This is a genomic window from Corallococcus sp. AB045 (genome assembly GCF_003668895.1).
GTDB lineage: Bacteria > Myxococcota > Myxococcia > Myxococcales > Myxococcaceae > Corallococcus > Corallococcus coralloides.
The window spans coordinates 1-57671 of sequence record NZ_RAWN01000039.1; the positions used below are offsets into that span (position 1 = coordinate 1).

Below are 57671 nucleotides of genomic sequence, written 5' to 3' on the forward strand. Positions count from 1 at the left end.
GGAGGGGGAGGGCATGGGCCTTCAGCCTAACAGAGCCTCCCGGCGCGGGTGAACAGGGGTTGCTTCGCCCGGCGCGGGGCGTTACGCGCGCGGCATGCTCCGCCTTCCCTTCCTCCTCCTGACGAACCTTCTCCTGGGGCTGCGACTGCTCCTGGGCCTGCCCTTTCGTCTGATGGCGGCGCGCAAACGACCCACGTGGATCCGCTTCCGGCTCGCGGGCGAGCTCCTGTACCGCCCTCGCCCCGTGCAACGATTCCGTTTCGGCGGCGCCACGCCAGAGCCCGCCACGGTGACCTCACTGGAAGCGTTGGGCCGCGCACTCAAGGTGTTGGCCGCGGACCCAAAGGTCGAGGGCATCCTCCTGGAGCTGGAGGGACTGGCCATCGGGGACGCCAGGCGCCAGGCCCTGCGTTCCCTGCTGTCGGACTTCCAGGCCGCCGGCAAGCGGGTGGTGTCCTGGGCGGTGATGGTGGACACGGACGCCTACCCCGTGCTGGGCGCGGCGGACGAGGTGCTGCTCGCCCCCATGGGCCGGGTGGAGCTGGTGGGCTACGCCGCCGAGGCCACCGTGCTGGGCGAGGCCTTCGGGCGGGTGGGCATCCACGCGCACTTCGCGCGGCGCGGCGACTACAAGACGGCGCCGGAGCTCTTCACGGACGGCAAGGTGTCCGACATCCAGCGCCAGACGCTGGAGTCCTTCCTGGACGAGCGCTACGCCGCGCTGATGGAGGCCATCTCCAGCGACCGGGGCAAGACGCCGGAGGAGGCGAAGGCGCTCATCGATTCAGGACCCTACAGCGCGAAGCGGGCGCTGGAGGCGGGGCTGGTGGACGGGCTGGTCCACGAGGCGGACCTGGGCGCGCACCTGGGCCTGGAGGCGAAGAAGGACGAGGAGCCCCCGGTGCCCACTTTTGACGCGTACCTGGCGACGCTCGCGTTCCCGCCGGTGAAGTGGCGCCGGCTGCGCCGCAAGCCCCGGCTGGCGGTGGTGGACGTGGCGGGCATCATCATCCCGGGCAGCGGCGGCGCGGGCCGGTTCGCTGCGGCGGACTCGGTGGTGAAGGCGCTGCGGAAGGCGGGGAGGGATCCGCGCGCGAAGGCGGTGGTGCTGGCGGTGGGAAGCCCCGGCGGATCAGCGCTCGCGTCCGAGCAGATATTGGAGGCCGTGAAGCGCCTGGCGAAGCAGAAGCCCGTCATCGCGTACGTGGATTCGGTCTGCGCGAGCGGCGGCTACATGGCGGCCATCGGCGCGAAGGAGATCTGGTCCGCGCCCCATGCCGTCGTGGGCTCCATCGGCATCTTCGTGGGCAAGTTCGAGTACGGCGAGCTGCTGGAGAAGCTGGGCATCCACCGCACCACGCTGGCGCGGGGTGAGAACGCGGCCTTCTTCTCCTCGTCGCGGGGCTTCACGCCGCACGAGCGCGCCGCGTTGGAGCGAGAGGTGGAGGAGGGCTACCAGTCCTTCCTGGAGCTGGTGGCCCATGCGCGCGGCCGGACGAAGGAGGAGATCCACCAGCGCGCGGAGGGGCGCGTCTACTCGGGGCTGCGCGCGAAGGAGGCGGGGCTGGTGGACCGCATCGGCGGCTTCGAGGAGGTCTGCCGCCACGCCCTGGACGAGGCGCGCGTCCCGTCGGACGACTTCGAGCTGGTGCGTTACGGAGACGCGCGCGCGAAGCTGTCCCTGCTCAAGCTGCTGATGGGCGCGGCGCACCCGGCCACGTATGCCTTCTGCACCGCGGCCTGGAGCCTCCAGGGCGGCAGGGCCTTCCGGCGCTTCGACGATTGAGATCGCGGTTCGCGACCCTTTCTCTGAGCGGATCGGCCCTTTAGCATGCGCGGCATGGCCCGCTCCTGCCCGGTCTGCCCCAGCCAGCCCATGAACGTCGTCCAGGCCTCCGACGTGGAGGTGGACGTCTGTCCGCGCTGCCACGGCCTGTACTTCGACCGGGGGGAGCTGGAGCGCTTTCCGGACCGGCCGTCGCTCAAGCCGCTGCTGACCGCGGCGAGGCAGGCTGCGTCGCGATGCCGCGCGGGAGGGCACCTGGTCCCGCGCGCCATGGCCGTCTGTGCCACCTGCCACGGCGAGCCCCTGGGCTGTCCCGGCTGCGGCGCGCGGCTGGCGATGGTCAACGCGCGCGTGTGCAACGTGGACCTGTGCACGCACTGCGGCGGCACCTGGCTGGACGCGGGCAAGTTCGAGGCCCTGGAGAACGCCGACGTGACGGCCCCCAGGCCCACGCCCGTGACGGCCAAGGGCTGGGAGGTCGCCGCTGCGACGGATGGGGGCGCGGACCCGTGGAAGGGTCCAGGCTCCACGGCCGCGCTGCCGCCGTCGGACTCGCCCTCGGGCGGACTGGGCGTGCTCTCCCCACTGGCCTGCGTCCACTGCGGCATCCAGGTCTCCGTGCCCCAGGCGTTCGCGTACAACGGCGACCTCTACTGCCGTGAACACCGCCCGAAGGGCGCAGTGTCGGGCAACAGCCTTCCGAAGGACCGGGATCCGTCCAACTATCCGAACCTGGAAGACGCGTCGGACGGCGTCGACCTGGCGGACATCGTCGAATGGATATTCCGGCTGTTGCGCCGCTGACCCAGGCGTGCAGCCCGCCCGCTGGTGCACGGAGAGGGAGGACGTCCGGGCATTGCCGGCCCCGGAGCCGGCGTCTACCCTGCCGCGCCAGTGATGACCCGCCTCGCCCCCCTGAGCCTCCTGTTGCTGGGCACCGCCTGTGCCACCGCCTCCCGTGAACCGGCTTCGGTGGCGGAGGCGTACGCGAAGGCCTTGGAGGAGAACCGGCTATCGGACGCCTACCACCTGACGACCGGCGCCCCGGAGGGCGAGGGGGCCTTCCTGGACGAGTACTCCGTCGAGGCCGCCCGGAAGGAGCGCGCCGCCGCCGTCCGGGCAGGCACGGGCGTGCTGGAGGCCCGGGCCCCGTCCGTCACGCTGGCCCGCCAGGGCGAGGACTGGCGCGTGGTGGAGTCCCGCCCCGCGGACGTGCCCCGCGCGGCGCTGAAGAAGTTCCTGGACGAGGTGGAGTCCCGCGACTGGAGGGGCGCGTGGGGCCTGCTCGCCTCGCCGCTGAGGGCCCGCTACACGCCGGAGCGCCTGCGAGAGGACTTCGAGCGCGAGCCCCTGGCGAAGGAGCGCCTGCGCCGCGCCCGGCTGGCCCTCAACACCCACGTGCGCGTGGCGGCGGGCGAGGCGCTGTTCCCCCTGGGCGGCGAGCGCGCGGTGCGGCTGGTGCTGGAGGATGGCGAGTACCGGGTGGCAGCCATCGAATGAGGGCCAGAAGCCGGGCGCGATCCAGGGCCGGAGGAAGGCCGGGCGGCCTCCGGACATGTGCGTTAAACGACGTTGACAGCCCCCGGAGTGCTGGCAATCTCCGCCCCCCTTCGAGCGTGCAAACGCCCGTTTTCAAAAGGTTTCAGGTGTTCCGATGAGCGTGTCCCAGGCCGATGTGATGACGGCCATGTCGAAGGTGATCGATCCCGAGCTGCACGTCGACCTGGTGAAGGCCGGGATGGTGAAGGACGTGCGCGTCACCGGTGACACGGTGAAGCTGAAGATCGAGCTGACCACGCCCGCGTGTCCCATGAAGGGGAAGATCCAGGCGGACGCGGAAGCCGCGCTCAAGGCGGTGCCGGGCCTGAAGTCCTTCGACATCGAGTGGGGCGCCCAGGTGCGCGGCGTCGCCGGGGGCTCCGGCGGGGCGCTCTTGCCGGGCGTGAAGAACATCCTGCTCGTGGGCGCCGGCAAGGGCGGCGTGGGCAAGAGCACGGTGGCGGTGAACCTGGCCACGTCGCTCGCGCAGCACGGCGCCAAGGTGGGCCTGCTGGACGCGGACTTCTACGGCCCCTCCGTGCCACTGATGACTGGCACCGCGGACAAGCGCCCGGTGAGCCCCAACGGCAAGACGCTGGATCCGCTGGTCGCCCACGGCCTGAAGATCATGTCCATCGGATTCCTGGTGGAGGCGGATCAGGCGCTCATCTGGCGCGGCCCCATGCTCCACGGCGCCCTCATGCAGTTGGTGCGCGACGTGAACTGGGGGGAGCTGGACTACCTCATCCTGGACCTGCCCCCGGGCACGGGCGACGTGGCGCTGACGCTGTCCCAGTCGGTGCGGGCCGCGGGCGCGGTGCTGGTGACGACGCCGCAGGACGTGGCGCTGGCGGACGTGGTGCGCGCCAAGCAGATGTTCGACAAGGTCCACATCCCGGTGCTGGGCATCGTGGAGAACATGAGCCAGTTCATCTGCCCGCACTGCAACAAGAGCACGCCTATCTTCAACCACGGCGGCGGGCGCAAGGCGGCGGAGATGTTCGGCATCCCATTCCTCGGGGAGATCCCGCTCGACCTCAAGGTGCGTGAGGCGGGAGACTCCGGCGTGCCGGTGGTGGTGGGGCACAAGGACAGCCCGGAGGCGCAGGCCTTCCAGGAAGTCGCTCGCGCAGTGGCGGGCCGCGTGTCCGCGCAGACCATGAAGAGCGTGCCCCTGCCGGTGATGCAGGCCCGGTAGGGCTCAACCGAAGTGTAAGGAGACCGCATGGCCCCGGCCGGCAACGACGACCTCCCGCCTGATCCGCTGTTCGATGACGACTCGGAGCAGCAGCCCGGCCGGGAGAACCGCTCGGGCGGCTTCGTGCCGGACTTCGTGCGGCGCATGGCGGTGGCCGGCATGGGCGCGGTCTTCATGGGCGAGGAGGGCATCCGGGCCCTCGCCGGCCAGCTCAAGCTGCCCAAGGAGGCGCTGGGCTTCCTCCTCTCCCAGGCGGAGAAGACCAAGGACGACATCAGCCGCGTCGTCACGGAAGAGCTGCGCCGCTTCATGCAGTCGGAGAAGCTGCGCGACGAGTTCCTCAAGCTGCTCTCCGGCATGACGGTGGAGGTGAAGGCGCAGATCCGCCTGGTGCCGTCGGAGAAGGCGGAAGAGGCGCCCGCGCCGGAGCATCCCCCCAAGGCCCACAAGAAGGCCGCGGAGGCGCCCACCGCGCGCGTGGTCATCACGGACGTGAACGCGCGCCGGCCGGCCTCCAAGCGCTCGAAGCGGGAGTAGGGACGTGGCGGAAGCACCCACGCCGGAAGCTCCAGCCCCAGCCCCCGACAAGCCGCGGCCTGGCTGGCGCACGCACCCGCTGCCCAAGCGGCTGGCGCTCATCGCCATCGTGGCGGTGGGGCTGTGGCTGTGGAAGTCCACGGACCTGCCGGAGCGTCAGCTCATCTTCCAGCTCACCGGCGACGGCTGGAGCAGCGTGCGCGCCGTGGATCTCCAGGTGCTGGACGACGAGGAGCACATCCTCAAGCGCGAGGAGCGCTTCTTCGCGAACGGCCCGCCCCCGGAGGTGACGTTCAAGATGCGCCTGCCGGAGGGCACCGTCCGCGCGCTCCTGTTCGTGAAGGTGGAGGGGCGCGAGCCGCGCGTGCGCCTGGAGGAGCGGCTCACGGTGGGCGAGGGTGAGGCCATCGTCCGCCAGTTGCGCCTCCCCGCCGCCAGTCGTTGACCGGCGTTGACCCTCCTGGGGGCGTGCGTTATGGCCGCCGGCACAGGAGAGAAGACGCCATGGCAACGGAACACATCGTCGTCGTCGGTGCAGGGCAGATGGGCGCGGGCATCGCGCAGGTGGCGCTCCAGGCGGGCCTGCGCGTGTCGCTGGTGGACGTCAACAAGGACGGACTCGCCAAGGGCGCGGACCGCATCAAGGCCGGCCTGAAGAAGCTGGTGGAGAAGGGCAAGCTGGACGCGGCGAAGCAGCAGGCCGCCGAAGCGAACCTGGCCACCTTCACCAGCGCGCGCGACGCGAAGGACGTGGACGTCGCCATCGAGGCCGTCACGGAGAACGAGGACCTCAAGCGCCGCATCTTCCTGGAGCTGGACGAGGTCGTCCGCCCCGGCGGCATCCTCGCCACCAACACGTCCTCCATCCCCATCACGCGCATCGCCGCGGCCACGAAGCGCCCCGAGTCCGTCATCGGGATGCACTTCATGAACCCCGTGCCGGTGATGCAGCTGGTGGAGCTGATCCGCGGCGCGGCGACCAGCGACGAGACCTACGCCACCATCCGCACGATGGCCGAGCGCATGGGCAAGACGACGGTGGTCTCCAAGGACTACCCGGGCTTCATCGTCAACCGCATCCTCATCCCCATGCTCAACGAGGCCTGCTTCGCGCTGATGGAGGGCCTGGGCACGGCGGAGGACATCGACACCGCGATGAAGCTGGGCACCAACCAGCCCATGGGCCCGCTGCAGCTGGCGGACTTCATCGGCCTGGACACGGTGCTCTACATCGCCGAGGTCCTGCACAAGGGCCTGGGTGACTCCAAGTACCGCCCGTGCCCGCTGCTGCGTCAGTACGTGGACGCCGGCTGGTACGGCAAGAAGTCCGGCCGCGGCTTCTACAAGTACTAGCCCCCTTCAGGAGCCCACACGCACATGGACTACCAGAACATCAAGTTCGAGAAGGACGGCGCGCTCGCCATCCTCACCGTGGATCGCCCCAAGGCGATGAACGCGCTCAACAGCGCCACGTTCCACGAGATGGAGCACGCGCTCAACTCGCTGAAGGAGGACACGCGCGCGCTCATCGTCACCGGCGGCGGCGAGAAGTCCTTCGTCGCGGGCGCGGACATCGCGGAGATGTCCACCATCAGCGCCGCGCAGGCGCGTGAGTTCTCCGCCCTGGGCCACCGCGTCTTCGAGCACCTGGAGAACCTGCCCATCCCCACCATCGCGGCCGTGAACGGCTTCGCGCTGGGCGGCGGCCTGGAGCTGGCCCTGGGCTGCGACCTCATCTACGCGTCGGAGAAGGCCAAGCTGGGCGTGCCGGAAGTCACCCTGGGCGTCATCCCGGGATTCGGCGGCACGCAGCGCCTCACGCGCCTGCTGGGACGTGCCCGCGCGAAGGAGCTGCTCTTCACCGCGGACCGCATCGACGCGGCGAAGGCGAAGGAGATCGGCCTGGTGCTGGAGGTGCTGCCCCCGGATCAGCTCATGTCCCACTGCCGCGCGGTGGCGGAGAAGATCCTCAAGAACGGCCCGCTCGCGGTGGCCCAGGCCAAGCGCGTGGTGGAGTACGGCGCGGATCAGGACCTGCGCGCCGCCAACGAGCTGGAGCGCCAGGGCTTCGCGGTCCTCTTCGGTTCGGAGGATCAGCGCGAGGGCATGGCCGCGTTCCTGGCCAAGCGTCCGGCCAACTTCCAGGGCAAGTGACGTGAAGCACGCGGTCGCGGCCGGGAGCCTGCTGTGCTTCCTGGCCGCGCCGCCGGCCCGGGCGGAGGAGGTTTCCGAGCAGGAGCCCCGCGCCCCGGCCCTGGTGTCCTGGAAGCGCACGCTGTGCCTCTACACGCTGTGCTTCCTGGAGCCCGCCATCCCGGACCTCCGCCGCGAGTGGGGCGATGGCGCCCACTGGGTGCTGTCCTGGCCCATCCATCCCTGGGCCTCGCCGCCGTTGGACGTACCCGGCGTGTTGGGTCCCACGCTCATCCTGTCGCCCTTCGTGGAGCCCCAGCTGCGGCTGCGGCCATCCACCTTCCGCATGCTCGCCGGGGCCCGCGTGTACGCCTTCCCGGACGCGTACCGCTTCGGCGTCCTGGCCGAAGGGGCGGCCGTGTGGGGCGGAGACGGGAAGGGCGGGGTGGCCGGAGTGGGGCTCACCTACGATTTGATTGAAAGACACCGGGACACCCAACCCTGGACGGTGTCGGTGGTGGTGCGCAGGACGTGGACGGACTCGGGGGCTCGCACGGACGTGTCCTTCGACGTGACGGTGCCGCTGGCGATGTTCTTTGGGACCCGGATTCCTGCTCCCGGGGATGGAGGGGCGTCTTCGGAGTAGCCCCGGGGCGGACCCCGTACTATGGGAGGTCCACCATGAACTTCGAGCTGACCGACATCCAGCGCGAGATCCAGCGGCTGTGCCGCGAGTTCGCCGCCAAGGAGCTCATCCCCAACGCCCGCAAGTGGGACGAACAGCACGCGTGGCCCACGGACGCGGTGAAGAAGCTGGCGGAGCTGTCCCTGCTGGGCATCGCGGTGCCGGAGGAGTGGGGCGGCGCGGGCCTGGACAACGTCTGCTACGCCATCGCCATGGAGGAGATTTCGCGCGGCTGCGCCTCCACCGGCGTGATCATGAGCGTGAACAACTCGCTCTACTGCGACCCGGTGTCCAAGTTCGGCACCCCCGAGCAGAAGGAGCAGTTCCTCAAGCCCTTCGCCAGCGGTGAGAAGCTCGGCTGCTTCGGCCTGACGGAGCCGGAGGCCGGCAGCGACGCCGCCGCCCAGAAGACCGTCGCCGTGAAGCGGGGCGACGAGTACATCATCAACGGCTCCAAGAACTGGATCACCAACGGCCCCAAGGCCGACGCCATCGTCCTCATCACGATGACGAACAGGGAAGCGGGCAACAAGGGCATCACCGCCTTCCTCGTGCCCACCAACACCCCCGGCTTCACCCGCGCGGAGCCCGACAAGAAGATGGGCATCAGCGCCGCCTGGTCCTGCTCCATGTTCTTCGAGGACATGCGCGTGCCGGAGAAGTACCGCCTGGGCAAGGAGGGCGAGGGCTTCAAGGTCGCCATGTCCACCCTGGACGGCGGCCGCATCGGCATCGCGTCCCAGGCGCTGGGCATCGCGCGCGCGGCCTTCGAGGAGGCGGTGCGCTACTCGGGCGAGCGCAAGACGTTCGGCAAGCCCATCCGCGACCACCAGGCCATCCAGTTCATGATCGCGGACATGGCCATGGAGATCGACGCGGCCCGCCTGCTCGTGTGGCGCGCGGCGCTGATGAAGGACAAGGGCGTGCGCCACAGCCCGGAGAGCGCCATGGCCAAGCTCTACGCCAGCGAGATGGCCAGCCGCGTGGCCAACAAGGCCCTGCAGATCCACGGCGGCATGGGCTACAGCAAGGAGATGGACGCCGAGCGCCACGTGCGCGACGCGCGCATCACCGAAATCTACGAGGGGACGAGCGAGATCCAGCGCATCGTCATCTCCGCCAACCTGCTGAAGGAGTAGTCACCCGGCCATGAAGCGCGCGCTCCTCCCCGTGCTGTTCCTGTCCCTGGGCCTGGCGTCTCCGCTGGCGCTCGCCCAGGGCACGTCGAAGAAGAAGGCCGCGACGGCGGCTCCCGCGGCCCCGGCCACGACGCCCGCTCCGAAGAAGGACGACGGGCTGGACGTGAGCAGGCTGCCCTTCACCCCGGACTCCATCCGCCAGGTGATTGCCCACCACATGCCTCGGATCCAGGAGTGCTACGAGGACCACATGGTGGAGAAGGACAAGAAGGTGGAGGGCCTCCTGCGCACCACCTTCACCATCACCGCCGATGGCACCGTGCGCAGCGCGAAGATCGACAAGCACGGCAGCACGCTGAAGGACGCGGGCCTCAACGACTGCGTGGTGGCGGTGCTGTCGTCCATGGACTTCCCCAAGCCCCCGGACGGCCGCGAGCACCCCATCGAGTACCCGTTCAACCTCAAGGCCATTGAGTAAGCAGGACACCCGCGCCCGTGAACTTCGACCTCAGCGAGACCCAGACGCTCATCCGTGACACCGCTCGCAAGTTCGCCCGCGAGCGCGTGGCCCCGCACGCCCGCGCGGCGGACCGCGAGGAGCGCTTCGACCCGGAAGTCTTCAAGGCCCTGGCCGAAGTGGGCCTGCTGGGCGTGAACCTGCCGGGCAAGTACGGCGGCGCCGAGGCCGGCGTCGTGTCCTACGCGCTGGCCATGATGGAGATGGCCGCCGCGGACGCCTCCGTGTCCGTGGCCATGGCCGTCACCAACATGTGCGGGGAGCTCATCCACGCGGTGGGCACCGACGCGCAGCGGGAGAAGTACGTCACGCGCATCACCTCCGGTGAGGCCATCGTCGGCGCGTTCGCCCTGAGCGAGCCGCACGCGGGCTCCGACCCGGGCGCCATGCGCACCACCGCCACGAAGCGCGGCGACAAGTACGTGCTCAACGGCAGCAAGCAGTGGATCACCTCCGGCGCCTACGCGGGTGTCATCGTCGTGTGGGCCCGCACGGGCCAGGCCGGCAACAAGGGCCTGTCCTGCTTCATCGTGGAGGGCGGCGCCAAGGGCCTCCACGTGGGCAAGCACGAGGACAAGATGGGCCTGCGCGCGTCCAACACCGTGGGGCTCACCTTCGAGGACTGCGAAGTCCCCGCGGAGAACCTCCTGGGCAAGGAGGGCGACGGGTTCCGCCTGGCCATGATGGCGCTGGACGGCGGGCGCATTGGCATCGCGGCGCAGGCGTGCGGCACCGGCCGCGCGGCGCTGGAAGCGGCTGTGTCCTACACCAAGGACCGCAAGGCCTTTGGCCAGGCCGTGGCGGACATGCAGGGCCCGCGCTTCATGATGGCGGACATGCGCACCCAGCTGGACGCCGCCGAGCTGCTCACCCTGCGCGCGGCCGCCCTCAAGGAGGCCGGCCAGCCGTTCACCCGCGAGGCCTCCATGGCGAAGCTCTTCGCCAGCGAGATGAGCAACAAGGTCGCGGACAAGGCCGTGCAGCTGCACGGTGGTTACGGTTACATCGACGAGTTCCCGGTCGAGCGTTACTTCCGGGACGCGCGCGTGCAGACCATCTACGAAGGCACCAGCGAGGTGCAGCGGATGGTCATCGCCCGGGAGACATTCCGGCGCGAGGGGTAGCGCTCCATTTGTCCCACACGGGGCGAGCGAGCAGGGGGCACCGGCCGGGTAGGACAGATGCGGACGCGGCCGGGCGTTCATAGAACACGGATCACCACTTGGGGCGGTGCACCGCTTGACTCCTGTAAACCCAGGTGTCTAGGGTGCGCGGCTTCCAGCCAGCCTTGCGTCCCCATTCAGGGGACACCCGCGGTCTCCCGTCGCTCCCCGCAGGCGGCCGCGCACCCATTCAAACAGGGGGCAGTTGTACCGTTCCAAGGACTTCCCATTCATGCAGCAGAACGTGAACCAGCAGATCGACGGCGGTGACGAAGACTTCGCGGCGATGTTCGAGGCCTCGCTCAAGGAGCGTGGCGGCGACGGAATCCTGAAGGAAGGCGAGATCGTCAAGGGCACGGTCGTGCAGGTGACGAAGGATTTCGCGATCGTGGACATCGGCTACAAGTCCGAGGGTCAGGTCCCGATCTCCGAGTTCACCAACCCCCGCGGCGAAGTCACCGTGAAGGCCGGTGACCCCGTCGAGGTCCTCCTGGAGAGCCGCGAGAACGACACCGGCATGGTCGTCCTCTCCAAGGAGAAGGCCGACAAGATGCGCATCTGGGACGAGATCTCCGCCGCTTGCGAGCGTGATGAGATCGTCAAGGGCACCATCGTCGGTCGCGTGAAGGGTGGCCTCTCCGTCGACATCGGCGTGAAGGCGTTCCTGCCCGGCTCCCAGGTCGACATCCGCCCTGTGCGCAACCTTGACCAGTACATCTCGAAGGAATTCGAGTTCAAGGTCATCAAGTTCAACAAGAAGCGCGGCAACATCGTCCTCTCTCGCCGCGTGCTGCTGGAGAAGCAGCGCGAGGAGATGAAGAAGGAGACCCTCAAGAACCTCAAGGAGGGTGCGGTCCTCAAGGGCGTGGTCAAGAACCTCACGGACTACGGCGCCTTCATCGACCTCGGCGGCATCGACGGCCTGCTGCACATCACCGACATGTCCTGGGGCCGCATCGGTCACCCCAGCGAGATGTTCAACGTCGGTGACGAAGTGCGCGTCGTCGTCCTCAAGTTCGACCCCGCGCAGGAGCGCGTCAGCCTGGGCCTCAAGCAGATCCAGGAGGACCCGTGGCACCGCGCCGACGAGAAGTACCCCGTCGGTACCCGCGTCGCCGGCAAGGTCGTGTCGATCACCGACTACGGCGCGTTCATCGAGATCGAGCAGGGCGTGGAGGGCCTGGTGCACGTGTCCGAGATGTCCTGGACCAAGCGCCTCAAGCACCCGTCCAAGATCCTGGAGGTCGGCCAGACGGTGGAGGCCGTCGTCCTCGACATCGATCCGAAGGCCAAGCGCATCGCGCTGGGCATGAAGCAGATCGAGCAGAACCCCTGGACGCTGCTCGAGGACAAGTACCCGATCGGCTCCGTCATCAAGGGCCAGATCCGCAACGTCACCGACTTCGGCGTGTTCGTCGGCGTCGAGGAGGGCGTGGACGGCCTGGTGCACGTGTCCGACATCTCCTGGACCCAGCGCATCAAGCACCCGGGCGAGATGTTCAAGAAGGGCGACGAGGTCGAGGCGGTGGTCCTCAACATCGACGTCGAGAACGAGCGCTTCAGCCTGGGCATCAAGCAGCTCCAGCCGGACCCCTGGGAGACGCTGTCCGAGCGCCTGCCCGTGGGCAGCCGCGTGAAGGGCAAGGTCACCAAGGTCACCGACTTCGGCGCGTTCGTGGAGATCGAGCCGGGCATCGAGGGCCTCGTCCACGTCTCCGAGCTGAAGGAAGAGCGCGTGGAGAACCCCCGCGACGTGGTGAGCGAGGGCCAGGATGTCGAGGTGAAGCTCATCGACATCAACACCCCGGACCGCAAGGTGGCGCTGTCCATCAAGGCGCTCATCGGCGAGGGCGAGGACTACCGCGAGTACCTGCGCAAGCAGGCCGAGGGTTCCAAGGCCCGCCTGGGCGACGTCATGGCCTCCAAGCTGAAGAAGTAATCAGCCCAACGTCTTGACGTGAATAGCGGCCGGGTTCCCCAGTGGGAGCCCGGCCGTTTCCATTTGATTCGGCGGAAAGCGCCCGTGATAAGTGCCTCTCCGGCGCTTTTCTCTTTTACAGACGGTTCCCTCTCCAGGAGGCAATTCCATGGCTCGTGAAGTCGTCATCGTGGGCGCGGCCCGTACCCCCATCGGCTCCTTCCAGGGAGCGCTGTCCAAGCTCACCGCTCCCCAGCTGGGCGCCATCGCCATCAAGGCGGCGCTGGAGCGCGCGGGCGTGAAGCCGGAGGCCGTGCAGGAGGTCATCATGGGCTGCGTCCTGCAGGCGGGCGTGGGCCAGGCTCCCGCGCGTCAGGCCACCATCTTCGCGGGCCTCCCGGAGTCCGTCCCGGCCGTCACGCTGAACAAGGTCTGTGGCTCCGGCCTCAAGGCCGTCATCGCCGCGGCGCAGTCCATCGCCCTGGGTGACGCGGACGTCGTCGTCGCGGGCGGCATGGAGTCCATGTCCAACGCGCCCTACCTGAGCCACACCATGCGCGGCGGTTCCCGCATGGGCAACGTGGAGTTCAAGGACGCGATGATCTCCGACGGCCTCTGGGACGTGTACGGCAACGTCCACATGGGCAACTGTGCCGAGGAGTGCGCCACCTCCCAGGGCATCAGCCGCGCGCAGCAGGACGAGTTCGCGCTGGAGTCCACGCGCCGCGCCATCCAGTCCCAGAAGGAAGGCCTGTTCGCGGCGGAGATCGTCCCCGTCCAGATTCCGGGCAAGAAGCCGGATGAGTTCACCACCGTCTCCGAGGACGAGGGCCCCAAGAACGCCAAGCCGGACAAGATCCCGGGCCTGAAGCCGGTGTTCAAGAAGGACGGCACCGTGACGGCCGCCAACGCGTCCTCCATCAACGACGGCGCCGCGGCGCTGGTGCTGATGAGCGAGGAGAAGGCGAAGGCCGAAGGCCGCACCATCCTGGGCCGCATCAAGGGCTACGCGCAGGCCGCCCGCAAGCCGGTGGAGTTCACCATCGCGCCGGCGGACGCCATCAACACGCTGCTCACGAAGCAGAACGTGACGGCCAAGGACGTGGACCTCTGGGAGATCAACGAGGCCTTCTCCGTGGTGTCCATCGCCAACAACAAGATCCTCGGCCTGGACCCGTCCAAGGTGAACGTGCGCGGCGGCGCGGTGGTGCTGGGCCACCCGATTGGCGCGTCCGGCGCTCGCGTGCTCGTCACGCTGCTCCATACGATGAAGGACCAGGACAAGAAGCGCGGCGTGGCGTCGCTCTGCATCGGCGGCGGCGAAGGCATCGCGCTGATGGTCGAGCGCTGAGGACCTGACCGCATGAACAAGGTCTACGCGAGCGCGGATGAGGCGGTCGCCGACATCCCGGACAACATCACTCTCATGAGTGGTGGGTTCGGGCTGTGCGGCAACCCCGAGAACCTCATCACGGCCCTGCACAAGAAGAACGTGAAGGGCCTCACCATCATCTCCAACAACTGCGGCACCACGGAGCTGGGGCTGGGCATCCTCCTGCAGAACAAGCAGGTGAAGAAGATGGTCGCCAGCTACGTGGGGGAGAACAAGGAGTTCGAGCGGCAGTTCCTCTCCGGTGAGCTGGAGGTGGAGCTGAACCCGCAGGGCACGCTCGCGGAGCGCATCCGCGCAGGGGGCTGCGGCATCGGCGGGTTCTTCACGCCGACGGGCGCGGGCACCCAGGTGGCGGAGGGCAAGGAGTCGCGCATGATCGACGGGCGGCTCCACGTCCTGGAGACGCCGCTGAAGGCCGACTTCGCCATCGTCCACGCCTGGAAGGCGGACACCTGGGGCAACCTGGTGTTCCACAAGACGGCTCGGAACTTCACCCCCATGATGTGCATGGCCGCCAAGGTCACCATCGTGGAGGCGGAGCACATCGTGCAGCCGGGCGAGCTGGACCCGGACCTGGTGCACATCCCGAGCATCTTCGTGCACCGCATCGTGCAGGCGCAGAACCTCCAGAAGTGGATCGAGCGGCGGACCGTCCGCAAGAAGGCGTCCTGAGCCATGCCCCTGACTCGTGAACAGATCGCGCAGCGCATCGCCCAGGAGCTGAAGGACGGCTTCTACGTGAACCTGGGCATCGGCATCCCCACGCTCGTGCCCAACTACATCCCGCACGGGGTGGAGGTGGTGCTCCAGTCGGAGAATGGCCTGCTCGGCATCGGGCCGTATCCGGAAGAGGGGAGCGAGGATCCGGATCTCATCAACGCGGGCAAGGAGACGGTGACGGTGGTGAAGGGCTCCGCCTTCTTCGACTCCGCGCTGTCCTTCGGGATGATCCGCGGCGGCCACATCGACCTGGCCGTGCTGGGCGCCATGGAGGTCAGCGAAGAGGGTGACCTGGCCAACTGGATGATCCCCGGCAAGATGGTGAAGGGCATGGGCGGCGCCATGGACCTGGCCGTGGGTGCCAAGCGCATCTACGTGGCCATGGAGCACGCCAACAAGGACGGGCAGCCCAAGATCCTGAAGAAGTGCTCGCTGCCGCTGACCGGCCTCAAGTGCGTGCACCACATCGTCACGGACCACGCGTTCATCGACGTGACGCCGGAGGGACTGGTCCTCCGCGAGCTGGCACCCGGACTGACGGTGGAACGGGTGCAGCAGCTCACCGAGCCGAAGCTGAAGATCGCGCCCGACCTGCGCGAGATGAAGTTCCAGGCCTGACGTGGAGTGCTAGGGTGCGCTTCCGTCTCCCCGAGTGGGACGGAAGCCACCATCCCCCCGGAGAGCGGAGTACGTCATGGCCGACACTTCGGAGAAGCCCGTCCCCGCGCCTCGCGCGCACCGCATCGACCATGAGCTGCCCGTGGCGTACCGCACGGTGGCGGGCTTCGTGACGGACTGGGCGGTGAACCTGTCGCGCGGCGGGCTCTACATCAACACGCCGCAGCCGCTGCCGGTGGGCACGGTGGTGCGCCTGTTGGTGTCGCTGCCGGGCGCCAGCTTCCCGGTGGACCTGTCCGGGAAGGTGACCCGCACCAACCCCCAGGGGACGCCGGGCTCCGAGGTGCCGGGGATGGCGGTGGAGTTCCTGGACGTTGACGACGAGAAGCGGTCGCGCATCGAAGCGTTCGTGGAGCGCCTGCGGGAAGCCCTGCCGGCGGACGAGCGTGGCAGTGCGACCCGGAAGTAGGGCGGCCCCACACAGGCGGCCCCCGCGAGTGCGCCTGCGATGACGACGCTGCCCGAATCCCCCATTGAACTGACGATTGAACGGCTGGGCCAGCTTGGCGAGGGCGTGGCCCAGTGGGAGGGGCGCACCGTCTTCGTGCCGGGCGCCTTCCCCGGCGACACCGTGCGCGTGCGCCTGGAGGCCCAGGGCAAGGTCCTGCGCGGCCTGTTGGGCCAGGTGCTGACGGACGGGGCGGAGCGCGTGTCGTCGCGCTGCGTACTGTCCGACGCGTGCGGCGGCTGCGACTGGCTGGAGCTGTCCGTCCCGGCCCAGCGGTCCGCGAAGCAGGAGATCGTCCTCTCCACCCTGGAGCACCTGGGCCGCTTGAAGCGCACGGCCTTCACCGTGCGGCCGTTGATGGTGGCGCCTCGGGACTGGGGCTACCGCCGCCGCGCGGTGCTGCACGGGGCGGGGAAGGGGGCGCTCGGCTACTTCGGCCGGCGCACGCATGAGCGCATTCCCGTGGACGTCTGCCCCGCGCTCACGCCCGTGCTCACTGCGCTGCCCGGGAAGCTGGCCCCGCTGCTCAAGCCGCTGGCCAAGGACACCGAGGAGGTGCTGCTGCTGGCCGAGGGCGACAAGGCCGCGTTCGCGGTGAACCTCAGCGGACAGGTGACGGCGCGGCACCTGGAGGCCGCGGAGGCCGCTGTGCGCGCGCTGCGGCTGGAGGGCGCGGTGCTGGTGCCGAAGGAGGGCTCGGCGCGGCTCATCGGCCGGCCGGTGCTGCGCTCGCTGTCCCCGCTGCGCCCCGAGGTGCCGGTGTACCTGCGGCCGGATGCGTTCGCGCAGGCGCACGCGGAGGCCAACGTGGGGCTCGTCACGGCGGCCCTGTACGAGCTGGGCGCGAAGGAGACGGACTCCGTGCTGGAGCTGTACTCCGGCAACGGCAACTTCACGTTCCCCCTGGCGGGCACGGCCGGGTCGGTGCTGGGCGTGGAGTCGTCCCCGGTGGGCGTGGAGCTGGCGCAGCGGAGTGCTCGCGAGGGTGGGGTGGCCAACGTGCGCTTCGTCCAGGGCGACGCGCGCAAGGTGTGCGACGGCTTGGTGGCGGAGGGGCGTTCGTTCGACCTGTGCCTCGCGGATCCGCCTCGGGCCGGAGCGCCGGGCCTGGCGAAGTGGATGCGCGCCTTGAACGTGCGCCGGGTCGTCTACGTGGCGTGCGACCCGGCCTCGCTGGCGCGTGACGCGGCGGGGTTGGTGGAGGCCGGTTACAAGCCGGTGGCGCTCCAGGTGGTGGACATGTTCCCTCAGACGCACCACGTGGAAGCGGTGATGTCGTTCGAACGGGGAGCCTGACGCGCCATGGACGCCCGCATCGTCGAGTTCGCCGAGGTCCTCCGCCAGAACGGCGTGCGCGTCAGCACGTCCGAGGTGCAGGACGCCCTGCGCGCCACGGCGGAAGTGGGCGTCCAGGACCGGAGCCTGTTCCGCTCCGTGCTGCGCGCCACGCTGGTGAAGCGCGAGCTGGACGTGGAGACGTTCCGCCGCGCGTTCGACTTCTTCTTCTCCGGCGCGGCCCGCACGTTCGAGGCCATCGACAAGTCGCTGGCGAAGCAGTTGGAGGACGAGGGCTACCTGGAAGGCGACCTGCTGAAGATGGTCATCTACCAGATGAACCTGCTGGCGCCGGAGATGTCCCCGCTCGCGCAGGCCATCCTCGCGGGTGACCGCGCGCGGCTGGCGCAGATCTTCCGTCAGGCGTCGCTCCAACTGGACCTGGGGCAGCTGGAGAGCCCGCTGCAGACGGGGTTCTTCACGCGACGGATGCTCGCGGGCGCGGGCATGGAGCGGGCCCGGTCCGACCTCAAGGCGATGGAGGACGAGCTGAAGGCTCGCGGGCTGCACGCTGAGGGCGTGGAGATCGTCTCGCGCCACGTGGCCGCGGCCATGCGCAAGATTGAAGACGCCGCTCGCGCGGAGGTGAAGCGTCAGTCCGAGGCTCGCATCCGCCGGCGCACGGACTCCGTCACGGAGAAGCCGCTGCACCTGCTCACGCAGGCGGAGGTGGACCAGATGGAGGCCGCCGTGCGCACGCTGGCGGAGAAGCTCAAGAGCCGGATGATCCGCAAGCAGCGCTCGCACCGGCGCGGGTCGCTTCACGCCCAGCGCACGCTGCGCCGGAACATGCCGTGGGACGGCATCCCCATGGTGCCCGTGTTCCGCACGCGCCGGCCGGAGCGCCCGGAGCTGGTGGTGCTCTGCGACGTGTCCGACTCCGTGCGCAACGCGTCCCGGATGATGCTGCTGTTCATGCACACGCTGCAGTCGCTGTTCGTGCGCGTGCGCTCGTTCGTCTTCGTGTCCGACGTGGGCGAAGTCACCCAGTTCTTCAAGGACCTGGACGTGAGCGAGGCCATCGACGCGGCGACCGCCGGGCGCACCGTGTCCATGAGCTCCAACTCCAACTACGGCCGTGCGCTGGCGGACTTCACGCGCGACCACCTGGGCAGCATCACGCGCCGCACCACCGTGATGATCATTGGCGACGGCCGCAACAACTACAACGCGAGCAACGCCTGGGCCCTGAAGGACCTGAAGCGCAAGGCCAAGCGCGTGCTGTGGATCTGTCCCGAGGACCGGGGCAATTGGGGCATCGGCGACAGCGAGATGCTCACCTACGAGAAGCACTGCACCCAGGCCGTGGTCGTCACCTCCGTGTCGGACCTGGCCCGCATCGCGGAACAGCTCGTCCCCGTTTGAAACCCCTTTCGCACCCGAGGAGCGCCCCCATGGCCCCGTCCTTCTTCGACGACTACCAGGACGTCCCCAACGTGGAGACCGGTCCGGACTTCGACGCCGCCGACGACCGCACGCTGCGCATGGCGTCACGGCCGGTGGACAAGGCGCTGCTCGACCAGCTGGTCCGCTACCAGGAGACCTTCCTGTCGCATGTGGAGGCGGACGCCAGCCCGGAGGCCATGGCCGGCGCGGCGAAGGCGGCGCTGGAGACCAGCGGCCTGGACGTGAAGGCGGCGGAGTGGGGGAGCGCCGTCCTCCGGGCCTTCGGCGGCCGGCGGTGGACCGTGCAGCGGCTCCGCTCGAAGCTGACGGAGCTGGAGTCCCGCTCCGGGCCAGAGGTGGACGAGGTGAAGAAGCGCGTCCAGGACGAGCTGGTGAAGCAGGAGCGGGAGACGGACGCCCTGGGCCGGCGGTACGGCGTGGAGACGGTGGCCCTGCTCCGGGAGCACGAGGCGGAGCTGGTGGCCCTGCACACCCGGCTCCAGAAGGTGCTCAGCCGGGGATGACCCGGCGTGTCCGCCCGGTTGCATTCCGCGTCCGGGCGTTCCATAACGGCCCGTTTTCCTTCAAGGCCCACCCATGAAGCGCTACTTCATCCACACCTTCGGCTGCCAGATGAACGTCAACGACTCGCTCCGCATGAGCGAAGCGTTGTCGAAGATGTCCTACGTCCCCACGCCGGAGCCGGACAACGCGGACCTCATCATCCTCAACACCTGCTCCATCCGGGAGAAGGCCGAGGACAAGATGCTGTCCGCGCTGGGGCGCTACCGCGCAGTGAAGGCCAGCCGGGGCGCCATCCTGGGCGTGGGCGGCTGCGTGGCCCAGCAGGAGAAGGACAAGCTCCTGAAGAAGGTCCCGTACCTGGACTTCGTCTTCGGCCCGGACAACATCGCGAAGCTGCCGGAAGTGATTGCCCGCGTGCAGGACGCCCGCGAGCGCGTGGTGGAGACGGCCTTCGTGGACTCCGAGGAGTACGTCTTCCCGCGCGCCGACGCGGAGACGTCCCGCGGCAAGGTGACCGAGTTCGTCACCGTGATGAAGGGCTGCGACAACGTCTGCTCGTTCTGCATCGTCCCGCACACCCGTGGCCGCGAGGTGAGCCGCAACTTCCCGGACGTGCTCAACGAGGTGGCGGACCTGGCCGGCGTGGGCCTGCGTGAAGTCACGCTCATTGGCCAGAACGTCAACTCGTACCAGGGCGGCATCAGCTTCGCCCAGCTGCTCCTGCGCACCGCGGAGGTGCCGGGCATCGAGCGCGTGCGCTTCACGACGAGCCACCCGCATGACCTGTCGGACGAGCTGATCGAAGCGTTCCGCGTGCAGCCCAAGATTGCCCCGCACTTCCACCTGCCGGTGCAGTGTGGCAGCGACCGCATCCTGAAGATGATGCGCCGCGACTACACCGTCGAGCAGTACATGGAGCGGCTGGAGAAGCTGCGCGCCGCGCGGCCCGGCATCGCCATCACCACGGACATCATCGTGGGCTTCCCCGGTGAGACCGAGGAAGAGTTCGAGATGACGATGCAGCTCACCGAACGGGTGAAGTACGACAACCAGTTCTCCTTCGTGTACAGCCCGCGCCCCAAGACGGGCGCCGCGCTGCGCGAGAAGGACTGGGGCCCCATCCCGCACGAAGTGAAGGTGGCCCGGCTGGAGCGGCTGCAGAAGCTGCAGCGGCGCATCAGCGGCGAGTACACGCAGGCGCAGGTGGGCCTGGACGTGGAGGTGCTGGTGGAGGGCCGTTCGCGCTACGACGCCACCAAGCGCTTCGGCCGCACGCCGGAGAACCGCACGGTGAACTTCGAGGGCGATGCTCCCGCGGGCTCCATCGTGACGGTGCACGTGGAGCGCGCCACGCCCAACCAGCTCGCGGGCAAGCAGGTGGCGGTGCTCCAGGCTCCCACCGTGGCGCCGCCGCCGGTGGAGCTGCCCTTGCCGTTGCATGTCCCGGCGGAGGCCTGACGCCTCCGCCGCAGTCCCGCCGTCGGAGGTGCCACCATGCCGTTGAAGCCGTTTCGCGGGGTGTCCCCCCGCGTCCATCCGAGCTGCTTCATCGAGGACTCCGCCCAGGTGGTGGGCGATGTGGAGCTGGGCGAGGACTCGTCCATCTGGTTCAACTCCGTGCTGCGCGGGGACGTGAACTCCATCCGCATCGGCAAGCGCACCAACATCCAGGACCTCACCATGATCCACGTCACCAGCCAGGGTGACTCGACGACGGTGGGCGACGACTGCACGGTGGGCCACCGGGTCATCCTCCACGGGTGCGTCGTGGGCCACCGGGTGCTGGTGGGCATGGGCGCCATCCTGATGGACGGCGTGGAGGTGGGGGACGACTGCATCATCGGCGCCGGCACGCTGCTGACGCCCGGGACGAAGATTCCCCCGGGGTCGCTGGTGGTGGGCTCGCCCGGCAAGGTGAAGCGCCCCATCCACGACGGCGAACGCGAGTTCCTGGTGCAGTCCGCCCTCCACTACGTGCACACCGCCGCCGAACACCGCGCCAGCCGCTGACGCGGCCGCGTTGTGCGTGTTAGGAACACCCCATGGCGCTCGCCCCAGAGACGACCCTGAAGGCCTGCCCGCTCTTCAAGGGCTTCACCGACACCGGCATCTCCATCTTCGCGGCGGCGGCCGTGTCGCGCGCCTACCCCAAGGGGACGGCCTTGTTCACCGAGGGCAAAGCGGGGGACTCGCTGCTGATTGTCGGTGAGGGCACGGTGCGGCTGAGCGCCCGGAGCCCCTCGGGCGAGGACGTGCCCCTGGGCGAGGTGACCGTCGGTGAGCCCCTGGGCGAACTGGCGCTCGTGCAGAAGGGCGAGCGGCTGTGCTCGGCCACGGCCCAGACGGATGTGCTGGCGCTGGAGATCCGCGCGGCGGACTTCCAGAAGCTGCTCGCGCAGAAGCCGCAGGCCTGCATCAAGCTGTTGATGGGCATCGTCAGCCACTTCGGCGCGAAGGCCCGGGACAACCGGGACATGCTGCGCACGCTGGTGGCGCGGGCCCCGGGAACCTGACTGGCTGTCGGACAGGTGGCGCCGGGCTCATGCCGGGAGGCCGGAAGGGCGAACGGTCCTGCCACCCGCACCGGAGGTGGTTACTGTGCTCGCCTGGAGCCCCTCCGGGCTCCCAGGCTGTCGCACACCGTAGGTATGGGTAGACATACGGCCGGCGGCTTTCGTGATGTGGCGCGGACGCTTGAGGTGGGAAGCTGGGCGGCCGGAGTTTTCAACTGCCGCACCCGGTTGATGGCTGGGTGATGGACGGGCTGGCCCGGGTGGTTGCCGAGCGGCCCTTCGGGAAGTGATTGGACGGAACGACGCGTGGACGAACTGCTCACCAACCTGCTCGGTAGCTCCCAGGGCCTCTTCGCCTATCTGTCCGTGTTCGCCATCCTGGTGGCGTGCGGGCTGGGCGTGCCTCTGCCGGAGGACATCTCGCTCATCCTCGGTGGGTTCCTGGCGCACAAGGGCGCGGCCAACCTGCCGGTGATGATGGCGGTGGGGTTCTTCGGCATCCTGGTGGGTGACAGCCTCATCTACCTGGCGGGGCGCCGGCTGGGCACGAAGCTGGGGCGCGACCCGGGGGCGAAGGGTGGAGGGTTCTTCTCCAAGATCGTCACGCCGGAGAAGCGGGCGAAGGTGGAGTCGCTCTTCGTCACGCACGGCCAGAAGATCGTGATGATCGCGCGCTTCATGCCGGGCGTGCGCGCGGTGACGTACTTCACCGCGGGCTCCGTGCACATGTCCTACTGGCGCTTCATCTTCTGGGACGGCCTGGCGGCGTTGCTGTCCGCGCCGGTGTTCGTGTGGCTCGGGTTCCACTTCGGTGGCGAGCTGGACATGGTCATCCGCAAGCTGAAGGACGGCCAGGTCGTGGTGCTGGGGGCGCTGGCGGTGCTTGCGGTGGGCTACTTCCTGTACCGCCGCCGCAAGAACGCGAAGCTCAAGGCCGAGGCTGCCGCCCAGGCGCAGGCGACGCAGGTGGCCCTGCCGCCCGTGCCGGAGACGCTGGAGAACAGCATGTCGCCCACGCGCGCGGCCAGCCCCGGCGCCTTCTTCGACGTGCCCGCCGACAAGGCGCCCGCGTCCGAGCCGGACCTGAACGCGCACAAGTAGTCACCGTGCAGCGGTGACGTGGTTCACGGACCCCGCCCCCTCGAAGGAGGGAGCGGGGTTCTTCGTTGCGGGCCTGCGGGGGTTACGTCACTCCTGGCCCGCGTCGCGGAGCGCCTTCGCCAGCAGCTCGGCCACGGCCTGCACGGTGGGCTCGCGCAGCAGCGTGTGGTGGGTGCCCGGCAGTTCGTGCGATTCGAGCTGCTCGCCCACCAGCGCTGTCCAGCCGCCGTCGGGAGTGCGCGTCTCGTCCCGCTCCTCCGCGTGGATGCGCAGCACGTGCTGATCCATCGCGGGTGGGTGGTAGCGCCGGGCCGCTTCGAGGTTCGCCTCGAAGACCTCGAAGAGGGACATCGCGTCCAGTCCGGACGGCAGGGCTCCGGCCTGGGCCGCGGACTCCAGCACCTTGGTGAGTACCGCTTCGGGCTCCAGCACCGCCGTGTCCACGTCCAGGTCCGCCAGCGACACGCCCATCAGGTCCTGTGCGAACAGGCCCACCGCCAGCATGCGATCCAGGTTCGGCTCCGAGTCCGGCACCGCCTCCGGCACGTATGAGTCGATCATCGCCACCAACTCCACCGCTTCACCTGCTTCGCGGAGCTGGTACGCCATCTCGTAGGCGATGACGCCTCCCAGGGACCAACCGCCCAGGTGGTACGGGCCGTGGGGCTGGACGCCTCGCACCACGCGCACGTAGCTGGCGGCCAGGGCCTCCACGGTGTCCAGCGGCTGGTCCGTTCCGTCCAGGCCTCGGGCCTGGAGGCCGTAGAAGGGTTGATCCGGTCCCAGCCTGCGCGCGAGCTCCGCGTAGGCCAGCACGTTGCCTCCCACCGGGTGCACGCAGAAGAACGGCGGCGCGCTGCCCGTGCCTTCCTTCGTGAAGGGCACCAGCGGCGTGAAGGGTTTCGGCTCGGCCTCACCCAGCAGGACCGCGAACCGCTCCACGCTGGGGGCCTGGAAGAGCGCCGACAGCGGGAGCTTCCGGCCCGTCTCCCGGTGCACCGCCGCCATCAGCCGCACCGCCAGCAGCGAGTGACCGCCCAGTTCGAAGAAGCTGGTGCGCACGTCCACGGTGGACACGCCCAGGGCTTCGGCCCAGAGACGCTCGAGCATCGCTTCCTGTTCGTCCCTGGGGCCGACCCTCGCTTCGGGGTTCGCGGCTTCGTCCTCTGGAGCCGGCAGTGCCGCGCGGTCCACCTTGCCGTTGGGTGTCAGCGGCAGGACGGGCAGGGCGACGTAGGCCGCAGGGACCATGTAGTCCGGCAGCGAGCGCTGGAGGTGGCTTCGGAGCGGAGCGGTGTCCACCTCCGGCGCCACGTACGCCACCAGCCGCTGCACGCCCGGCACGTCCTCGCGCACCAGCACCATCGCGTCGCGGATGCCCGAGTGCGTGCGCAGCGCGGCCTCGATTTCGCCCGGCTCGATGCGGTAGCCGCGCAGCTTCACCTGGAAGTCCACGCGCCCCATGAAGTCCAGCGTGCCGTCCTGCTTCCAGCGGACCCGGTCGCCCGTGCGGTACAGGCGGGCTCCGCGCTCCGTGCTGAACGGATGGGGGAGGAAGCGCTCCGCCGTGAGGTCCGGCCTGTTGCGGTAGCCGCGCGCCAGGCCTTCGCCCGCGATGAACAGCTCTCCCGGCACTCCCACGGACACGGGGTTCAGGTTCGCGTCCAGCACGTACACGCCCACGTTGAGCATGGGCCGGCCGATGACGGGCGTGGGCTGCGCCGCGCCCTGGATGCACTCGGTGGTGGACGCCACGGTGCCCTCGGTGGGGCCGTAGGCGTTGTAGCCCCTCGTGCGGTCCGTGGCCGCGAGCGTGCGCCACGTCACCTCGTCCATCGCCTCACCGGCGATGAGGCTGATGGCCGGCACGTGGGACTGCTCCAGGAAGCCCGCCTCCAGCAGCAGCTTGAACAGCGACGGCGTGCAGTCCAGCGCGTCGATGCGCCGCTGCTCCACCCACGCGAGCATCGCCTCCGGATCCTGCCGCACGGCTTCCGGGACGATACACAGGCAGTGACCGTCCGCCATCAAGATCAACTGCGGCACGGATGCGTCGAAGTAGAGCGGCCCGTTGAGGCTCACCCGCATCACCTTCGGCGCCTGCGTGTAGCAGGCCTCCGTCATCGAACGATGCAGGTGCGCCAGCGAGCGGTGCTGGATCATCACGCCCTTGGGCATGCCCGTGGAGCCCGACGTGTAGATGACGTAGGCCAGGTGCTCCGGCCGCGTGGCCACTCGCGGGTTGCCCGGCGAGGACGCTTCGATGCGCCGCGCGTCCGAGTCCAGCCGCACCACGTGCCGCACCGCCGGCTGCCACGACTCTACGTGCGCCTGGGTGGTGAGCAGCACGGCCGCGCCGCTGTTCTCCAGGATGAAGGCCCTTCGCGCTTCGGGGGCCGCGGGGTCGAGCGGCACGTACGCGCCGCCCGCCTTGAGGATTCCCAGGAGGGAGACAATGGCCTCCGGCGAGCGCTCCAGGCAGAAGGCCACCGGCACCTCCGGGCCCACGCCCAGCGAGCGCAGGTAGTGCGCCAGCTGATTCGCGCGCACGTTGAGCTGGTGGAAGGACACAGTCGTGTCGCCCATCACCACGGCGGGCGCCTTCGGCGTGCGCGTCACCTGCTGTTCGAAGCGTGCGTGGAAGGGCAGGTCCGCCTCGAAGGGGGCGGCCTCTCCGCTCCACTCCTCCAGCACCCACTGACGCTCCTCCGCCGTCAGCAGGGGAAGGGTGTCCAGTGCGGCGTCGGGCTTCGCGGTCGCGCCTTCCAGCAGTTGGACCAGGTGCTCGGACAGCCCGCGGGCCGTGGCGGGTTCGAAGAGGTCCGTGGCGTAGGAGAGGTCGCCCTCGAAGCCTCGCTCCGTGCGGCTCAGCGTCAGGTCCAGATCGAACTTCGTCGTGGGCAGGTCCACCTCCACCGGCCGCAGTGTCAGCTCCGGCAGGCGCACCTCCGCGTCCGGCATGTTCTGGAGCACGAAGAGGGCCTGGACTAGCGGCGTGCGCGACAGGTCGCGCGTGGGCTGCACGGCTTCCACCAACCGCTCGAAGGGGATGTCCTGGTGCTCGTACGCGCCCAGCGTGGTGGTGCGCACCTGCGCGAGCAGCCTCCGGAACGACGGACGACCGTCGAACCGGGCGCGCAGCACCAGCGTGTTGACGAAGAAGCCGATGAGGCCCTCCGTCTCCGCGTGGCGCCGGCCCGCGATGGACGTGCCCACCAGCAGGTCCTCCTGACCGGAGTACCGGTGCAGCAGCGTCTGGAAGGCCGCGAGCAGCACCATGAAGGGCGTGCCCCCTTCGCGCTGGGCCAGGGCCTCCACCGCCTCACTCAAGGCGGGTGACATGCGCACCGGGAAGGTGGCGCCCCTGGCTGAACGCTGGGGCGGGCGCGGCTTGTCGGTAGGCAGTGCCAGGGCCTGCGGGGCTCCGGCCAACTGCTGCGTCCACCAGCCGAGCTGCGCGTCCAGCACTTCGCCCTGGAGCCAGCCGCGCTGCCAGACGGCGAAGTCCGGGTACTGCACCGGCAACGGGGCCAGCGGCGAGGGCTGGCCCTGCCGGAAGGCCTCGTAGAGCGCGGTGACTTCGCGCACCAGGATGCTCATGGACCAGCCGTCGCCGATGGCGTGGTGCATGCACAACAGCAGCACGTGCTCCTCTTCGCCCAGCTTCAGCAGCGTGAGTCGCGCAAGCGGACCCACGGCGAGGTCGAAGGGCTTCAGCGCGTCCTCGCTCGCGAGCCGCACCGCCTCCGCCTCACGTGCGTCGTCAGGAAGCCCCGTCAGGTCCACCACCGACAGGACTCCGGTGGGGGCGGGGTGCACGTGCTGGCGGGGTTCACCGTCGTGGGACTCGAAGGTGGTGCGCAGCGCTTCGTGGCGCTGCACCAGAGCGTCGAAGGCCTGCTGGAGCGCGAGCACGTCCACCGCGCCGGAGAGGCGCAGCGCCGTGGGCATGTTGTACAGCGCGCTGCCCGGGTCGAGCTGGTCGATGAACCACAGCCGCTGCTGCGCGAACGACAGCGGATGCGGACCGGGGCTCGTCGCGGGACGCAGCGCCGGCAGGGCGTTGGCCTCCGGTGCATCCGGCAGCCGCTGGGCGAGCGCCGCCACGGTGGGGGACTCGAACAGCGCCCGGACGCCCACGTCCACGCCGAAGCGGGCGCGGATGCGGGACACCAGCTGCGTGGCCAACAGCGAGTGGCCGCCCAGCTCGAAGAAGTGGTCGTTGCGGCCCACCACGGGCACGTTCAACAGCTCCTCCCACAGCGAGGCCAGGGCCACCTCCGCGGGCGTCGCCGGGGCCTCGTACGAGCGCGCCGCACGCCACTGCGCCTCCGGCGAGGGCAGCGACTTGCGGTCCACCTTGCCGTTGGGTGTCAGCGGCAGGACGGGCAGGGTGACGAAGGCCGACGGCACCATGTACTCGGGCAGGTGACGGCGCAGGTGCTCTCGCAGCACCTCCGTGTCGCCGTCCGTCACCACGTAGGCCACGAGCCGCGCGTCGCCCGGCGTGTCCTCCCGGACCAGGGCCACCGCGTCCCGGACTCCGGCGTGCATGCGCAGCGTGGCTTCGATTTCGCCCAGCTCGATTCGGTAGCCGCGCAGCTTCACCTGGAAGTCCATGCGGCCCATGAACTCCAGCGTGCCGTCCGGCCGCCAGCGGCCCTTGTCTCCCGTGCGGTAGAGGCGGGCTCCGGGCTCCGCGCTGAACGGATCCGGCATGAAGCGCTCGGCCGTCAGGTCCGGCCGGCCCAGGTAACCTCGCGTGACGCTCTCGCCTGAGAAGCACAACTCTCCCGGCATCCCGATGGGCACCAGCCGCTGCCGTGCGTCGAGCACGTACGCGTTCAGGTTCGCCAGCGGCCGCCCGATGACGGGCTCCGTCCGGGGACTGCCCTGGATGGGGGCGCCCGTCGTACCGACCGTGCACTCCGTGGGACCGTAGCCGTTGAAGGCGCGCGTGCGGTCCGTCGCCGCGAGCCGCCGCCACGTCTCCACGTCCAGCGCGTCGCCGCCCGTCAGGATGACCGGCGGCACCCAGGCCCGCTCCAGCAGACCGGCCGCCAGGAGCGGCTTGAGCTGCGCGGGCGTGCAGTCCAGTGCGTCGATGCGGTGCTGCTCCAGCCACGCGAGCATCGCCTCCGGATCCAGACGCAGCGCGTCCGGGACGACGTGGAGGCAGTGCCCGTCGATGAGGTGGACCACGCGCTCGATCACCGCGTCGAAGTACAGCGGCGCGTTGACGCTGATGCGCTGTCCACGCGGCTGGCCCGCGTAGAACGCGCGGCCCATGGCCCGGTGCATGTTGAGCACGGAGCGGTGCTGCACCATCACGCCCTTGGGCTTGCCCGTGGAGCCGGACGTGTACAGCACGTACGCCAGGTGCTCCGGGCCCGTCAGGGCGGGCAGGGGCTCATGCGAGAGGGCACCCAGGCCGGTCTGCTCCACGTCCAGCCAGACCTCCTGGACGCCGTAGGGGCTCCAGTCCCCGCACGCGGACTCCGTCGTGACGAGCACGGCCGCGGCGCTGTCCTTCAGCACGAAGTCCCTGCGCGCGGGTGGGGCTCCGGGGTCCAGCGGGACGAAGGCCCCGCCCGCCTTGAGCACCGCGAGGAGCGCGACGATGGACTCCACCGAGCGCTCCAGGCACAGCGCCACCTGCACCTCCGGGCCCACGCCCAGCGAGCGCAGCCGCCACGCGAGCTGATTGGCCCGCGTATCGAGCTGCCGGTACGTCAGCGCCGACTCCTCGAACACGACAGCGGGGGAATCCGGGGTGCGCGCCACCTGCCGCTCGATGAGGCCGTGCAGCGTGGCGTCGCGCTCGAAGTCGAGCAGCTCACCGCCGCCCATGCGCACCAGTCGCACCAGCTCCTCCGGCGACACGAGCGACACGTCCGCCAGCGGCAGGTCCGGCGCGTCGCAGACGGACTCCAGCAGACGGCGCAGGTGCGCAGCGAACCGCTCGATGGTGCCCGCGTCGAACAGGTCCGCGGAGTAGTGGAAGCGGCCCTCGTAGCCGTCGCGGGTCCGGTTCAGGTCCAGCGCCAGCTCGAACTGCGTCGGGCTGCCGCCGTCGAAGGAGGCCGGCCCCACGGTCAGTCCGGGCACCGCCAGCTCCGGCACGGGCGCGTTCTGGAGCGCGAACATCGCCTGGAAGAGCGGTGTGCGGCCCAGGTCACGCTCGGGCTGGAGCGCTTCCACCAGGTGTTCGAACGGGATGTCCTGGTGCTCGTACGCGCCCAGCGTGGTGGCGCGCACCTGCGACAGCAGCTCGCGGAACGTCGTCTTCGCACCGAAGCGGCCACGCAGCACCAGCATGTTCACGAAGAAGCCGATGAGGCCCTCCGTCTCCGCGTGCCGGCGGTTCGCGATGGGCGAGCCCACCAACACATCGTCCTGCCCGGACATGCGCGACAGCACGGCCTGGAACGCCGCAAGCAGCGCCATGAAGGGCGTGGCGCCTTCGGCCTGGGCCAGCGCGTCCACACGCTCGCTCAGGACTCGCGGCAGCGTGACCCGGACCAGTCCGCCTCGCTGTGTGGATGTCGCGGTCCTTGGCCGGTCCGTGGGCACGTCCAGCACGAAGGGCGCTCCGGACAGCTGGTTCTTCCACCACTCGACCTGCGCCTGGAGCACGCCGCCCTGGAGCCAGCCGCGCTGCCAGACTGCGTAGTCCGCATACTGCACCGGCAGTTCCGGCAGGGTGGCGGAACGACCCGCGCGCCGGGCCTCGTAGAGGGCCGTGAGCTCCCGCACGAGGATGCCCAGCGACCAACCGTCGGACACGATGTGGTGCAGGTGCAGCACCAGCACGTGCTCCCGTTCATCCAGCTTCATCAGCAGCGCGCGGATCACCGGCCCGCGCGTCAGGTCGAACGGCCGCAGCGTCTCCGCGTGGCCCAGGCGCTGGGCTTCGGCCTGCTTCGTGGCACGGCTGCCCAGGCCCGTCAGGTCCACCAGCTCCAGGGGGACGTGGGCCTCCGGGTGGATGTCCTGCACGGGCTTGCCCGCTTCCATGCGGAACGTGGTGCGCAGGGATTCATGCCGCGCCATCAGCGCGTCCAGGCTTCCGCGCAGTGCTTCCACGTCCAGCTCGCCCGTGAGGCTCAGCGCCAGCGGCATGTTGTAGAGCGGGCTGCCCGGCTCCAACTGGTCGACGAACCACAGCCGCTGCTGCGCGAAGGACAGCGGCGGGGCGGAGGTCCTCTCTGCACGGACCAGCGGCGGCGCCTGGGTGCGGCGCGCGTTCACCAGTCGCTCCGCCAGCGACGCCACCGTGGGCGCGCGGAACAGCTCGCCCAGCGGCAGCTCCACGCCCAGCGATGAACGGATGCGCGCCACCACCTGCGTGGCCAGCAGCGAGTGCCCACCCAGCTCGAAGAAGTCGCCGTGGATGTCCACGGTGTCCAGGTGCAGCACCTCCGCCCAGATGCCCGCGAGAGCCTTCTCTAGCTCGCTCCGAGGCGCGGCGGTGGCGCTGTCCGTGGCACGGGCCTGGGGCGCGGGCAGGGCCTTGCGGTCCACCTTGCCGTGCGAACTCAGGGGCAGCTTGGGCAGCACCACGATGGCGGACGGCACCATGTAGTCCGGCAGCTGCTTCTGCACGGACGCCCGCAGTGCTCCCGTGTCCACGCCTTCGTCTTCACCGCTCACGACGTAGGCCACGAGGCGCTTGTCGCCCGGCACGTCCTCGCGCACCACGACCACCGCCTCCTGGACTTCGGGCGACTGGCGCAGCACGGCTTCGATTTCGCCCGGCTCCACGCGGAAGCCTCGCAGCTTCACCTGGAAGTCGGTGCGGCCCAGGAACTCCAACGTCCCGTCGCGCTGCCAGCGCACGCGGTCGCCCGTGTCGTAGAGGCGTGCCCCTGGCTCGCTGGCGAAGGGGTGGGGGATGAAGCGTTCGGCGGTGAGGTCCGGGCGCTGGAGGTAGCCCCAGGCCAGTCCGTCTCCGCCCACGTACAGCGTGCCCGGCACACCCGGCGGCACGGGCTGGAGCGCCGCGTCCAGCACCCACGCCGTGGAGTTCGACAGCGGACGGCCGATGGGCACCGAGCGGCCCACGGTGTCCCCAGCGCGCAGCGTGTGCGTGGCGGAGAACGTGGTGTTCTCCGTGGGGCCGTAGCCGTTGACCAGCACGGCGCCCGGGGGCAGCCGCTTCAGGTGTTCGCGCACGCGCTCCACGGGCAGCACGTCGCCGCCCGCCAGCACCTGCTTCACCCGAGTCAGCGCGTCGCCCTGGTGGATCACCATCTGCTCGAAGAGGGCGGCGGTTAGCCACAGCGTGGTGATGCCCTCGCGCCGCAGCAGCGCTCCTGTCTCCTCCAGTGACAAGGCCTTGGGCGGCGCCAGCACCAGCGTCGCGCCGTTGAGGAGCGCGCCCCAGACCTCCAGCGTGGACGCATCGAACGCGATGGGCGCCAGCTGCAGGAAGACCTCCTCCGGACCGAAGTGGATGAAGTCCGCGCCACGCACCAGGCGCGTGATGCCCCGGTGCGGGACGCTCACGCCCTTGGGCCGGCCGGTGCTTCCCGACGTGAACATCACGTAGGCCAGCGCGTCGGCGGGCACGTTCAGGTCCAGTGGCGTCTCCGGCTGACGCGCGATCTGGGCTTCATCCGCGTCCAGCAGGACCTGGAGGTCCGTCACCTGGGGCAGCTCATCCGCCAGGGCCTCCTGCGTGACGAGCACGCTCACGCTGGCCGCCTGGAGCATCCAGGTGATGCGCTCCGCGGGGGTCTTCGCGTCCACCGGCACGTAGGCCGCGCCGGCCTTCAGGATGCCCAGCAGGGCGGTGATGCTCTCGACGGAACGCTCCACGCACAGGCCCACCCGGTGGCCGGGCCGCACGCCCTGGCGCCGCAGGTGGTGCGCGAGCTGGTTCGACGCGCGCTCCAGCGCCGCGTACGTGAGCGTCTCCCCGCCGGACTTCAGCGCGATGGCGTCCGGCGTGCGCGCGGCCTGTTCCGCGAAGAGGGCGCCCACGGACGCGTCGCGCGGGTAGTCCCGGGCGGTGTCGTTCCACCCGATGAGCAACCGCTGGCGCTCGGCGTCCGTGAGCCAGGGCAGCTGCCCCAGCCTCGTGTCGGGCGCCCGGACGGCGGCCTCCAGCATCACGCGGAGGTGCTCCGCCATTCCGGCCGCGGTCGCCGGTTCGAAGAGGTCCTGGTTGAAGACGAGCCCGCCGTCGAAGCCGTCCGGCGTGCGCATCATCAGCCACTGGAGGTCGAAGAGGATGACCTCCGGGGTGGACTCCAGCGGGCGCAGCGTCAGCCCCGGCAGGGACAGCTCCGGCAGGGGCGCGTTCTGGAGCGTGAAGGTCACCTGGAACAGCGGCGTGCGGCCCAGGTCTCGCTCCGGATGGAGCACCTCCACCAGCTTCTCGAACGGCAGGTCCTGGTGCTCGTACGCGCCCAGCGTGGTGGCGCGCACCTGCTCCAGCAGCTCACGGAAGCGGAGCGTGTCGCGGACCGGCGTGCGCAGCACCACCGTGTTCGCGAAGTAGCCGATGAGTTCCTCGGCCTCCGCGTGACGGCGGCCCGCGATGGGCGACCCCACGAGCACGTCCTCCTGGCCCGCGTACCGGTGCAGCAGCAGCTGGAAGGCCGCGAGCAGCACCATGAAGGGCGTGGTGGAGGTCTGCTTCGCCAGTGACTCCAGCGCCTCGCTCAGCTCACGCGCCAGGGTCATGGGCTGCACGCCGGCCCGGAAGGACTGGCGCGCCGGACGCGGGTGGTCCGTGGGCAGCTCCAGGTAGGGCGCGGCGCCGTCCAGCTGCCCGCGCCAGTACTCCACCTGCGACTCCAGCACGTCGCCCTGGAGCCAGCCGCGCTGCCAGAGCGCGTGGTCGGCGGCCTGCACCGGCAGCTCCGGCAGCGGAGAGGACTGCTCCGCGGAGAACGCCGCGTAGAGCGCGCCCATCTCCCGCACCAGCACGCCGGTGGACCAGCCGTCGGAGATGATGTGGTGCGTGTTGAGCAGCAACCGGTGTTTCGTGGGCCCCAGCTTCATCAGGAGCCCCCGGAACAGCGGGCCCTGCTCCAGGTCGAACGGGGCGCGGGCCTCCTCCAGCGCCAGCCGCGACACCTCCGCTTCGCGCGTCTCCTCCGTCGGCAGCGCGGACAGATCCACGTTCCGCAGGGGCATGGGGAAGGGCGGATGGATGACCTGCGACGGCGTGCCCTCGTGCGAACGGAAGGTCGTGCGCAGCGCTTCGTGGCGGCGCACCAGTTCGTCGAACGCGGCCAGCATCACGATGATGTCCAGCGTGCCTTCCAGCTCCAGCATGCTCGGGAGGCTGTAAGCATTGCCCGCCGTGCCCAACTGCTCGATGAACCAGAGCCGCTGCTGCGCGAACGACAGGGGCAGCACGTCCGGCCGATCCGCGCGGACCAGCGAGGGCAGGGCGGACGCGGGGACTTCGCGGGCCTCGGATGCGGGCTGCTGGAGGGCGTCGATGCGCTCGGCCAGCGCCGCGACCGTGGACCCTTCCAGCAGGGCGCGCAGGGGCAGCTCCACGCCGAAGTGCTTGCGCACGCGCGACACCAGCTGCGTGGCCAGCAGCGAGTGGCCGCCCAGCTCGAAGAAGCCGTCGTGGCGTCCCACGGCGGGGACGCGCAGCACCTCGATCCACAGCGGGATCAGCGCCGCCTCGGTGGGCGTCGCGGGCGGTTCGATGACGCGCTCCGTGGCGGGCGCGGCGGCCGGTGCCGGCAGCGCCTTGCGGTCCACCTTGCCGTTGGGCGTCAGCGGCAGGACGTCCAGCGTGATGAACACGGCGGGCACCATGTACTCCGGCAGGTGACGGAGCAGGTGCTCACGCAGGGGCGACGTGTCCACCGGGGGCGCGACGTACGCAACAAGCCGGTCGTCGTGCACCTGCACCACCGAGTCCCGGATGCCCGGGTGCGCGCGCAGCGTGGCTTCGATCTCCCCCAGCTCGATGCGGTTGCCGCGCAGCTTCACCTGGAAGTCCAGGCGGCCCATGAAGTCGAGCGTGCCGTCCTCGCGCCAGCGGGCCTTGTCGCCCGTGCGGTACATGCGCGCGCCGGGCTCCGTGCTGAAGGGATCCGGCAGGAAGCGTTCGGCCGTGAGCGCGGGCTGGCCCAGGTAGCCGCGTGTGACGCCTTCACCGGAGAGGCTCAGCTCGCCCGGCGTCCCGATGGGTGCCAGACGCAGGTTCGCGTCCAGCACGTAGGCGCGCAGGTTGGTTATCGGCCGGCCGATGACGGGCAACGGCTGGGACGCGCCCTGGACGGCGATGGTCGTCGCGTCCACGGTGACCTCAGTGGGACCGTAGCCGTTGTAGGCGCGTGCGTGCTTCGCTGCGGCGAGCTGCCGCCACGTCACCTCGTCCATCGCCTCGCCGCCGATGGAGAACCGGACGGGGCCATGGGCGCGCTCCAGCATTCCCGCGGACAGCAGGAGCTTGATCTGCGACGGCGTGCCGTCCAGCAGGTGGATGCGCTGACGCTCCATCCAATCGAGCATGGCCTCCGGGTCCAGGCGCACGTCCTCCGGGACGATGACCAGGCAGTGGCCGTCCAGCAGCTGGATCACCTGTTCGATGGCGGCGTCGAAGTACAGCGGCGCGTTCACGGTGATGCGCTGAGCGCGGGGCAGTTCCTCGTAGATGCTCCGCGTCATCGCCAGGTGCAGGTGGATCACCGAGCGGTGCTGAACCATCACGCCCTTGGGCGTGCCCGTAGAGCCGGACGTGTAGATGACGTAGGCGAGGTTCCCCGGACCCGCCGCTGGCGGCAGGTTGTCCGAAAACCTGTCCGACTGTCCGACAGGTTCGGTGTCCCCCGGGGCCTGCCCGGCCTCCGCGAACCTGTCCGACTGTCCGACAGGTTTTGCGTCCAGCCGCACCAGGTGGGGCACCTCCGGGTGCCACGCTTCTTGCAGAGCCTGCGTCGTCGTCACCAGCACGCTCGCGCCACTGTCTTTGAGCACGAACGACTTGCGCGCCGCCGGAGCCTTGGGGTCCAGCGGCACGAAGGCGCCTCCGGTCTTGAGCACCGCGAGCAGCGCGACGATGGCCTCCACCGACCGCTCCAGGCACAGGCCGACCGTGACTTCGGGGCCCACGCCCAGCGATCGCAGGTGCCAGGCGAGCCGGTTGGCCCGCGCGTTGAGCTGCTGGAAGGACAGCGTCGCTTCCTCGAACACCAGGGCGTCCGCGTCCGGTGTCGCGGCGGCCTGCCGTTCGAAGCGCGCGTGCACCGTGGCCTCACGCTCGAAGTCCACGACGTCGCCGGTGCCGGTGCGCAGCAGCCAGGCGCGGTCCTCGGCGGGGAGGAGGGACACGTCCGTCAGCCGGGCCCCGGGCTGGATGAGGGTTTCTAGCGCCTGACTCCACTGGCCCAGCACGCGCTGCACGGCGGCCGCGTCGAAGCGGGTCTCGTCGTAGGCCAGGTGCAGCTGGAACTCACGGCCCGGGTACACCGTGGCCGACAGCGGGTAGTTCGTGCTCTCGCCGATGACAAAGTCGCGCAGATCCAGCGCGGTGGAGCGGCGCAGCACCGATTCGTCGAGGGGTGCGTTCTCGAAGACGAGCAGCGACTGGAAGAGCGGCAGGCCCCGGGGGATGTCGCTCCAGCCGTGCGCGGCGACCAGCGGCGTGTGCTGGTGCTGCTGGATGTCCAGCAGCTTCGCCTGGAGGGACTGGAGCCACGACAGCACGGGCGCGTCCTCGTCGGGGAGCGCGACGCGAACCGGCAGCGTGCTGATGAGCAGGCCCAGCATGGCCTCCGAGCCCGCGAGCTCCGGCGGCCGACCCGCGAACGTGGTGCCGAAGAGCACATCGCGCGTGTCCGCGTGGCGCGCCAGCACCAGGGCCCAGGCCGCCTGCGTCAGCGTGTTGACCGTGAGCCGGTGCTGCCGGGCGAAAGCTTCCAGCGCCGCGGTGCGGGCCTCCGGAAGGGTCAGCACCCGGTTGGGCTGATTCACCGTGCCGTCGGGGTGCGCGGACGGAGGGCGCATGGCCGGCAGGGGCGTGGGCGACGACAGGCCTCGCAGCTGGCCGCGCCAGAAGCGTTCGTCCTCGGCGATGTCGCGCTGGCCCAGCCACGCGATGTAGTCACGGAACGGCGGACGTCTGGCGGCGGGCAGCGGCATCCCGGCGGTCAGCGCGTCGTAGATGGCGAAGACCTCCTGGAAGAACAGGCCCAGGCTCCAGCCGTCGAACAGCAGGTGGTGGTGGCTCCAGACGAAACGCCACCGCGCGTCTCCCAGCCGCACCGCCGTCATGCGCGACAAGGGCGCACGCGACACGTCGAAGCCTCGCGCGCGATCCTCCGCCAACAGCCGCTCCAGCCCGGTCCGCTGCTCCGGCTCCGGCAGGTGGCGCCAGTCATGCGCTTCGAACGGCAGCACCGCGCGTGAATGCACCGCCTGTAGCGGCGACTCCAGGTCCTTCCACACGAAGGCCGTGCGCAGGATGGGGTTGCGGTCCACCGTCGTCTGCCACGTCCGCTGGAACAGCGCGAGGTCCACGTCCGAGTGGACCGACCACGCGGCCTGCTCGAAGTAGAAGCCCGCCTCCGGATCATTCAGCGCGTGGAAGAGCATGCCCTCCTGGAGCGCGGAGAGCGGGAACAGGTCCTCCACCGTGGGACCCTGCGCGGAGAGCACCGCGTCCAGCGAGGCCTGGGACAGGCGCGCCAGCGGGAAGTCGCTCGGCGTCCGCTTGCGCGCGTCCTCCGAGTGGCGCTGGGCGATGAGCTCGCGCAGTGCGCGCGTGAAGCCTTGGGCCAGGGCTTCGATGGTGGCGGCGTGATGCCACTCATGGCTGAAGCCGAAGTCCATCCGCAGCTGTCCGTCCACGACGAAGCCGTCGATGGACAGCGCGTGCGCGTGAAGGGCCTTGGGCGACACCGTCATCCCGGTGGGCTCGGTGCCCGGGGCGAAGAGGGTGCTGGCGCCGGTGGAACCGTCCTGCTGGCTCAGGCCGTTGAAGACCACCTGCGCGGACGGCAGGGCCGCGAGCCGCTGCCGGAGCTCCGCGGGCCCCATGAACCTCAGGAGGCCGTAGCCGATGCCGCGGTCGGGCCACGTGGACAGCGAATCGCGCACCGCGCGCAGGCAGTCTCCGGCCGATCCACCCTCCGGCAACTGGAGCAGGGCCGGCGTCAGTGACGTGAACCACCCCACGGTGCGGGACACGTCCGCGTCCGCGAAGAGCTCCTCGCGACCATGGCCCTCCAGGTCGATGAGCAGGCGCGACTGGCCCGTCCACTCGCGCAGGGCCAGGGCCAGGGCCGTCAGCAGGATGTCGTTGATCCGCGCCCGCCAGGCCCCCGGCGTCTCCTTGAGCAGCAGCCGGGTTTGCTCCGCTTCCAGCCGCACGGACACGGTGCGGTGCGAGCCCGCGGTGCCGGGCCCGGAGCCGTCGGTAGGCAACGGGGCCACATCCCGCCGGGCCTCGTCGAGCCAGAGGGACGTCTGGGCATGCAGGGCGTCGGACAGGGCGTGGGCTTCCAGCCTGCGGGCCCAGGCCAGGACGGAGGTCGTCTTCGCGGGAAGCGCGGGGGCCTGGCCCGCGCGCAGCCGCAGGTACGTCGTCTCCAGGTCCTCGACGAGCACACGCCAGGACACGCCGTCCACCACCAGGTGGTGGAGGATCAGCAGCAGGCGCTGCTCCTGTCCGGCGCCGAAGTGGAAGAGCGCGGCGCGCAGCAGGGGCGGCCCGGCCAGGTCGAACGAGGCCTGGAGGCGCTCGGCCTCCTCCTCCAGCCGCGCCGAGCGCATGTCCGCGGGCAGGCCGGACAGATCGAACTGGAGCAGGGAGACCCGGGCCTCGTCGGACGCGGCGTTCTGCTGGCGCCAGGCGCCGCCGTCCTCGCGCACGAAGCGCATGCGCAGGGCGTCGTGGTGGACCACCAGCGCCTGGAGCGCCTCTTCCACCCACGCCGCCTTCAACGGCTGGCGCGTCTGGAGCAGCAGCACCTGGTTGACGTGGTGGGCGTGCGAGGGGTCGCGCTCCAGCAGCTGGCGCTGGATGGGCGTGAGCGGCACCTCGCCCACCACCGGTCCCTGTTCCGCGAGGCGAACCCCGCTGACACGAGCCACGGAGGCCAGGGCCGCCAGCGTCGGGTGTTGGAACAGGTCGCGGACGGACAGCTGGATGCCGGCCTGCCGGGCCCTGGCGACGGCCTGGAGGCTGATGATGGAGTCGCCGCCCAGCTCGAAGAAGTTGTCATCGAGCCCCACGCGTTCGACGCGGAGCACCTGGGCCAGGACGTCTGAAAGCGTCCGCTCCAGCTCCGTGCGGGGCGCGGCGTACTCCCGCGTCGCGGCGCGCTGGACCTCCGGCGTGGGCAGGGCCTTGCGATCCACCTTGCCGCTGGAGGTCAACGGAAGTGCAGGCAAAGGGATGAAGATCGCGGGCACCATGTACTCCGGCAGCCGCCGCGACAGGAGGGTCCGCAGCGAGGCCAGATCCAGGTCCGCGCCCGAGACGACATAGGCGACCAGGCGCCGCGCACCGGGCGCGTCCTCGAGCACCACTGCCACGGCCTCCCGGACGTCATGGTGGGAGAGCAGCGTGGCTTCGATGTCGCCCAGCTCGATGCGGAAGCCTCGCAGCTTCACCTGGAAGTCCGCGCGGCCCAGGTACTCCAGCGTGCCGTCCATGCGCCACCGGGCGATGTCGCCCGTGCGGTACAGGCGGGCGCCGGGCGTGTCGCTGAAGGCGTCGGGGATGAAGCGCTCGGCGGTGAGCGAGGGGCGGCGCCAGTAGCCCCGGCCCACCTGTACTCCGCCGATGAACAGCTCGCCCGGGATGCCCACGGGCACTGGCTGACCGTGGGCATCCAGCACGTACATGCGCGTGTTGGCCACGGGCCGGCCGATGGGAACGACTCGCAGCGCTTCGTCGCGCGGGCACTCCCAGGACGTCACGTCCACGGCGGCCTCGGTGGGGCCGTAGAGGTTGTGCAGCGTGGTGCGCGGCAGGCGCGACTGGGCACGGAGCACCAGGTCCGCGGGCAGGGCTTCGCCGCTGCACATCACCTGGCGCAGGCGAGTCAGGGACTCCAGGCCGGGCTCCTCCACGAAGGCGCGCAGCATGGACGGCACGAAGTGCGTGGTCGTCACGCCCTCGCGCGCCATGAGTGCCACCAGGTAGTCCGGCTCCTGATGTCCGCCGGGCCGCGCGAGCACCAGCCGCGCGCCCGTCATCAGGGGCCAGAAGAACTCCCAGACGGACACGTCGAAGCTGAACGGCGTCTTCTGCAGCACCGTGTCCGACGGCGTCAGGCCGTAGCGGCCCTGCATCCAGCGCAGGCGGTTGACGACGCCCGCGTGCGCGTTCATCGCGCCCTTGGGACGGCCCGTGCTGCCAGACGTGAAGATGACGTAGGCGAGGGAGTCATCACCGGCGAGCGGCGGAGGCCGGACAGTGGGCTCGCGCGCGATGGCCTCCCACTGGGTGTCGAGCGCGATGACATGCGCGGCCTGTGGAGGCAGCGCGGTGTTGACGCCTTCGTGGGCATCTCGCGCGATGACGTGCGCGGCATTCTGAGGCAGCGCGGCGCGGAAGCGCTCTTGCACCAGGAGCACGGGCGCGGCGGTGTCCTCCAACATTCCGGCGAGCCGTTCCACGGGCGTGGCCGGATCCAACGGCACGTAGGCCGCGCCGGACTTCAGGACGCCCAGGAGGGCGATGACCATCTCCAGCGAGCGCTCCATGCAGACGCCCACCAGGGTCTCCGGACCCGCGCCGCGCGCACGCAGGTGGTGCGCGAGCTGGTTGGCCCGGGCTTCGAGCTGCGCGTACGTGAGGCGCTGGTCCTCGAGCTGGAGCGCGATGGCCTCCGGTGTGCGTTCGGCCTGGGACTCGAAGAGGTGGTGGAGCGTGGCGCCGGTGGGGAAGTCCACGCGCGTGTCGTTCCAGCCGTGCAGCACCTGTTCGCGCGCGGCCGGCGTGAGCAGCGACAGTGTCGCGACCGGTGCTTCCGGAGCCGCGACGATCTCCCTCGCGAGCACCACCAGGTGCTCCGCCATGCGCTCGACGGTGGCTGCGTCGAAGAGGGCGGTGGCGTACTCCAGGTGGCAGGCGATGCCCGTGCGGCTCTCCACCACCTCCAGGGACAGGTCGAACTTGGCCGTGTCGGTGGGGACCTCCACCTGACTCAGCGCCAGCGACGGCAGCTGGCCCTTTGCCTCCGGCGTGTTGATCACGTTGAGGACGGCCTGGAAGACCGGCGTGCGGCTCAGGTCACGGGGAAGTTCGAGTGTCTCCAGGACTCGCTCGAACGGCGCGTCCTGGCGCGCGTAGGCCTCCAGGGCCTGGGCGCGCACGCGGCCCAGCAGCTCCACGAAGGACGGCTGGCCCGACAGCTTCGAACGGAAGGGCAGGGTGTTGATGAAGCACCCCAGCAGCCACTCCACCTCCGGGCGCGTGCGGCCCGCGATGGGCGTGCCCACCACGAAGTCGTCCTGCCCCGAGTAGCGTGACAGCAGCGTCTGGAAGAGCGCCATCATCACCATGAACGACGTGGCGCCGTTGCGGCGGCCCAGCGCCAGCAGCGGCGCGGACACGTCAGCAGGGAACGTGAAGCGGTACCGCGCGCCGTCGAAGGACTGGACGGCGGGACGTGGCCGGTCCGTGGGCAGCTCCAGCACGGGCGCTCCCGCCAACTGCTGCTTCCACCAGCCGAGCTGCGCCTCCATCACGCCGCCTTCCAGCCAGGCGCGCTGCCACACGGCGTAGTCCGCGTACTGCACCGGCAGCTCCGTCAGGGGCGACCGCTGGCCCGAGTGGAACGCGGCGTAGTTGGCCGTCAGCTCGTGCGCGACGACCATGTTGCACCACGCGTCGGATACGGCGTGGTGGAAGACGATCGCCAGCACGTGCACCTGGGGCTCCAGGCGCAGCAGCGTCGCGCGCAGCACGGACTGCTCCAGGTCGAAGGGCAACAGCGCGTAGGCCCTGCAGAAGCGCTGCATCTCCGCCTCGCGGGCCTCCTCCGTGTCGCCCTCCACGTCGCGGCGCGGGAGCGGCAGGCCGCGCGGCGGGTGGATCTTCTGCACCGCGCGATCGCCTTCCAGTGCGTACGTGGTGCGCAGCACTTCATGCCGCGCCACCAGCGCGTCCAGCGTGGCCTGGAGCGCGTCCACGTCCAGCTCCCCGACGAGGCGGAAGAGCGACGGGTTGTTGTATGCGCCGCTGCCGGGCTCCAACTGCTGGAGGTACCAGAGGCGCTGCTGCGCGAAGGACACGGGCAGCGGCCGGTCGCGGCCCACGCGCGGAATGGGCGGCGGGCCCTCGTTCACGACTGGAGCGGCGGGACGCGCGGCGACGGGCGCCACGGCGGGACGCGGCGCTTCCACGACGGCCGGACGCGCCACGGGCGGAGGGGGGAGGCGGGACGGTGACGCCACGGGCTCCACGCGGCCATCCGCGCGCAACCGGGCATGGCGGCCTGTGCGGTACAGCCGCGCCGCGGCCTCGCGAGGATGCGGCACCAGGCGGCGGTCGTCGTCGCTCGCGCGCCACAGCGCCGTGGGGAGCCCCGCGCCCGCGAGGGCCAGTTCGCCCACTACACCGGCGGGCACGGGCTGACCGGCCGCGTCCAGCACCCAGGCCTGGAGGTTCGCGGGGATGCGTTCTCCCAGCGTGCGCGGCAGCAGCGCCCCTTCCTGGGCATCACCGGACAGCCACACCTCGACGCCCGCGGCCCGGTGCAGCGCCGCGCCCAGCTCCGCCGATGCGCCTTCCAACACCAGCGCGCCCACTCGGGCCAGGGACTCACGCGCTCCGGGCAGCTCGCTGAGCGAACGCGCCAGGCGGGCCGACGTGTGCAGCAGCACCGCGCCGGACTGGCGCGCCAGTTCCAGGAGTCCTTCGACGCCTGCCTCGGTCTCCACCAGCACCTGCTCCTGCCGGGCAGCGGCCTCCGCGTCCATGCGCTCGCGCACCACGGCCAGCCGGCGCAAGCCTTCCAGCACCACCGGCGTGTCCAGACCGAAGTCGATGAGCGCCGCCACCTCGTCCACGTCCGCCGCGCGCACGTCGCGCAGCCGTCGCACCGCGCCGTCCACCGTTCCCACGAGTCCCGTCGTCTTTGCGTGGTTCTCGAAGGTGTGCTCCAGCAGCGCGTCGATGTCTTCCGGCGACAGCTTCTGGATGTCACCCTGGTAACCCTGGGTGAGCAGCAGCGACGTGAGGATGTCCACCGAGCTGCGGAAGTACGCGAGCAGCGGCTTGCGCACGATGCGCAACACCTCCTGGTCGTCGTCGCCCAGGTACGTGTGCAGCATGCAGGTGATGTGGCCTCGGCCGGGGTGGCCGTTGCGGCGCCATGCCTCGCGGTACAGCGCCACCTTCGGCTTCAGTTCCTCCAGTGAGTGCGATAGCAGGCCCGTGAGCACGCCCGCGCCCAGCTCGCCCGCCATCCGGAAGGTCTCCGGGTTGGACGTGGCCGTGAGCCACACCGGCAGCTCCTTCTGCACGGGCTTCGGCCGCAGCGCTCCTTCCACCATGGTGCCCGCGCCGCCGGGGCGCTTGAAGCGCTCGCCGCGCCACAGCGCGCGCAGCGTGGACAGCTTCTCCAGGAGGATGTCGCGACGCTTCTCGAAGTTCGCCGGTGCGAAGGTGAAGTCCTGCGTGTGCCAGCCCGTGGCCACGGAGAGGCCCACTCGGCCCTGCGACACGTTGTCCACCACGGACCACTGCTCCGCGATGATGAGCGGATCATGCAGCGGCAGCACCACGCTGCCGGAGCGCACGTGCAGGTGCTTCGTGACGGCCGCGACCGCGGCGGAGATCACCGCGGGCTGCGGATACAGACCGCCGAACGAATGGAAGTGCCGCTCGGGCGTCCACACGGCGGAGAAGCCGTTCGCGTCCGCGAACTTCGCGCCCTCCATCAGCAGCTCGTACTTCGGTCCCTGGAGTGAGTCCTCGTCGTTGGCGAAGTAGATGAGGCTCAGGTCCATCGCCTTCGCGCGAGGCCCGCCGCCGCCCAGGCTCACCAGCCGCGCGGTGATGCGCTCCGGCGGGTACACCACTCGCAGGCCACGCGTGAGCGCCCACAGGGCTTCCAGCTCCGGACGATCCGCGGAGGCCTCGCTCGCGGACAGCCACGCACCGCCGTCCGGAGGAGACAGCCGCGCGTCCAGGCCGGTGAAGAACTCCGACAGCTCGCGGTGCCCCAGCGCCCAGGCAGGCTGACCGGAGCCCGTGGGCAGCAGCCACGCCAGCGCGTGCGCGTCCTCCGCTGCACGGAGGGAAGCACCCGACGCGTCCACGTCCTCCACGTACACGACGCGCGAAGCCTCCACGCGTACGGACGCCACCAGCGCGCGCGTGGTGACCAGCACCGGCACGCGGGTGCCTTCCGGCGCGTAGACGGGCAACTGCGTCAGGTCCGCCGGGCCCAGCGTGATGCCCGCGCCACCGGCGGCCAGCACGCCCCACAGCGCGGCCAGCTTCTCCGGCGACGAGCGCAAGCACACGGCCACCGGCGTCCCGGCCGTCACGCCCAGGGACTTCAGCCGCGCGGCCAGGGCATCCGCACGTGCGCCCAGTTCGGCCCAGCTCCAGTGCGCATCCCCGCGCGAAACGGCGGTGGCGTCCGCGTGGCGTGCGCGCCGCTCCGCCAGGAGGGCCGGCACGGAGGTGAAGCCCGGCGAGGCACGGGGCGCGGGCCAGGCGCGGCGCTCGGCCTCCGTGGTCAGCGGCAGCTGGGAGACAGGCGTCTCAGGCCGGGCGAGCGCCGCGCCGAGCAACACCTGGAAGTGCTCCATCAGCCGCTCCACGGTAGCGGCGTCGAACAGCTCCGTCGCGTACTCCAGGACGCCGTGGACGCGGCCGGGGGCTTCAGAGAGCAGGAGCGTGAGGTCCGCCAGCGTGGCGCCCCACTGCACGGGCGTGCCCGGCACCTCCACCAGCGAACCGCGCAGGCCCGTCAGGTTCAGCGTCCCGGCGCCCGCGGCCGCACCCGTGTGGTAGACGAACACGGAGTCCGTCAGTCGTCCGCGGCCGATGTCATGGCCCGGGATGAGGGCTTCCACCAGGTACTCGAAGGGGACATCCGGACGCGTCTGCGCGTCGGCGACCTCGTCACTCACCTGGGCGAGCAGCTCGCGGAACGTGAGGCCTTCCGTGAAGCGCGTCCGGAACGCCGCTGAGTGCGCCACGTAGCCGATGAGCGGCAGCAACTCCGGCCGCGTGCGGTTGGCGATGGGCGTTCCGACGATGACGTCCGTCTGGCCGCTGTAGCGGTGCAGCAGCGTCTGCCACGCGGCGAGCACCGTCATGTAGCCGGTGAAGCCCTCGCGGCGCGCGAAGGCCACCAGCTCGTGGGCGAGCGCGGGCGGGAACTCGACCGTCATGCGCTCGGAGGTGAGCGGGCTTTCGGCGGGGCGCGGGCGGTCGGTGGGCAGATCCAGCTTGCGCGGCATGCCGGCCAGCCGCTGCCGCCAGCCCTGGTCCTGTTCGGGCAGGTGGCCGTCCGCGATGCTGTTGCGCTGCCACGCGCCGAAGTCCGCGTACTGCACGGGCAGCGGGGGCAGGGGGGACGGACGCCCCTGGAGGAAGGCGTCGTAGAGCTGGCCCAGCTCCTGGACGAAGAGGGCGATGGACAGCGTGTCGCTGACGATGTGGTGGATGCCGCACAGGAGCAGGTGCAGCCGCGTGTCCACACGCACGAGCGTGGTGCGCAGCACGGGGCCGTGGACCAGGTCGTACGGCTTCGCGGCGTCCTCGCGGGCGAGCCGCAGGGCCTCGGGTTCGCGGTCCTCCATGGGGCCGCGCAGCTCCACGCGGGTGAGCGGGACGCGCATGTGCGCGTGGAAGCGCTGCACGGGGCGGCCGTCCACGGTGTCGTAGGTCGTGCGCAGCGCTTCGTGGCGCTGGACGATCTCCTGGATGCCACGCTCCATCACGTCCGCGTTCAGGTCGCCTTCGAGCCGCAGGACGAACGGGATGTTGTACGCGGACTGGCCCGGTAGGTGCTGCTCCAGGCGCCAGACGCGCTCCTGCACGAAGGACAGCGGCAGCTCGCCGGTGCGTGCGAGCGGCACCAGCGGGAGCTCCGCGGAGACGAGGTTCTGCGGCGCCTGACGCAGCAGGGGCACCAGGCGCTCCGCGATGCCCGCGACGGTGGGGGCTTCGAAGAGGGCCGCGAGCGGCAGGTTCACGCCGAACGCGTCGCGCACCTGGTTGAGCAGCTGCGCGGCCGTCAGTGAGTTGCCGCCAATCTCCAGGAAGTCGTCATGGCGGCCCACGAACTCCAGGCCCAGGCGCGCGCGCCACAGCGCGGCCACGCGTTCCTCGACCTCGCCACGAGGAGCGTCGTCACGCACGGGCTGCGAGGGCGCGGAAGGAGCCTCGGAGGACACTTCGAGGATGACCGATGCCGCGACCGGGTCCGGACGTGCGGGTTCGCTCGCGATCGAAGCGGGGAGGGCAGCGGCAACCACAGCCTGTGTGGACAGCTCCGCCGGAGACCGCGCAGCCACGGTGATGCGGCCCGACGCCGCCTTCTGCTCCACCCAGACGGTCTTCTCCTGGAAGACGTACGTGGGCAGGTGCAGCCGCAGGCGCTGCTCGTGCGCGTAGAACGCGCTCCAGTCCACGGGCACGCCCGCGGTCCACAGCTCGCCCACGGCCTGGAGCCAGCTCATCTGCTCCGTCGTCGCTCCGCCCAGCCGCAGCGACGGCAGGCCTCGGACGCGAGGCGCACCGCTCTCCACCCCCATCAGGTTCGCGCGCACCAGCGGCGTCACGTCCTGTCCGGGGCCCACCTCCAACAGCACCGCGCAGCCTTCCTCCTGCAGCGTCTCCACCGCGCGGGTGAAGTGCACGGGCTTGCGCATCTGTTCGGTCCAGTAGCGCGGATCCTCCAGCTGCCCGGGCTGTGCCAGCGTCCCCGTGAGGCTGGACACGTAGCGCACCGCTGGCTCCGACCGGCGCAGCGTGCCCACCACGCGCGCCAGCTCCGGCATCAACGGCTCCACATCCACCGAGTGGAACGCGTGCGGCGCGGGCATGCGCACCGCTCCGGCCTTCTGGGCCTTCAGCGCGGCCTCCAGCCGCTCCACTTCCTCCACCGGCCCGGACACCACGCAGCGGTCCGGCGTGTTCACCGCCGCCAGCTCCAGCCGGCCCGACAGCAGCGGCTGGACCCGAGCCGCGGGCAGCGCCACCGCGAGCATCGCCCCCGGCGGCATGCGGTGCATCAGCTCCCCGCGCGCCACCGTGAGGCGCATCGCGTCCTCCAGGGACAGCACGCCCGCGACACACGCCGCCGCGTACTCGCCGAAGCTGTGCCCCAGCACCGCGTACGGCGTCACGCCCAGGTCCTGCCACAGCCGCGCCAGCGACACCTGCACGCTGAACAGCGCGGGCAACGCCACGCGAGTGTCCGCCAGGGCCGCCGTGGTCTCCGCCTCCGCACCGGCCTCGGGCGACAGCAGCCACGACACGCGCTCCCGCAGTGGTGCCTCCAACAACGTGAGGCACGTGTCCAGGTGCGCGCGGAACCGGGGCGACGCCTCCGCCAGTTCGCGCCCCATCGCGACCCGCTGTGCTCCCTGGCCGGAGAACACGAACGCCACTCGGGGCGCGCGCTTCTCGGTCTTCACCGCGACCACCGGCTTGCGCAGCTGCCACACCAGGTCCGCCGCGTCCTTCACCACCAGCGCGTGGCGGTACTCGAACGCCTTGCGCCCCACGGCGTGCGTGAACGCCAGGTCCGCCAGCGCCTGCGCATCCACGTCCTCCGCCATGTGCCCATCGAGCTGCCGCGCCGCCGCCTGCAACGCCTCCAGCGAACGCGCGGACAGCACGACGAGCTGGTGGGACCGCGAGGTGGCACCACTCCGCCGCAGGGGGGCCTCCTCGAGGACCGCATGCGCGTTGGTGCCGCCGATGCCGAAGGAGCTGACCGCGGCGAAGCGAGGCGTCTCACCCCGAGGCCACGACCGCAGGGTGGTGTTGACGAAGAACGGACCCGCGTCGAAGTCGATCTGCGGGTTGGGCTTCTCGAAGTGGAGGCTGGGGGGAATCTCCCCATGGTGCAGCGACAGCGCGGCCTTCATCAGCCCCGCCAGACCCGCGACCGTGTCCAGGTGCCCCACGTTCGTCTTCAGCGACGCCAGCGCGATGCTCCCCCGATGCTCCGCGCCCAGGCCGTACGCGCGCGTGAGGGCCGCCACTTCAATCGGATCCCCCAGCGGCGTCGCGGTGCCGTGGGTCTCCACGTAGCTCACGGCCTCCGGTGCCACGCCCGCGTTGGCCAGCGCCTGGGACACCACCGCCGCCTGTCCCTGCACGCTGGGCGCGGTGAAGCCGGACTTGTTCCGGCCGTCGTTGTTCAGCGCCGAGCCTCGGATGACGGCGTAGATGGCGTCCCCATCCCGCACCGCGTCCTCCAGCCGCTTGAGCACCACCGAGCCCACGCCGTTGCCAGACAGCGTGCCTCCCGCCTTCGCGTCGAACGCGCGGCAGTGGCCGTCCGGGGAGAAGATGAGTCCCTCCTCGTGCACGTAGCCCGTGCGCTGCGGCAGCGACAACCGCATCGCGCCCGCGAGCGCCACGTCGGACTGGCCCGTCCGCAGGCTCTGGCTGGCCAGGTGCACCGCCACCAGACCCGTGGAGCACGCGGTGTACAGCAGCACGCTTTCGCCCGTGAGCCCCAGCTTGAAGGACGCCTTCGTCGCAAGGCTCTCGTGCGTGGCGGTGCCGTGCAGCTCCATGTACGACGCCGCGTCCAACGGCATCGCCTGCCGCACGGCGTCCGTGTACCCGGAGCCCGTGGCGCCCGCGTACAGCGAGATGGCGCCGGGGAAGCGCTCCGGGTCGATGCCCGCGTCCTCCAGCGCGGCCCACGCCGTCTGGAGGAAGATCCGCTGCTGCGGATCCGTGAACTGCGCCTCGCGCAGCGACATGTCGAAGAACGCGTGGTCGAACCGGTCCGCGCCGTCGATGACGCCCGCGGCCGGGACGAAGGCCGGCTGGTGCCACAGCTCCAGCCCCTCCGGCAGGACGGACAGGTGCTCCAGCTCCTCGGGTGAGAAGCGCGTGATGGACTCCACGCCTCCGCGCAGGTTGCGCCAGAACTCCGCCACCGTCATCGCGCCGGGGAAGCGGCCCGCCATGCCGATAATGGCGATGGAGCCGGACTCGCCGGCCTTCGGTGCCTCGCGCGGACGGTGCCCGGGGGCTTGAGACACGGGCGGCGGTACGGTGCCCGGGCCCTGCTGGGACTCACGCTCCAGCCGTTGGACGAACCCTTCGAGCGTGGGGTGCTCGAACAGCCACACCACCGGCACCTCGCGCTGGAGCTCCTCGCGCAGGCGCGCGGCCAGCCGCACCACGGTCAGCGACGTGGCGCCCAGATCCTCGAAGAAGTGGTCCTGCGCGCTCACGCGGTCCGTGCCCAGCTCTCGGGCGAAGACGGGCGCCAGGCGCTGCTCCAGCGGGTGCGTGGGCTCCACGAAGCGGCCCTGACGTCCGGTGGACGCGGCGTCCGGCGCGGGCAGCGCCTTGCGGTCCACCTTGCCGCTGGGGTTCAGGGGCAGGGTGTCCAGCATCACGAACACCGACGGCACCATGTACTCCGGCAGCCGCTGCCGCAGCGCCGCTCGCAGCGCCGAGGCCTCCAGCACATGCCCCGGCCCAGGCATCGCGTAGGCCACGAGCCGCTTGTCCCCGGGTACGTCCTCGCGCACCACCACCGCGGCGTCCTGCACCGCGGTCAGGTCGCGCAGGGCGGCCTCCACCTCCGCCAATTCGATGCGGAAGCCGCGCACCTTCACCTGCGTGTCGATGCGGCCCAGGAACTCCAGCGTGCCGTCCGCACGCCAGCGGCCCATGTCTCCCGTGCGGTACAGCCGTGCGCCCGGCGTCACGCCGTACGCGTCCGGCACGAAGCGCTCCGCCGTGAGGTCCGGCCGCGACACGTAGCCCCGGCCCACGCCGTCACCGCCGAGGAACAGTTCGCCCGGCACACCCACGGGCACCGGGTTCAGCTTCGCGTCCAGCACGTACACGGACGTGTTGGCGAGCGGCGCGCCGATGGACACCGACGCGCCCACCTGCTCCGGCCGCTCCACCGTGAAGGCGGTGGCGACCACGGAGGTCTCGGAGGGGCCGTAGCCGTTGGTGAAGGGAATGCCCAGCGATTCCACCGCCCGGCGTACGTGCGGCGCGGAGACGATGTCGCCGCCCGTGTGCAGTTCGCGCAGCCGCCCGAGGATTTCCGGCCGGTGCTCCATCAACTGCGAGAAGAGACCAGCGGGCAGGTGGATGAAGGTGACGCCGTGGCGCTCCACCACTCGGGCCAGTGTGTCCATGTCGCCCGCGGGCACGTGGCCCGGGAAGATGACGAGCCGGCTGCCATGCACCAGTGGCATCCACAGCTCCAGCACGGAGCCGTCGAAGGACACGGGCGCGAAGAGCAGCACCGTGTCGCGCATCCCGTAGTGCATGTATGGCGCCGCGTGCAGCACGCGCATCAGGCCGCGGTGCTCGACGCCCACGCCCTTGGGCCGTCCACCGCTGCCGGAGGTGAAGATGACGTAGGCGAGGTTGCGCGGCCCCACGCCGGTCCGCGGCGCGGTGATGGGCTGGCCGGCCAACGCCAGCTCCTCCAGGAACAGGCACGGCAGGGACGCGTCGGGCAGGTGCAGCCGGCCGCGCAGCTCGCGCGTGGTGACGAGCAGGTGTGGCCGGGCATCCTCCAGCATGAAGCTCAGCCGCTGCGCGGGATACGACGCGTCCAGCGGCACGTACGCGCCACCGGCCTTGACGATGCCGAGCACCGTGACGACGAAGCCCACGGAGCGCTCCAGGCACAGCGCCACCAGCACGTCCGGTCCCACGCCCCGGGCCCGCAGGACATGCGCGAGCTGGTTGGCCCGCGCATCCAGCTGCGCGTACGTCAGCCGTTCATCCCCGTCCTCCACCGCGATGGCGTCCGGGCGCAGCGAGGCCTGAAGCGCGAAGCGCTCCGCGAGCGTGCTGCCGGAGGGATAGGGAAGGGCGGTGTCGTTCCACGCGACGAGCACCTGCTGGCGCTCCTCCGGCGTGAGCCACGGCAGCCGTGAGAGAGGCACGTCCGGCCCGGCGACAGCGGCCTCCAACAGCACGTGCAGGTGGCCGGCGATCCGGGCCACGGTGTCGCGCTCGAAGAGGTCGGTGCTGTACTCGATGGAGCCGCGCAGCCCGTCCGGCGTCTCCGTGAGCAGCAGGCTCAGGTCGAAGTGGGCCGTGCCCGCGTCCACCTCCAGCGGCTCCATCCTCAGCCCCGGCGCATCGAACGCTTCGGCCGGAGCGTTTTGAAGCGCGAAGACCGCCTGCACCAGCGGCGTGCGGCCCAGGTCGCGAGGCACCTGGAGCTCCTCCACCAGCTTCTCGAACGGAAGGTCCTGGTGCTCATAGGCCGCGAGCGTCGTGTCCCGCACCTGTCCCAGCAGCGTGCGGAAGGACGCCTCCGGATGGATGCGCGCGCGCAGCACCAGCGTGTTGACGAAGAAGCCGACCAGCCCCTCCACGTCGCCGTGGGTGCGGCCCGCGATGGGGGCGCCGACGAGCAGATCCTCCTGCCGGCTGTAGCGGGACAGCAGCACCTGCCACACGGTCAGCAGCGCCATGAACGGCGTGGCGCCCTCGCGCCGGGCGAGCCCCACCAAGCGGTCCGTCAGGTCGCGAGGCACGTGCACGGGCATCAGCGCGCCGTGCGGCGAGCGCGTCGTGGGCCGAGGCTTGTCGGTGGGCAGCTCCAGGACCCGGGGCGCACCGGCGAGCTGCTCCTTCCACCACGCCACTTCATCCGCGAGCACATCACCCTGGAGCCAGCCACGCTGCCACGCGGCGAAGTCGGCGTACTGCACGGGAAGGTCCGGCAGGGCCGGGGTCGTACCGGAAGCGAAGGCCGCGTAGGCCGTGGCCACCTCCCGCACCATCACGCCCAGGGACCAGCCGTCGGAGACGACGTGGTGCATGCCCAGGAGCAGCACGTGCTGTGTGGACGTCAGTCGCAGCAGGCGCGTGCGCAGCAGCGGCCCCGTGCCCAGGTCGAAGGGCCGGCCCGCCTCCTCGCGCGCCAGCCGCTGGACCTCCGAGTCGTGGTCCGGCAGGCCGCCCAGGTCCGTCACGGGCAGCGCCCAGACTGGCGCCGGATGGATGTCCTGGACGGGGTCGCGGCCCTTCAGCGCGAGCGTGGTGCGAAGGGCTTCGTGGCGCTCGACGAGGAACTCCAGCGCGCGGCGCAGGGCTTCCACGTCCAGTGCGCCGTCCAGCCGCACGGCGCCCAGCAGGACATAGGGCGTGGCACCGGGTTGGAGCTGTTCCATCACCCACAGCCGCTGCTGCGCGAAGGACAGGACCTGTCCACCGTCGCGAGGCACCTTGCGGATCGCGGGCACGCGCGGGAGGTCGGTGCGCGAGAGGAGCTGGGCCTCGACCTGTTCGGTGACCTCGGCGACGGTGGCTCCGTCGAAGAGGCCTCGCAGGGGCAGCTCCACCTGGAACGTGGAGCGCACGCGGGACAGCAGCCGCGTGGCCAGCAGCGAGTGTCCGCCCAGGGCGAAGAAGTCATCGTGCACGCCCACCTTCGGCACCCGCAGCACGTCGCGGAACAGGTCCGCGATCCGCTGCTGGAAGGGCGTCATCCGCTGGGGCTTCGAAGGCGTCACGGCGACCGGATGCATGTCCGGAACAGGCAGGGCCTTGCGGTCCACCTTTCCGTTGGGGGACAGCGGCAGCGCGTCCAGCACCACGAAGGCCGCGGGCACCATGTACTCCGGCAGCTTCGCCTTCAGCGCTTCACGCAGCGCTTCCACCGTCACGCCCTGGGCCACGACATAGGCCACCAGGCGCTTGTCGCCGGGCGCGTCCTCGCGCACCACCACCACGGTGTCGCGCACGCCTTCGCACTGGCGCAGCGCCGACTCCACTTCGCCCAATTCGATGCGGAACCCGCGCAGCTTCACCTGGAAGTCCAGGCGGCCCAGGTACTCGATGCTGCCGTCGACGAGGACTCGGGCCCGGTCTCCCGTGCGGTAGAGCCTCGCGCCCGGGGGGCCATACGGATCCGGGATGAACCGCTCGGCCGTCAGCGCGGGACGGCCCAGGTACCCTCGGCCCACCTGCACGCCGCCGATGTGGAGCTCTCCCGCGATGCCCACCGGCACCGGCTGCAAGGACGCATCCAGGATGTGGATCCGCGTGTTCGCCACTGGCCTGCCAATGGGCACCGAGCGCCGTCCGTCATTCCGCTCGCAGGTCCAGGCCGTCACGTCCACCGCGGCCTCCGTGGGGCCGTAGAGGTTGTGGAGGGGGACGCCCAGCCGCTCCAGGCAGCGGTCCTTCAGCTCCAGCGGCAGCGCTTCGCCGCTGCACACGATGCGGCGAAGCGCCGTGCAGCGCTCCAGCCCCGGCTCCTCCAGGAACACCTGGAGCATGGACGGAACGAAGTGCACCGTCGTGATGCCTTCGCGCGCCATCACGTCCACCAGGTACGCGGCGTCCTGGTGCCCGCCCGGCCTCGCGACCACCAGCCGCGCTCCTGTCATCAGCGGCCAGAAGAACTCCCACACCGAGACGTCGAAGCTGAACGGCGTCTTCTGCAACACGACGTCGCGAGGCTCCAACCCGTACGCCTCCTGCATCCAGAGCAGCCGGTTGCGGATGCCCGCGTGGGTGTTCATCGCGCCCTTCGGACGCCCCGTGCTGCCCGACGTGTAGATGACGTAGGCCAGGTGCTCGGCGCCCACGCCCGACTGCACGGGCTCCGGCGACAGGGTCGCCACCTGGGGCCAGTCCGAGTCCAGGCAGAGCACAGGCGTGCTCCCGACCGAGAGCAACGGACGTAGGTGCTGCTGTGTCAGCACCACCGCGACCGCCGAGTCCTCCACCTGATACGTCCGCCGCTCCGCCGGCGCGGAGGGATCGATGGGCACGTACGCGCCGCCCGCCTTGAGCACGCCCAGCAGCGCGATCACCAGCTCCAGCGACCGCTCCGCGCAGACACCCACGCGCACTTCCGGCCCCACGCCGCGCGCTCGCAGCGCACGGGCGATCTGATTGGCCCGGCCGTCCAGCTCGCGGTACGTCAGCCGCGCGCCTTCGAAGTCCACCGCGACGGCGTCCGGCGTGCGCGCCACCTGCGCTTCCACCAGCCCGTGCAGCGTGCCCTCCAGCGGGTAGTCGCGCGCGGTGGCATTCCAATCCACCAGCAGCCGCTGCTCCGCTTCTCCCATCAGCGGCAGCAGGTGCACGGGCGTCGCCGCATCGCGGGCCACGGCCTCCAGCAGCACCTGGAAGTGGGTGGTGAAGCGCGCCGCCGCGTCCTCGGAGAAGAGGTCCCGGCTGTATTCGAGCGTTCCCTCCAGGCCGCCGTCGCTCGCGGTGAGCGAGAGATGAAGGTCGAAGCGCGCGGTCTCCGTCGAGGTGTGCAGCCGCTCCACGCGGACGCCGGGCAGGGCCGGCGTGGACAACGGCGCGTTCTGCAGCACGAACATCACCTGGAACAGCGAGGTGCGATCACCGCCGCGCGCCTGGGCCATGGCCTCCACGAGCCGTTCGTAGGGCACATCCTGGTGCGCGTACGCGGCCAGGGAGGACTCACGCACGCGGTCCAGGAGCTCGGAGAAGCGGGGCGCTCCGTCCAGGTTGGCGCGCAGCACGAGCGTGTTGAGGAACACGCCGATGAGCGGCTCCAGCTCCGGCCGGGTGCGGTGGGCCACGGGCGTGCCCACGGCGAAGTCGTCCTGCTCGGAGTAGCGCGACAGCACGGCCTGGTACCCGGCCATCAGCACCATGAACAGCGTGGCATCCCGGTCGCGGCCCACCTGATCCAGCGACCGAACCAGGGACGCGGGCAGCGTGAAGACATGGCTGCCCCCACGCGTCGACCGGGTCCCGGGCTGTCCCTGCTCGGCGGGCAGGGTGAGCACGGGCACGTCCTTCAGGGACTCCTTGAGCGTGTCCAGTCGGGCCTGTGCCGTCTCGGAGTCCTCCTGCTCGCGCTGCCATGCGGCGAAGTCCGCGGCCTGCACCTCCAGCGACGGAAGCGGTGACGGACGCCCCGCCGCGAGCGCCGGGTAGAGGCTGCCCACTTCGTGCACGAGCACGCCCATGGACCAGCCGTCCGTGACGATGTGGTGCAGGCACAGCAGCAGCACGTGTTCGTCGGGGGACAGCCGGAGCAGCCGCGTGCGCAGCAACGGGCCAGTGCCCAGATCGAACGGCCGGGTCGCGTCCTCCCGCATGCGCTGCATCAGGATGGCGTCGCGCTCGGCGCCTTCGGGCAGGGACTCCACCGGCAGGGACCAATCCGAGGGCGGCGCGTGGATGCGCTGGAGCGGCTGGCCTCCGTGCTCCTCGAACGTGGTGCGCAGCGGTTCGTGCCGGCGGACGAGCTCCGCGAACGTGCGGCGCAGCACCTCCACGTCCAGGGGACCGGAGAGCCGCAGGGCCAGGGGGATGTTGTAGAGGGCCTGACCGGGCTCCAGTTGGTCCAGGAACCACATGCGCTGCTGCGCGAACGACAGCGGCAGTGCCTCGTCCCGCGACACGGTGGGGATGGGTGCTGCGGGGTATCGGGAGGGAAGCGCCTCGATGCGCTCCGCGAGCCGTGCCACGGTGGGTGCGTCGAACAGCGCACGCACGGGCAGGTCCACGCCGAACCGGGCGCTCACGCGGGTGACGAGCTGGGTGGCCAGCAACGAATGCCCACCGAGCGCGAAGAAGTCATCGTGCGCGCCCACGCGCTCCACGTGCAGCACATCCTGGAACAGCGCGGCCAGCTTCTCCTGGAGCGGCGTCAGCGGGCCCGTGTCCTCGGCGACGGCAGGCGCCGCGGGGGCGGGCAGGGCGCCGCGGTCCACCTTGCCGTTGGGCGTGATGGGCAGGGCGTCCAGGCCGACGAAGGCCGAGGGCACCATGTACGCAGGCAGACGGGAGCGCAGATGTTCGCGCAGGACTCCGGCATCCATGGTGACCGGGACGACGTAGGCCACGAGGCGCTCGTCGCGCACGTCGACCACGGCCTCGCGGACCTCGGGGTGCGTGCGGAGCGCGGCTTCGATCTCGCCCGGCTCGATGCGGAAGCCACGCAGCTTCACCTGGTGATCGATGCGGCCCAGGAACTCCAACGTCCCGTCCGCGAGCCAGCGCACCCGGTCGCCCGTGCGGTACATCCGCGTGCCCGGTGCGTCGCGGAACGCGTCCGGCACGAAGCGCTCGGCCGTCAGGTCCGGCCGGCGCAGGTAGCCGCGCACCACGCCTTCACCGCCGATGAACAGCTCACCCGGGACACCGACCGGCACCGGCCTCAGCCGGTCATCCAGGACGTGCAGCCCCGTGTTCGCCAGTGGCCGTCCCAGCGACACCGTGCCGGCCGTGTCCGTCTCCACGCGATGCATGGACGACCACACCGTCGTCTCCGTGGGGCCGTACATGTTGAGCAGGGCAGGGACGTGCGCCCTCAGCTTCGAGGCAAGGCTCCCCGGAAGCGCTTCGCCGCCCACGAGCATCTGCCGCAGCCCGCCCAGCGCCTGCAGCGCCCGGGGCTCCTCCACGAGCGCACGCGCATACGACGGCGTGCACTGGAAGTGGGTGACGGCGTGGCGCTCCAGCAGGTCCGCGAACGCCGCGGGCTCCAGTCCCGTGGGCGCGAGCACCACCTGGAAGCCGCGCGTCCAGGCCCAGAGCAGCTCCAGCACGGAGATGTCGAAGGAGATGCTCGTCATCGCCAGCCACGTGCCCGGGCACGGCGAGACGTGCGCATCCATCGCGCGGAAGAAGTTCATCACCGTCCGGTGCGGCACGCCCACGCCCTTGGGCCGCCCCGTCGAACCCGACGTGTAGAGCACGTACGCGAGCGTCCGCGCGTCACTCGCGGACCGCACGAAGTCCGCTCCCACCGAAGGGGCCACGTCGTCGAGGAAGAGCCGGCGCTCGGCCGGCACCGAGAGCACGTCCTCCAGGCGACGAGGCCCCACGAGGACCTTCGCCCCCGAGTCCTCCCACATCGCCGCGAGCCGCTGCGCCGGGTACGCCGGATCCAACGGCAGGTAGGCCGCCCCCGCCTCCAGGATGCCGAGCATCCCCACCGCCAGCTCCACCGAGCGGTCCACGCACAGGCCCACCACCGACTCCGGCCCCACGCCACGCTGCCGCAACGTGTGCGCCACCGCCCGGGCCCGAGCGCGCAGCTCCCGGTACGTCAGCCGGCCATCCCCGGCGACGAGCGCCACGGCATCGGGCGTGCGGGCCACCTGCGCCGCGAAGCGTGAGGAGACGGTGGTGTCCGAGGGGAACTCGATGTCGGGTCCATGCGACAGCGCGAGCAGGTGCTCCGACTCCTCGGCACTGAGCCACGGCAGCGCGTCCACCTGGCGCGAAGGCTCCCCGACGGCGGACTCCAGCAGCACGCGCAGGTGACCCGCGATGCGGGCCACGGTGTCCGCGTCGAAGAGGTCGGTGGCGTACTCCAGCCAGCCCTCGAAGCCCCGCGCGGATTCGGAGAGCGAGAGCGTCAGGTCGAACATCGCCGTGCCCGAATGCACGTCCAGCAAGCGCGACTGGAGGCCCGGCAGCACGGGGGCGCCCACCTGCGCGCCCTGGAGGATGAACATCACCTGGAAGAGGGGCGTGTGTCCGCGCTCGCGCGTGGGCTGGAGCGCTTCCACCAGCTTCTCGAAGGGCACGTCCTGGTGCGCGTACGCGCCCATCGCCGTCGCGCGCACCCGGCCCAGCAGCTCACGGAAGGTGGGCGCGCCGGACAGCCTCGTGCGCATCACCAGCGTGTTGACGAAGAAGCCCACCAGGCCCTGCAACTCCGCGCGGTCGCGGCCCGCGATGGCCGTTCCCACGCTGACGTCGTCCTGTCCCGCGCGGCGCGCGAGCACCGCCTGGAAGGCCGCGAGCAGGACCATGAAGGGGGTGACGCCCTCTTGCACTGCCAGCTTGCGCACCGCATCGGCGAGCCGCGAGTCGAGCACCACCGGCACGCGAGCGCCCTGCGTTCCACGCTCGGCGGGACGCGGCCGGTCCGTCGCCAGCTCCAGCAGGCGGGGTGCGCCCGAGAGCTGCTCGCGCCAGTAGTCCAGGTGCGATGCCAGCGCGGCGCCGTCCAGCCACTCCCGTTGCCACTCCGCGTAGTCAGCGTAGGCCACCGGCAGCGCGCGCAGCGGCGACGGGCCTCCTTCGTGCAGCGCCGCGTAGAGGGCGGACAGCTCGCGCACCAGCACGGCCATGGACGTGCCGTCCGACACGGCGTGGTGCATGACGAGCACCAGCACGTGCGTGCGCTCGTCCAGCGTCAGCAGCGTGGCGCGCACGAGCGGCCCTTGAGTCAGGACGAACGGACGGCGGGCCTCCTCACGGGCCCACTGGGAGGCTTCGGCCTCACGGGTGTCGGCGGACAGGGACTCCAGTGACACGCGCGCCAGCGGCAAGGATGCGAAGCTCGCGATGACCTGCAGCGGCTTTCCGTCCTGTTCCCGGAAGGAGGTCCTCAGCGCTTCATGGCGCGCGGCGAGCACCAGGAGGCTGTTCTCCAGCGCGGCCACGTCCAGAGCGCCTTCCAGCCGCACGGCGGCGGGCAGGTTGTAGGTCACGTCGCCCGGTGCGTACCGGTCCAGGAACCACAGCCGCGCCTGGGCGAAGGACGCCGCCCGGTCGCCGTTCACGTCCCGGCGGCGCAGCGTGCTCGATGCAGGGGCGGACGCCGCCGTCCGGGCCGAGATCAGCTGCCGTGCAAGGGACGTGATGCTCGGGCCCTGGAGCAACCACTCCATGGGCACCGTCAGGGTCGTCGTGCCGATACTGATTTCGTGGGCCAGTTCCACGGCGCCCAACGAGTCCAGTCCGTAGCGCGTCACCGGAGCATCGACGTCGATGTCCTCACGGCGCATGCGCATGTGCCGGGCCACGACGTCGCGCAGCCATGTCACCAGCGCTGCCTCGTCCGCATTCGCGGGCAGGCCCTTTGAG

General features: G+C 70.7%; 25 protein-coding genes (1 of these 25 running past the window's edge). 24 read left to right on the forward strand and 1 reads right to left on the reverse strand.

Going from position 1 to position 57671, the window contains the following annotated elements:
* Positions 1 to 94 precede the first annotated feature (94 nt).
* The 24 genes from sppA to D7Y21_RS12170 all read left to right on the forward strand — a co-directional run bounded on the left by sppA (position 95) and on the right by D7Y21_RS12170 (position 22714).
* A complete protein-coding gene (sppA, locus tag D7Y21_RS12055) occupies positions 95 to 1786 on the forward strand; it encodes a signal peptide peptidase SppA (RefSeq protein ID WP_121713264.1) in 1692 nt (563 codons plus the stop codon).
* Between the two features lie 54 nt (positions 1787 to 1840).
* Positions 1841 to 2590: a zf-TFIIB domain-containing protein gene (locus D7Y21_RS12060; RefSeq protein ID WP_158627281.1), complete on the forward strand. Its 750-nt coding sequence runs from the start codon at positions 1841 to 1843 to the stop codon at positions 2588 to 2590.
* Positions 2591 to 2683: 93 nt separating this feature from the next.
* Complete coding sequence (locus D7Y21_RS12065) at positions 2684 to 3286, forward strand: hypothetical protein (RefSeq protein WP_120563233.1); 603 nt, start codon at positions 2684 to 2686, stop codon at positions 3284 to 3286.
* Positions 3287 to 3440: 154 nt separating this feature from the next.
* Positions 3441 to 4523: an iron-sulfur cluster carrier protein ApbC gene (gene apbC / locus D7Y21_RS12070; protein WP_121713267.1), complete on the forward strand. Its 1083-nt coding sequence runs from the start codon at positions 3441 to 3443 to the stop codon at positions 4521 to 4523.
* 27 nt (positions 4524 to 4550) lie between these two features.
* A complete protein-coding gene (locus tag D7Y21_RS12075) occupies positions 4551 to 5060 on the forward strand; it encodes a hypothetical protein (protein WP_120563235.1) in 510 nt (169 codons plus the stop codon).
* A 4-nt stretch (positions 5061 to 5064) separates the two neighbouring features.
* Positions 5065 to 5505, forward strand: a complete 441-nt coding sequence (locus tag D7Y21_RS12080; RefSeq protein ID WP_121713269.1) for a hypothetical protein — start codon at positions 5065 to 5067, stop codon at positions 5503 to 5505.
* A gap of 59 nt (positions 5506 to 5564) precedes the next feature.
* The gene (locus D7Y21_RS12085; protein WP_120563237.1) at positions 5565 to 6413 is read left to right on the forward strand and encodes a 3-hydroxyacyl-CoA dehydrogenase family protein; all 849 of its coding nucleotides are present in this window, start codon (positions 5565 to 5567) and stop codon (positions 6411 to 6413) included.
* Positions 6414 to 6437: 24 nt separating this feature from the next.
* A complete protein-coding gene (locus tag D7Y21_RS12090; protein WP_121713272.1) occupies positions 6438 to 7214 on the forward strand; it encodes an enoyl-CoA hydratase-related protein in 777 nt (258 codons plus the stop codon).
* 1 nt (position 7215) lies between these two features.
* Positions 7216 to 7839, forward strand: a complete 624-nt coding sequence (locus tag D7Y21_RS12095; protein WP_121713273.1) for a hypothetical protein — start codon at positions 7216 to 7218, stop codon at positions 7837 to 7839.
* A gap of 35 nt (positions 7840 to 7874) precedes the next feature.
* Entirely contained in the window at positions 7875 to 9017 is a 1143-nt protein-coding gene (locus D7Y21_RS12100; protein WP_120563240.1) for an acyl-CoA dehydrogenase, read from the forward strand.
* A 10-nt stretch (positions 9018 to 9027) separates the two neighbouring features.
* Positions 9028 to 9495 (forward strand): AgmX/PglI C-terminal domain-containing protein, encoded by a 468-nt coding sequence (locus D7Y21_RS12105; protein ID WP_121713275.1) that lies wholly within the window; start codon positions 9028 to 9030, stop codon positions 9493 to 9495.
* A 17-nt stretch (positions 9496 to 9512) separates the two neighbouring features.
* Positions 9513 to 10658, forward strand: a complete 1146-nt coding sequence (locus D7Y21_RS12110; RefSeq protein ID WP_120563242.1) for an acyl-CoA dehydrogenase family protein — start codon at positions 9513 to 9515, stop codon at positions 10656 to 10658.
* A 271-nt stretch (positions 10659 to 10929) separates the two neighbouring features.
* Complete coding sequence (locus tag D7Y21_RS12115; RefSeq protein WP_120563302.1) at positions 10930 to 12636, forward strand: 30S ribosomal protein S1; 1707 nt, start codon at positions 10930 to 10932, stop codon at positions 12634 to 12636.
* Between the two features lie 148 nt (positions 12637 to 12784).
* Positions 12785 to 13966 (forward strand): acetyl-CoA C-acetyltransferase, encoded by a 1182-nt coding sequence (locus D7Y21_RS12120; protein WP_120563243.1) that lies wholly within the window; start codon positions 12785 to 12787, stop codon positions 13964 to 13966.
* 12 nt (positions 13967 to 13978) lie between these two features.
* Complete coding sequence (locus tag D7Y21_RS12125; protein WP_120563244.1) at positions 13979 to 14680, forward strand: CoA transferase subunit A; 702 nt, start codon at positions 13979 to 13981, stop codon at positions 14678 to 14680.
* Between the two features lie 3 nt (positions 14681 to 14683).
* Positions 14684 to 15346 (forward strand): CoA transferase subunit B, encoded by a 663-nt coding sequence (locus D7Y21_RS12130; RefSeq protein ID WP_014397005.1) that lies wholly within the window; start codon positions 14684 to 14686, stop codon positions 15344 to 15346.
* 76 nt (positions 15347 to 15422) lie between these two features.
* Positions 15423 to 15815 (forward strand): TIGR02266 family protein, encoded by a 393-nt coding sequence (locus D7Y21_RS12135; protein ID WP_120563245.1) that lies wholly within the window; start codon positions 15423 to 15425, stop codon positions 15813 to 15815.
* A 39-nt stretch (positions 15816 to 15854) separates the two neighbouring features.
* Positions 15855 to 17150, forward strand: coding sequence for a class I SAM-dependent RNA methyltransferase (locus D7Y21_RS12140; RefSeq protein ID WP_120563246.1), 1296 nt, complete (start codon positions 15855 to 15857; stop codon positions 17148 to 17150).
* A 6-nt stretch (positions 17151 to 17156) separates the two neighbouring features.
* Positions 17157 to 18554, forward strand: a complete 1398-nt coding sequence (locus tag D7Y21_RS12145; protein WP_120563247.1) for a VWA domain-containing protein — start codon at positions 17157 to 17159, stop codon at positions 18552 to 18554.
* A gap of 29 nt (positions 18555 to 18583) precedes the next feature.
* Complete coding sequence (locus D7Y21_RS12150) at positions 18584 to 19099, forward strand: hypothetical protein (protein ID WP_120563248.1); 516 nt, start codon at positions 18584 to 18586, stop codon at positions 19097 to 19099.
* A gap of 73 nt (positions 19100 to 19172) precedes the next feature.
* Positions 19173 to 20558 carry a tRNA (N6-isopentenyl adenosine(37)-C2)-methylthiotransferase MiaB gene (gene miaB / locus D7Y21_RS12155; protein ID WP_120563249.1) on the forward strand — a complete coding sequence of 462 codons (1386 nt, stop codon included), beginning with the start codon at positions 19173 to 19175 and terminating at the stop codon, positions 20556 to 20558.
* 36 nt (positions 20559 to 20594) lie between these two features.
* Positions 20595 to 21110 (forward strand): gamma carbonic anhydrase family protein, encoded by a 516-nt coding sequence (locus tag D7Y21_RS12160; protein WP_120563250.1) that lies wholly within the window; start codon positions 20595 to 20597, stop codon positions 21108 to 21110.
* Positions 21111 to 21142: 32 nt separating this feature from the next.
* Complete coding sequence (locus D7Y21_RS12165; protein ID WP_120563251.1) at positions 21143 to 21613, forward strand: cyclic nucleotide-binding domain-containing protein; 471 nt, start codon at positions 21143 to 21145, stop codon at positions 21611 to 21613.
* Between the two features lie 306 nt (positions 21614 to 21919).
* Positions 21920 to 22714, forward strand: a complete 795-nt coding sequence (locus tag D7Y21_RS12170; protein ID WP_121713277.1) for a DedA family protein — start codon at positions 21920 to 21922, stop codon at positions 22712 to 22714.
* A gap of 87 nt (positions 22715 to 22801) precedes the next feature.
* On the opposite strand, the gene D7Y21_RS12175 is transcribed toward D7Y21_RS12170, so the two are convergent.
* On the reverse strand, positions 22802 to 57671 hold part of the coding region annotated (locus D7Y21_RS12175) for a non-ribosomal peptide synthase/polyketide synthase (RefSeq protein ID WP_121713279.1) (this coding region is incomplete at its 5' end). The annotated region continues 406 nt past the right edge of the window; 34870 of 35276 annotated nt are visible.

Bases quoted from the DNA above. Each gene is read 5' to 3' on its own strand.
- D7Y21_RS12125 (WP_120563244.1), top strand. From the start codon at position 13,979: ATGAACAAGGTCTACGCGAGCGCGGATGAGGCGGTCGCCGACATCCCG.
- D7Y21_RS12105 (WP_121713275.1), top strand. From the start codon at position 9,028: ATGAAGCGCGCGCTCCTCCCCGTGCTGTTCCTGTCCCTGGGCCTGGCG.
- D7Y21_RS12065 (WP_120563233.1), top strand. From the start codon at position 2,684: ATGACCCGCCTCGCCCCCCTGAGCCTCCTGTTGCTGGGCACCGCCTGT.
- D7Y21_RS12075 (WP_120563235.1), top strand. From the start codon at position 4,551: ATGGCCCCGGCCGGCAACGACGACCTCCCGCCTGATCCGCTGTTCGAT.
- apbC (WP_121713267.1), top strand. From the start codon at position 3,441: ATGAGCGTGTCCCAGGCCGATGTGATGACGGCCATGTCGAAGGTGATC.
- D7Y21_RS12140 (WP_120563246.1), top strand. From the start codon at position 15,855: ATGACGACGCTGCCCGAATCCCCCATTGAACTGACGATTGAACGGCTG.
- D7Y21_RS12090 (WP_121713272.1), top strand. From the start codon at position 6,438: ATGGACTACCAGAACATCAAGTTCGAGAAGGACGGCGCGCTCGCCATC.
- miaB (WP_120563249.1), top strand. From the start codon at position 19,173: ATGAAGCGCTACTTCATCCACACCTTCGGCTGCCAGATGAACGTCAAC.
- D7Y21_RS12145 (WP_120563247.1), top strand. From the start codon at position 17,157: ATGGACGCCCGCATCGTCGAGTTCGCCGAGGTCCTCCGCCAGAACGGC.
- sppA (WP_121713264.1), top strand. From the start codon at position 95: ATGCTCCGCCTTCCCTTCCTCCTCCTGACGAACCTTCTCCTGGGGCTG.
- D7Y21_RS12135 (WP_120563245.1), top strand. From the start codon at position 15,423: ATGGCCGACACTTCGGAGAAGCCCGTCCCCGCGCCTCGCGCGCACCGC.
- D7Y21_RS12165 (WP_120563251.1), top strand. From the start codon at position 21,143: ATGGCGCTCGCCCCAGAGACGACCCTGAAGGCCTGCCCGCTCTTCAAG.
- D7Y21_RS12120 (WP_120563243.1), top strand. From the start codon at position 12,785: ATGGCTCGTGAAGTCGTCATCGTGGGCGCGGCCCGTACCCCCATCGGC.
- D7Y21_RS12100 (WP_120563240.1), top strand. From the start codon at position 7,875: ATGAACTTCGAGCTGACCGACATCCAGCGCGAGATCCAGCGGCTGTGC.
- D7Y21_RS12115 (WP_120563302.1), top strand. From the start codon at position 10,930: ATGCAGCAGAACGTGAACCAGCAGATCGACGGCGGTGACGAAGACTTC.
- D7Y21_RS12060 (WP_158627281.1), top strand. From the start codon at position 1,841: ATGGCCCGCTCCTGCCCGGTCTGCCCCAGCCAGCCCATGAACGTCGTC.
- D7Y21_RS12130 (WP_014397005.1), top strand. From the start codon at position 14,684: ATGCCCCTGACTCGTGAACAGATCGCGCAGCGCATCGCCCAGGAGCTG.
- D7Y21_RS12085 (WP_120563237.1), top strand. From the start codon at position 5,565: ATGGCAACGGAACACATCGTCGTCGTCGGTGCAGGGCAGATGGGCGCG.
- D7Y21_RS12150 (WP_120563248.1), top strand. From the start codon at position 18,584: ATGGCCCCGTCCTTCTTCGACGACTACCAGGACGTCCCCAACGTGGAG.
- D7Y21_RS12160 (WP_120563250.1), top strand. From the start codon at position 20,595: ATGCCGTTGAAGCCGTTTCGCGGGGTGTCCCCCCGCGTCCATCCGAGC.